Consider the following 55220-nt stretch of genomic DNA (forward strand, 5'->3'; position numbering starts at 1 on the left):
TCGTCGGTCGAGAGCTCGGTGAGCTTGGCGAAGACCGCGCCGATCACGTCGGGCATGGTGCCGGTGTCGAGGGCATTGTTCCCGACATAAGCCGAGACAATCTCGGCCGTGAGGGCGAGAAGTTCGTTGCGGTCGGTCGAAGTCTCGTTGTCCATCGTTTTCCTGCTCGTCGCGTTACGTCTCGCTCCACGCTCTGGCGGGTAAGTCGAGACGTCCGTCGAAGCAATAGAACAATTCTGCCGATGGCCGTCTTACCGTGCAGATAATCTGCAGTGTAGTTGGCGATGTCCGTCCATCCGCGGGGGTGCCGGCAACCTCACCGCTTGCCCCAAGCATCTCATCCCGGCGCCACACATGAAGCTGCTCCCCACCGCACCTCCTGCCCGCGCTGACAACGGCCGCCCAAGCTGCGTCGCTGGCATCACGCTCCTAAGTCTACTGCCTGAGGCGAGCGAAGGTCTCGAGCCGCCGGTCCCTGGCGGCCGCGGGCGTCCCACCTGGTGAAGGTCAACCCGCGCCAGGCTCGACGCGGCGCTGCTCGCCCGCATGGGCGCGCTTCTCGATCCTCCAAGTCGCGAAACCTGCCCCTGCTTCGGCGTCAGAGCGCGGAGCGGCTGAAGATCGCGGAGCTCGACGCCGAGATCCCTGCGACGGATCCGGGCAGACCCCCCGCTGTCGCGGCGCCTCGACATTCTCGTCAGTATCCCGGGCGAAGCTCACGGCCTTTGCCCTGCTCATCGACATGTCCGGAGCGCCCTCTTCATTCCGGTGCTTGTCGTGGTCCGCTTCAATCCGGACCTCAAGGCCTGCCATGACCGGCTCAAAGAGGCCGGCAAACCCGCGAAGGTCGTTCTCACCGCTGTCATGCGGAAGCTCATCGTCCTCGCCAACGCTCTTCTCAAGGACGATCGAACGTGGAGCCCTGCCAAGCCCTGATCATTACGGATACTCTAGCCGAGTCAAGAACGGGTTTGGGAAGGTTGGCGGATCAGGAAGCTCCGTCGAAGCGTCCGTGGGGCGTAGGCGATCTTCATCCGAACGGCTCAACTTGACGGTGACGGCCGAGTAAGAATGCGTCGGCCACGTGAACCAGTGGCGACAAGTCCACGTCCGAAGCACGCTTCCCCACCAGCGCAACGAAGGTCGAGTAGAGCTTCCGGTACTCCCCGTCTTCGCTACAAACCCGGGGGTAACCGTCAACCGTAAAGTGGCTGCCGCCCCCTGAGAGTATCACGGGGCCCTCGTCGCTTTGGATCGTGATATCCCAGGTTTGCGGTCCGGTCTGGCGCCAGTCGAAGTCGGCCGTTACCGGCACTCCGCTCGCCGTGCGGCCTCGCAGGCTGGCGGCAATCGGTGCGGCACGGTTGGCCGGAAAGTAGAGATCGGCGTCCTCGACGAAGAACCCCTCGGGGAGGATGTAGGTTGCGATCGACAAGGCGTTGATGCCGGGGTCGAAGACGCCCAGTCCGCCCGGCTGCCAGATCCATTCCTGCCCGGGATGCCAGCGAAGGACATCTTCCTTCCACTCGATCGCGACCGAGCGGATGGCTCGCCCGGCGAGCATCTGGCGTGCGGGCTCCACCGCTCCCGCCATGCGCGAATGCCAGCTGGCGAAGAGGGTCAGTCCGCGCGCCTCGGCCATCGCCGAGAGGAGCCGCACTTCGGAAATGGATGATCCGGGCGGCTTCTCGAGCATGACATGCTTGCCGGCGGCGAGGGCTGCGCGGGCCTGGTCGAAGCGCCCCGCTGGAGGCGTGCAGAGAGAGATTGCGTCGATCCCCGGCTCGTTCGCGAGCAGGGTGTCGATGTCGGGATAGCCGGGGAGGTCCGGCAGGCGCGCGTGGTGACTGGCGATAGCGGCGAGCGCCACACCCTCGGTCGCGGCGATGGCCGGGAGATGCTGCGTCTTGGCGATCTTGCCGAGGCCGACGAGGCCGAGCTTCAGTGTCATCCTTGCTCCTCACCACTCGGCGAAGCTGCCGTCCTTGTGCCGCCATATCGGGTTGCGCCAGCGGTGACCTTCGGCTGCCGCGCGGCGAACGAAGTCCTCGTTCACCTCGATCCCGAGGCCCGGGCCCTGCGGAATGGCGACATGGCCGTCCTCGTAGGCGAACACCGACGGATCGACCAGGTAGTCGAGCAGGTCGTTCGTGGTGTTGTAGTGGATGCCGAGCGACTGTTCCTGGATGAAGGCGTTGTAGCAGACCGCGTCGAGCTGGAGGTTCGCGGCGAGCGCGATCGGCCCGAGCGGGCAATGCAGCGCCACCGCCACGTCGTAGGCCTCGGCCATGGCCGCGATCTTCCGGGTCTCGGTGATGCCGCCCGAGTGCGAGGGATCGGGCTGGACGATGTCGACGTAGCCGTCCTCGAGGATGCGCTTGAAGTCCCAGCGCGAGAACAGCCGCTCGCCGAGCGCGATCGGGGTCGAGCAGTGGTTGGTGATCTCCTTCAGCGCCTCGGCGTGTTCCGACAGCACCGGCTCTTCGATGAACATGAGCTTGAAGGGCTCGAGCGCCTTCGCCAGCACCTTGGCCATCGGCCGGTGCACACGGCCGTGGAAATCGACGCCGATGCCGAAGTTCGGGCCGAGTGCGTCGCGGATTGCCTGGACTCGCTCGAGCACCGCGTCGATTTTGGCGTGGGTGTCGACGATCTGCAGCTCCTCGGTGCCGTTCATCTTCACCGCGGTGAAGCCGCGGTCGGCGCAGTCCTTCGCCATCCGCGCGGTGTCTCCGGGCCGGTCGCCACCGATCCAGGAATAGACCCGGATGCGGTCGCGCACCTGGCCGCCGAGGAGCGCGTGGACCGGCACCCCGAGCGCCTTGCCCTTGATGTCCCAGAGCGCCTGGTCGATGCCGGCGATGGCGCTCATATGCACCGCGCCACCGCGGTAGAAGCCGCCGCGATACATCACCGTCCAGTGGTCCTCGATCAGCCGGGGGTCCTTGCCTATCAGGTAGTCGGCCAGCTCCTCCACCGCGGCGGCGACGGTGTGGGCGCGGCCCTCGACGACCGGCTCGCCCCAGCCGGAGACGCCCTCGTCGGTCTCGATCTTGAGAAAGCACCAGCGCGGCGGAACGATGAAGGTGGTGAGGCCGGTGATCTTCATGGGCGAGCTCCTTCGACATGGCCACGCCAGGCGTCGGCGAAGGCGCGGGCGGTGACGCCGACCTCCGCCGCGGTCATGCCGGGCCTGTAGAGCGCCGAGCCGAGACCGAAGCCGGCTGCTCCGGCCGCGAGGTAGGACGCCATGGTGTGAGGGGTGATGCCTCCGACCGGGAGGAAGCGGGTACCGCGCGGGAAGACCGACGTCATCGCGCGCAGGACGGCCGGAGCGGTCAGTTCCGCGGGGAACAGCTTCAGCGCGTCCGCCCCCGCGGCCAGCGCGGCGAAGCCCTCGGTCGGCGTGGCGATGCCGGGCGCGCAGGCCAGTCCCGCCGCCTTGGCCGCGCGGATCACCGCCGTGTCGGCATGCGGCATGACGATGATCCGTCCGCCGGCGGCCGCCACGGCGTCCACCTGGGCGGGCGCGGTCACGGTGCCGGCGCCGACCAGCGTCTCGGGCCCCAGCCCGGCGGCGAGGCGGCGGATGCTCTCGATCGGCTCCGGCGAGTTCAGCGGCACCTCGACGATCGCGAAGCCGGCGTCGACCAGCGCCCGACCGATGTCGAGCGCCTCGTCCGGCGTCACGCCGCGCAGGATCGCCACCAGCGGCAGGCGGTCGAGGTAGGGTTGCAGATCGATCATGCGTCCTCCGTGTTCTTCACTAGCCCCGCGGTAGCGGCGATGCGCCAGAGGCCCGCGACGGCCGCGTCCGGGATGATCTCGGCGCCGGCGATCCCGAAGCGGGCGAACGCGCGGGCATAGCGCGCGCAGAGCGCCGGTTCGCCGATCAGCAGCGGCGCCGGACCCGGCTCGGCGAGGCCCGAGCGGATCTCGTCGCCGATCAGCAGGCCCGAGAGGTAGTCGAGAACCTCCGACGCGGCAATCCCGCCGGTGAGCGCCAACGCCCGGGCCGAGAAGAGAAGCGCCGCGATGCCGTCCGCATGGCGGGCGGCGTCGACGCCGCGCAGGAAGGCCGCGGCGCCGTCGCCGCCGCCGTCCGGACCGGCGGCGCGGCCGAGGATCGAGTGGTCACGCAGGATCGCGAAGAGCTCCCCTGTCATGAAGGTCGCGAAGCTCTCTATCCGGCCTTCCGCGACATGCGCCCATTTGGAATGGGTGCCCGGAAGGACGAGACGGGCGCGGGCCGCGAGCTCCGGACGCAACGCGAGCGCCCCCGCGATCTGGGTCTCCTCGCCGCGCATCACGTCCGGCAGGTCACCGGGCCGCCGGACGCCGGGCACGATCCAGAGGCGTCCGCGCGGCGCCCGCGTCAGCCCGCCGGCCAGGTCGTCGAGGCTCGCCGGGCACGCAAGATAGGGCGCCTCGACCCAGCCCTGCGCGCTTCCGATCATGCCGGCCGCGATGGCGGGCAGATCGGGCCAGCCGGCGGTGATCTCCGCGAGGGCGGCGGCGAAGTCGCCGCCCTCGATCTGCATGATCCCGCGCGGCGCGCGGGAGGTGGCGAGGACGTGCCCGCGGCTGTCGAGGAGCCAGCCGCGAAGCGCGGTGGTACCCCAGTCGAGCGCGACGAGGGTGGGCGCGGAGGGCTTGGTCCCGGTCATGGCTCAGCCGGCGACGAGCATGGTCTCGGCGGCCACGGCCGTTCCACGCAGGCGCAGGCCGTCGGCGTCGAAGAGCAGCGCGGCGGCGGGGTCGAAGGCCGGCGCGACGGGCTGGCCGGACCGCAGCTCGCGCACCCCGGTCGCCTTGATGACCACGCGCTGTCCGGTGCGGTTGCGGGCGTAGATGTAGGACTCGCCGCCCAGGTGCTCGACGATGTCGATGTCGAGCTTCAGGCGGGCCGAACCCGTTTGGGTGAAATGCTCCGGACGGATGCCCACCGTGATCTTGGCCCCGGCCGGGGCCTGCACGCCTGCGAGCGGGAGGATGAAGGGATCGGCCTCGACACCGTCGAGCCGTACCGTCACGCCCGAGCCGTCGTTGCCGACGACCTCGCCCGTGAGCAGGTTCATCTTCGGGCTGCCGATGAAGCCGGCGATGAAGACATTGTCCGGGTCGTCGTAGAGCGCGAGCGGCGAGCCGACCTGCTCGATCCGGCCGGCGCGCAGCACGACGATCTTGTCGGCGAGCGTCATCGCCTCGACCTGGTCGTGGGTGACGTAGACGATGGTCGTCCCGAGCTCCTTGTGGAGGCGGGCGATCTCGACGCGCATGTTGACGCGGAGCTCGGCGTCGAGGTTCGAGAGCGGCTCGTCGAACAGGAAGACATCGGGCTTGCGCACGATGGCCCGGCCGATGGCGACCCGCTGACGCTGGCCCCCGGAAAGCGCCTTCGGCTTGCGGTCAAGCAGGTGGGCGAGTTCCAGCACCTTCGCCGCCTGGTTCACGCGCGTCTCGATCTCGTCCTTGGGCGTCTTCGCGAAGCGCAGGCCGAAGCCCATGTTCTCGCGCACCGTCAGGTGCGGATAGAGCGCGTAGGACTGGAAAACCATGGCCACGCCGCGCTCCGACGGATCGACGTCGTTCATGACCGTCTCGCCGATCTCCAGCGTCCCGCTCGAGATCTCCTCGAGACCGGCGATCATCCGCAGCAGCGTCGATTTCCCGCACCCCGACGGGCCGACGAAAACGCAGAACTCGCCCGGTTCAACCTTCAGGTCGGCGCCGTGTATCACGACCACGTCGCCGTAGCGCTTCTGCAGATTCTTGAGTTCGAGACCCGACATTCGCTTCCTCCTCAGATTTATGGTGGTTACGCCGCGGCCAGGTTCGGCCGCGGCGTTCGGCCTCACGCGACCTTGTCGCTACGCCGGCGCAGGTTCGCCGGCACGAAATCGCCATGGGCGTCGAGCAGATCGTCGACGAGGCGGACGATCTGGTCGGTATCGAGTTCGGCCGCGGTGTGCGGGTCGAGCAGCGCCGCGTGGTGGATGTGGTCGCGGCGGCCGGTCAGGATGCCCTCGACGGTCAGCTTCTGCACGTTGATCTGGGTCTGCATCAGCGCCGCGAGTTGCATCGGCAGATCGCCGATCATCGTCGGCTGCAGCCCCTGGCGATCGACGAGGATCGGCAGCTCGACGCAGGCGTCGGCGGGCAGGTTCGAGATCGCGCCCCTGTTCATCACGTTGCCGTAGATGACCCGCGGCTGGCCGGTCTCGATCGAGTGAATGATCTCCGAGCCGTATTCGACGCTGCGGCGGACCTCGATCGGCTTCGAGGCGTCCTTGAGGTCGGCCGACATGCTCTCCCACTCGGCGAGCTGGCTCTCGCAGCGGCGCGGGTACTCGTTCAGTGGAATGTTGAACTTCTCGATCAGGTCCGGCCGGTCGCGCTTGATGTACCAGGGCACGTATTCGGCGAAGTGCTCCGAGCTTTCGGTGACGAAGTAGCCGAAGCGCTTGAAGACGTCGTAGCGGACGCGGTTCGTGTCCGGGACGCGGCCCTCGTCGATGACCTGTTGGATCAGCGGGTAGAGGTCCTGACCGTCGCGCTCGAACTTGAGGTAGAAGGCGACGTGGTTCACCCCGGCGACGACATAGTCGATCTCCTCGACCGGCACGCCGATGTCAGCGGCGAGTTCGCCCGCGGTGTGCCGGACCGAATGGCAGAGGCCGACGGTCCTGATCTTCGAGCCGCGGTTGAGACCGAGGCAGTTCATCGCCATCGGGTTGACGTAGTTCAGGTGCAGCACGTCAGGGCAGAGGCGCTCCATGTCGTGGGCCATCGAGAGCAGCACGGGTACGGTGCGGACGGCGCGCATGATGCCGCCGATGCCGAGGCTGTCGGCGATGGTCTGGTTGAGCCCCGCCTTCGACGGCAGCGCGAAATCGGTGACCGTCGCGGGCTTGTAGCCGCCGACCTGGATCATGTTGATCGCGTAGTCGGCGCCGTCGAGGGCCTTCGAGCGGTCGGTGGTCGCCTCGATCACGGCGCGGGCGCCGACCGCCTGGTTGATGCGCCGGGCGATGATCTCGGATTCGGTGAGCCGCTTCTCGTCGATGTCGAAGAGGGTGATTTTGGCGGCGGCGAGCTCCGGGTAGCTGAGGAGATCGCCGATCAGATTCTTGGCGAAGACGGTCGAGCCCGCGCCGATGAAGGTGATCTTGGGAGAGCGCATTTGCATTGGTTCCATTGGCTTGGGGGGAGAAAGACTTGCGCGCCGGGCGGGGAGGACGCCCCGCCCTGCCCCGCTCAGAAGAGGTTGTTGGCCTCGTCGTTCGCGGATTTCAGGATCTCGGCAGGATCACCCTCGCTCCGCATCACCTGCTCGAGCGCGCCCTTGAAGATGGTCGCGACCTCGGAGCCGTAGTCGGTGATGGGGAAGGCGAAGGTGGTCTCGGGCTTCGCGAGATCGGTGAAGGCGCTGACATCGACGCCCTTCGCACCGTGCGATGCGATCGCGGCCTGGACGGCGTCGGCCCGCGCCGGGAACACCACGCCCGACTTGCCGACGATCTCCTGGCAGGCGTCGGAGCCGAGGAACTTCACCCACTTCCAGGCGGCCTCCTGGTTGGGCGAGCCCGACCAGATCGAGTCGGCGAGGCCGTTGAACATGCTCTCGCGGCCCTCGGGGCCGGCCGGGATCGGCGCGAAGCCGATGTCGAAGGACGCGTTGTCGATGAACCAGTTGATCATCCACGAGCCGTGGACGTCCATCGCGCCCTTGCCGGAAACGAACAGCGTCTCGCCGCCGAGCTTGCCCTGCTGGTCGGCCGTCGGCGTGAAACCCTTGACCGTGCCGAGGTCGCGCAGCCAGGCGAAGGTCTCGGCGAGGCGCGGGTCGTCGTAGTGGTAGGTGGTGCCCCAGGGCTGGTCGAGGGGCCGCCAGCCGGTGGAGGCCGCGAGATAGCTCCACTCCGTCTGGCCGAATTCGCTGATCGGGTTCAACACGAGGCCGTAGGTCTCGACCGACTTCGGATCGAAGCCCGCCTCGTCGCCACGCTTGCCGCTGGTGTCGACGGTAAGGTGCGCGATCAGCTTCTCGTAGCTGCCGCCGTCCCGCGGGTTCCAGGTGAGGTTCCGCAGGTCCGCCTCGGTCAGTCCCGCCTCGGCGAGCTTCGCCTTGTTGTAGACGATCGCCACGGTGTCCCAGTCCTTGGGCATGCCGTACTGCGCGCCGTCACGGGTCCAGGTTTCGGTCAGCCCGGGCAGGAAGCCGGACATGTCGACCCCGTCGGCCTCGATGAGCGGCGTGAGGTCGGTCATGATGCCGTTCGCCAGGAACTCCGGATAGCGGCTCACATGGTTGACGAAGACGTCCGGCGCCTCGCCCGACAGAAGGCCGGTGGTGAGCGTCGTCCAGTAGTTGTCCCAGCCCTCCTGCACGATCTTGACCCGCACGTCGGGGTTCTCGGCCGTGAAGGCGTCGGCGCACTGCTGGTAGACCGGGACCTGGCGCTGGTCCCACATCCAGTAGGTGATGTCCTGGGCATGAGCGGCGACCGGCGTCAGGGCAGTCGCGGCGAGCAGGACGGACGTGAACGTGCGCATTCTGGTTTCCTCTCCTTTTGGGGTGGTCTTGTGGGTGGTCTTGATTGGGCGGTTACTTCATGCCGCTCGTCTGGAGCGACTCGACGATCCGGCGGCCGAAGAAGACGAGCAGGATCATGATCGGGATGATCGAGAGCATCACGGCGGCCATCAGTCCGGTCCAGTCGGGCTGGGCCTGGCCGGACTGGCTCTGGAAGGCCTGGAGCGCGACCGACATCACCCGTACGCTCTCGTCGCGGCCGACGAGGAAGGGCCAGAAGAAGTCGTTCCAGGCGTTGATCGAGAGCAAGATGGCGAGCGTCGCGACCGGGGCCTTCTGCAGCGGCAGGGCGACGTGCCAGAAGATCTGGAACCAGCTGAGGCCGTCGAGACGCGCCGCCTCCTCGAGTTCCCGCGGCGCCGAGATGAAGAACTGGCGCAGGAAGAACACCGCGAACGGGATCATCAGGATGTTCGGCGCCACCATGCCGGCGAAGGTGTTCAGCAGCCCGAGTTGGCGGATGAGCACGAAGTTCGGGATGAAGAGCACGATCGAGGGGATCATCGTCGCGGCGATGAAGGCATAGAAGATCGCGTCCCGTCCGGGAAAGCGGAGCCGGGCGAAGGCATAGGCCGCGAGCGACGAGAAGAAGAGCTGTCCGCCGACGAGCAGGCCCGTGTAGATCACGCTGTTGCGCAGCGCGAGCATGAAGTTGATCGGCGAGCCGGAGGCGCTGGTCAGCACGACCTCCGAGGGCAGGCCGAGCACCCGCAGGAAGTTGCCCCAGGTGATGTTGCCGAGCCCGAGATTGCTCGCACTGGCAAACACGTCGGCCGGCCAGGTCAGGGCGATCTTGAAGGCCATCCAGAGCGGAAGCAGCGAGAAGAAGCAGAAGACTGCGAGAACGGCGTAGCCGACGACGGCGTTGATCGAGAGGTTCTTGGTCATCGTGTTTCTCCGCTCACCCGAGGTCCGAATCGTCGGCGCGCAGCAGGCGCATCTGCAGCAGGGTGACGAGCATCAGGATGGCGAAGAGGGCCATCGACATCGCCGAGGCATAGCCCATGCGGCTGAACTTGAAGGCGTTCTCGTAGATGTACCAGAGCACCGCGCGGGTGGAGTTGGCCGGACCGCCTTGCGTTGTGACCGCGATCACGTCGAAGATCTGGAAGGAGCCGATGACGCTGGTGACGAGGATGAAGACCATCACCGGACGCAGCAGCGGCATGGTGATGAGCCGGAACATCGCGAACTCCGACGCCCCGTCGAGCCGCGCGGCCTCGTAGAGATCCTTCGGGATCGACTGCAGGCCGGCATAGAACAGAAGCGCCGTGAAGCCGACGTGTCGCCAGATCGAAATGCCCGCGATCGAGACGATCGCCTGATCGGGCGACGACAGGAACGGCTGAGGCAAAGCGCCGATCATCGACAGGAAGGCGTTGGTGATGCCGATCAGAGGGTCGAGCATCAGCAACCAGATGAGGCCGGCGACGACGTTCGAGATCAGGTATGGCGCGATGATCACGGCCCGCACCCAGACCGACTTGGCCAAGCGGTCGGCAAGCACCGCGATCAGCAGTGCCAGCGCGGTCTGGAGCGGGATGTTCCAGACGACGTAGACCAGCGTGATCCGCAGAGATTCCCAGAAGTTCCCGTCGCCCCAGAGCCGGACGTAATTATCGATGCCGACGAACTTCCCGGGCCGCAGCAGGTTCCAGTCAGTGAGGCTGATCGTCAGCGCCCGCACCGTCGGCAGGGCGAAGAAGACGAGGAGCCCGATCAGCGCGGGCAGGATGAAGAGATAGCCGACGATGGCCTCCCTTCGACGCATCGATTGGCGTGAGTTACCCGGTCGCGCCCGAGCGGGCGCGTCTGCCACGGCAGCCATATGAAATCCCCCCATGTTCGACGCCTTGCGCGACATAACACGTGTTATATCTACGCGGCGTCATTACTGACACGTGTTAGTTTACGCGAATCGTAGCGGAGTTGTCAAGCGCGCATGACTGGGTTACACGTGTCACATGGCTGGCGGAGGTTATGGATGGCCCGCGGGAAGGTTACGAGTCACGACGTTGCACGGGCCGCCGGGGTATCGCGCGCGACAGTATCGATCGTTCTCAACCACTCCAACGCCGCGGTGATCGGAGACGAGACGCGCAAGCGCGTGCAGGCGGTCGCGGCGGAGCTAGGCTATCGCCCCAACTCGGTGGCGCGAATGCTCAAGAGCGGTCTGACCGAGACCGTCGGCCTGCTCATCACCGAGCGCCGGTCACTGCTGGTCGATGGCTACATCCCGCTCCTGTTCGACGGCATCGGCAGCGTCCTGCGGCGGAGAGGATATCATGTCCTGCTCGAGACGCTGTCCCCGACCCGGGGCAAGAACCCCTACACCGACCTCGTGGAGTCGCGTCGCATCGACGGCCTGCTGATGCTGAGCCCGCGCGCCGATGATGCCGCGCTGATCGAGCTCATCGAGTCGGACTATCCGATCGTGCTGCTCGGCTCGATCGGGCATCCGAAGGAGATCTCGGTCGGCACCCTGAGCACCGAAGGCCTTCGAGCCGCGGTCGATCATGTCGTCGGCCTCGGTCATCGCAACATAGGTTCGGTACCGTTCTCGCCTCCAGGATTTGCGGCGGCGGACCATCGTCTCGCCGAGCTGCGGACATTTCTGGCCGGGAACGGCGTGCAACTCCGCGACGACGCGATCGTTCGCGGCGACTTCAGCGCAGAGAGCGGATATCATGCCACGCTCGAACTCATGGCTGCCCGACCCGACCTCACGGCAATCTTCGCGGGGAACGACACGATTGCCCTCGGCGTGATCGGCGCGCTCGCCCAGCTCAAACTGTCGGTGCCGCGCGACGTCTCGGTCGTCGGCTTTGATGACCTGCCATTCGCCGGATTCATGGCCCCTCCTCTCACGACGGTCCGCATTGACGCCAGACATCAAGGCCAGCACGCCGCGGAAGCCTTGCTGCTTCGTTTGACGGGAAAGCCTGTTCCCGAGGCGCGCCGGAAGTTCGATTCCCAGTTCATTGCGCGCGGATCCTGCGCAGTCCCTCGTTCCACGTGACCAAAGGCCTGTTCGGAACGGTTCAAACCGGCAACCAACGGGATGGCTCATTGCCTGCGAGGCAAATGCCCGCTCCGTGGCGGATCTTTCAGCGTCGGCCGGCGGTGCCGGATGGCCTCGCCTGCTCGCCACGACCGGCGGCCGCGCCCGCCCGACTGGACCAGGCACAGGCGGCACCGCCGCGCCTGCCGCCGGCCGACGCCACGTGCACGCCCACTGTCTGGCCCTGGTAGCGGCCCGTGATCTCGGCCCAGGTCGCCTCTCCGTTTCCGCCCGCGCCGCCGTCGCCGCCGTTCGGGTAACCGGAGCTCGCCTCCCAAGGCCCGGCCCCGCCGGTTCCGCCGATGGACCGGATGTCCGCCCCGCGCCCGTAGGCGGAGGTGAACGATCCCCCCGCGGTGACGCTGACGTCGCCGCCGTCGCCCCCGGCGCTGGTAACGCCGATGTTTCCGTCCTCGACCGACGAACCGCCGGCGCCCCCCACGCCGCCCGCGGAGAAGACGGTCAAGCCGCTCGCGACGCTGGCCGACGCTCCGCTGACCACCGGGGAGACGGCGATATCGATGTAGCCACCGGCGCCGCCCGCCCCGCCGGCGCCGCCGTTCTCATGGTCGACGTCGCGCCGGTGAAGCTGATCGCGCAGGCCTCGCCCGTCATCACGCAGGTTGCCCCGATGCCTTGCGCCGCGGCGAAGCCGGCGGGCGCGACGAGGGCGGAGGTCATCAGAAGACAAGCGAGCGCGGCGCGCGCCGGCGGGAATGCAGGCTGCATGGGTTTTCTCCAACGATCTGGGGGAAGACTTGAAGGTCCGGCGCGGTCGGCGCGCGGACGGGGCTAGAGGCTGCGGTCTCGGTCAGCGGGGCAGTCCAGCCGCCCCGCCGTCTCTCGCTCAGGCGGTCACGACCGCCGGCCTGGCAAGCTTCCGGCGCTGCGTCACGACCCGGACAATGATCGCGGCATGGATCAGGATCGCCGCGCCGAGGCCGATGACATGGTCCGTCGTGGTGACGGCGCCCGTCCGCGCCAGCACCCAGAGGGTCGCGACGCCGAGAGGGATGAACAGCAGGATGGCGGTGATCAGGCCCGGATTGTAGCGCCGCATGGCCACGGCCTGGCCGCAATGGGCGAGCGCGTTCACCAGGCTGAGATAGACGGCGATCAGGCCGAGCCCGAGATGGAGCCGCGCCGCCAGCCAGATGGCGACGGTATCGACGCCCCAGACGCCGACGATGTTGATCACGAAGACGTCGAACCGCGAGAGCAGCTCCTTGCCGCCGCCGATCGTGGCGTTGATGAACTTGCGAAAGCGGTCGTCGTCGTGTTCCTCGAACTGGTGGAGCATATAGACCGGCAGCTGGAGCCAGATCAGCAGCAGCGGGAGGGACCAGCCGCTGGTCAGGACCGGCGTGAGGGCGAGGAGCATGATGGCGGCGAGAAACCCGCCGTAGACCCAGTTGTCGCGCAGGCGAACGAACATCGGACGTCCCCTTTCAAGGTGGCTTGCATGAGAGCAAATTTCGATGCATTATAGGCATATTCAATACATCAACGCAAGAGTGAAATATGTCCCCGACCCCGAAACGCGCCTATCGTTCAGGCCTGCGCGCAACGCAGGCGGACGCGACGCGCCGTGCAATCATCGCCGCCGCCGGCGTGGTCTGCCGCGCCGGCGGATGGCCGAACGCCACGATCGTCGCGATTGCCAAGGAGGCGGGCGTCTCGAAGGAGACGATCTATGCCGTCTTCGGGACCAAGGTCGCAGTGATCGGCGAGATGGTGAAGGCGAGCGTCGCCGAGGCGGTGCCGGGCGAGCACTTCCTCGACCAGGAACGGCCGAAGGCCATAGGCGCCACGGTCGATCCAGGCCGTCGGATCGAGCTCTGGGCCGCCTATCTCACGGAGATCATGCAGCGCGTCTCGCCCTTGATGACCGTGGTGCGCGCCGGCGCGGAGGCCGAGCCGGAAATGGCCGAACTCTACCGGGCATTGCACCGCGGACGGCGCGCCAACCTGAGCCGCGTCGCGCAATCGATCCTTGGCGAGGGGGGATCGAAAACTGCCCTGTCCGTCGAATCAGTAACAGAGATCCTCTGGCCGCTCGCCAGCCCGGAGATGTTCACCCTGCTCACCGGCGTCGGGGGATACTCCACCGAGCGCTACACTGAGTGGCTCGCGGGAATGTTGAAGGTCGCGTTGCGGGAACCCGACCGGAGCTGATCAACCGACGCCGGGCACGGGCGCGGCGAGCCCCCCGCCCCCGGCCGAAAGAACCGCGAGCAGCCCGTCGACTGTGATACCGGACGCTACAAACGACGAAACCGCTTCGAGCGCATGTTCGGCAGGCTCGAGGGCTGGCGCCGCATCGCCACCCGATACGACCGATCCGCCGATACATTCATGAGCGCCATCCGCGGCGGCGCGGCCGTCATTTTCCGGGTATGAGTCCTGAGCCCAGGCCGAGCCGCAGCGACTTCTTGAAGCGGGCGAAGTCCTCCGGGCGGCCGACGCGGGTTCCGACGCGGCTATCGAGGTTGGCAAGAAGATCGGGCGCGTTGGCCACGAGCCAGTCACGCTCGACATGCGCGGCCTCGATCTCTCCGGCTTCCGCGAAGAGGGCGGCGGCGATCAGATGGTAGATCGGGAGTTGCGGGAAAGCCGCGGCGCGGATGCGGGCCGCGGCCTCCTTCGCATCGCCGGCGATATAGGCGCAGAGTGCCAGGCCGGTCTCGTAATAGGGCAGCGGGCCGGGATTGCGCGCGACGGCGGACTGCAGGATCGGGCAGCCTTCGTCCCAGCGACCGGAGAGGGCGAGGCGGTAGCCGTACTCGCCGAGAACCTCGGTGTCGTTCGGGTTGGTGGCGACGGCGACGGCGCCGACGCGCAGCGCGCCGTCGAAGTCGCCGGCGAGGTAGAGCGCCATCATCTTCGCCTGCAGCGCGCGGACATTGCCCGAATCGAGGATCAGCGCGTGTCGCGCGTCCGCGAGCGCCTGTTCCAGATCCGGCGACGGGTCGAGACCAAAGCGCATTCCATCGACGCGGATCTCGGCGAGGAGGCCCCAGGCGGTGGCGTACCGCGGGAAGCGCGCGACGGCCGCCTCGAGGCAGCCGCGGACGGATTGGTAGCCGGCCGCGTCGAGGCGGGCGCGAAAATCGAAATAGGCGAGCGTGCAAGCATAGGCGTCGCCATCGACCGCGGGCCGGCGGGCACCGTCGCTGGCGTCGGCCTGGAAGACGGCACCGTAGGGTTGGCCGATGGCGGTCGCCGCCGCGCTTGCGATGCGGCCCTCGGCGGCCAGCGGCTTCTCGGTGTCGAGGCGAACGGAATAACTCTCCGCCCAGACGACGGCGCCGTCGTCGGCGCGGCGCAGCTTCAGTTGGACGCGCATTTCGTCCGTCTCCCGCGCCACGCCGCCGTCGAGCAGGTAACGCGGGGCGACCGCGCCGTCGGACGGGGTTACGACGACGACGATGTCGCGGAAGCGGGCGATCTCGCCGATCAGTTCGGCGGTCAGGCCATCGGCGATCCGCGCGACCTCGGCATCGCCGCCGATCGCCGCTATCGGCGAGACGGCGAGACGCGGCACATCGGGTTCGGCCGGTTGGGGCGGGTCGCGGCGGGCCGACCAGACGGTGGCCGACGCGACCAAGGCGACCGCCGCCAGCACGCTCGCGAGAGCCCCGACGCGCCAACGCGGCGGCGCGGGTGGAGTGGCGGCCACCGACGCGGTGGCGACCGCGCGCGGGGCGAAGCTCGGCGCGTAGCTGCCCTTCGGCACGCCGATCGCAAGCGGGTCGTCACGGCCGGCGCCGAGGTAGTAACGGTCGAGCGCTCGGCGCAGGTGTCCGGCCTCGACGCGAACGATCGGGTCGGTCTGGGGATCGAAGGAGGCGTCGCGGCCAAAGACCTCGGTGGCGATCGAGTAGGCCTTGATCCGGTCGGCACGGCCGGCGAGCGCCTCCTCGACGACATAGGCGAGGAAGCGGCGGTCGCGGTCGGTCGCGTCGAAATCCGGGCTGTCGAGCACGCGCCGAAGCTGGGCACGACAGACCTCGGCATCCGGCACCATGGCGCGCGGCGGCGAATCCTCTGACATCTTTCCCCGACCGTCTCGTTCCAGTCACGCCGCTATAGCCTCCGGAGCGCGCTCGGACCAGCGCGCCGAGACGTCGGAAACGCGCAATTTACCGGCTTCCACGGGGTTAATAACCCCGTGGCCCTTGTTTCCCGATGGATCGCGGGTGCGATCTCTCCAGCGGGAGGCCACGACGAGCCACGGGCTGGAGCGAATGCACGAGCTGGAGCCGGCGATCAGGAGATTCCCCGAGTGGGCGGCGCAGGTGGCGCGACTTGCCGAGCGCGACGAGGCGTTTCGCGACATGTGCGAGGAGCTCGCGGCGGCGGAGGTCGCGCTGATCGGGCTCGGCGACGGCCGGAGTGCCGCGCAAGTGGCGCGGAGAGAGGAATGCGAGGGTTGGATCGTCCGATTGGTCGAGGAGATGACGGAAGCCCTGCGCCAGTCGGCGGCGCCCGGCCGGGCGCCGTGGTGACGGCTTCCCCCGCCCCGGGCGTTCGCGGCTCGCCGGCGCGCTCGCTCGCCGCGCGCCGGGATCTGTCGGCTGCGACGGTCCGCCACCCCAGAGAGATGCCCCGAAACGGGGCCACCCTGACCGGGGGTTTCCGGTCGTCCGGAGGAAGACGATGATGAAACGCCTTGCAATGACCGCGGGCATCGCCTGCATGTTCGCCGCGCCCGCGTTCGCGCAAATGGAGGTGACTTGCGGCGACTACAGCCTGATGGACAACGCCACGCAGATGGAGACGATCGCGAAGATCGAGTCGGAGACTTCGCAGATGTCGGGCGGAGTGCAACTCACCGCCGACCAGATCCACGAGAAGCTCGCGGCGGAGTGCAAGGACAAGGTCGATGTCCTGATCATCGACATCGCCACCGGCAAGTAGCCGCTCCCGTCAGGCGGGGTCCGGCACTGATCGCCAGGACCCCGATTGACTGCTTCGATCCGCGGCATCTTCCGAGGACACCCACCATGCTCCGCCTCGCCTCCCTGTTCGTCCCGCTCGCCGCCGCCTTCCTCGCGGCCGCGCCGGGCGTCGCCCAGTCCCAGCCCGCGGCGCCGCCGCACCAGCCGCTCGAGAAGACGATCGGCCAGGCTCGCCCGGAGGTCGTGCCCTCGCTCATCGTCATGAACGCCGGCGGCGCCGTGCTCGACGGGACGACGCTGACCCTGAAGAACATCGCCGGCAACTCCATCGTGTTCGCCGACCGGCCGGTCCGCGCGGCCGGCCACGCGCTGACCAGCACGCTGCTCGACGAGTGGAACCCGAGCTACCCCGACAGCTTCCACGCCGACCCGCCCAATGCCACCGTCTCGGTCTTCGGCGACGACGACAAGACGATCCTCGACGCCGTCGTCACCCTGAAGAACCCGACCATGCAGGGCGCCGACCTCGTCTTCGACGTCGATGTGCTGGAGGGCAGCCTGACCGGCGCCAACGGTCCGGCGGCGGTGTTCATCGACATCATCGGTCGCCCGCTCACGCCGCTGTCCTTCGCGGGCGTCGCCCGCCGCACCGCCTATCGCGGCGCGTGGTACGCAGGCGCCGCCGCCGCGGCCGCCCCTCGCCCGGCCTGCGGCTATCCGCCCTATCCGCCGTGCTACTGACAAGGAATCCTGTTGACATGATGCTTTCACGCCGCAACCTCCTCGGGACCGCCGCGCTTCTCGCCGGCGTCTCCCAAGTCGGCCTCGCCGCGGCCCAGGACGGCCCGCTCGACGACCTGCGCGAAGGGGGCGCGGACCTCTGGCTCGCGCTCGAAGCCTATGCCTACTTCTACCCGCTCGTGACCATGGAGATGACGAGGCGGGTGATCACCAACGCCGCCGAGGTCAAGGGCACGCACGGCCCGATGGGCCATCTCATCAAGCTCCGCGAGTATCCCGACGCGAGCTTCCGCGACGTGACCGCGCCGAACGCCGACACGCTCTACACCACGAGCTTCGTCGATGTCGGCACGGAGCCGTGGCTCGTCTCGCTGCCGGACTTCGCCGACCGCTACGCGCTCTTCCCGATGCTCGACGCCTGGACCACGGTGTTCGACGTGCCGGGCAAGCGCACCACCGGCACCGGCCCGCAGACCTGGGCGATCACCGGCCCGGGGTGGAGCGGCACGCTCCCCGAGGGGGTGGTCGAGTACAAGTCGCCGACGAGCCTCGTCTGGCTCCTCGGTCGCATCTATTGCACCGGGACGCCCGAGGACTACGCCGCCGTCCACAAGCTGCAGGACGAGATCCGGCTGGCGCCGCTCAGCGCGTGGGACAAGAAGGACTGGACGGCGCCGGCGGGCGTGGTCGATCCGAAGATCGACATGAAGACGCCGGTGCGCGACCAGGTGAACGCCCTCGACATCGACGCCTATTTCACGCTCGCCTGCGAGCTGATGAAGCACAACCCGCCGGCCGCCGCCGACGCGCCGCTCCTCGACAAGCTCGCCGACATCGGCATCGTCGCCGGCAAGGACTTCGACGTCTCGAAGCTCGACCCGCTGCTGAAGAAGCGCATCCCCGACCTGGGGTTCGCGCGGATCATGCTGCACTTCAAGGACAGCGGCGGACAGGTGAAGAACATCGACGGCTGGGGCTTTACCCTGCTGACCGGGCTCTATGGCACCGAATATCTGCAGCGGGCGCTGATCGCGGCGATCGGCCTCGGCGCCAACCGCCCGCAGGACGCGGTCTATCCGACCTCGACGGCCCCCGCCGGCCTCCTGCCGTTCCGGCACTATACCGGGTCGGAGAAGTGGGTCCTGACCTTCCCGAAAGGTGCTCTGCCGCCGGTGCGGGGCTTCTGGTCGCTGACGATGTACGACGAGAAGTACTTCTTCGTTGCCAATCCCATTGACCGCTATTCGATCAGCGAGCGCCAGTCGCTGCAGGCGAACGCGGACGGGTCGGTCGATATCCTGATCCAGCACGAGAGTCCGGGGAAGGACAAGGAGTCGAACTGGCTGCCGGCGCCGAAGGACCGCTTCGTCCTGATGCTCCGCCTCTACTGGCCCGACGAGGGCACCCCGTCGATCCTCGACGGCTCCTGGACGATCCCGGCGGTCCGCCGCGTCGGCTGAAAGCTCGGGTGCCGGCCCCCTTGGTCCGGCACCCCCTCAACGGATGCACCGCGCCGCCGGCATGCCGACGCCCGCGGTCGTCCGGCGTTCCACCGGGCTCGGCGAAGGTCGCCCGCTATGTTCCGTGGTGCATTCACTCGGATTTTAAGTATAATGTGACTTCCAGGCAATTTTGGCCGGTTTGTCATGCAAGATTCGTTCGACGCCGTGGGGACCCCGCCCCGCGGCCTGTCCCCGATTGGCCGTCTTCTCGGCGGCAGGACCCTTCCGTCGTTGCTCGCACGGCTCGGCGTGCGGGGCGCCCGAGGCAAGGGCGGGCCACTGAGGCTCGGCCGGCGGGTTTTCGCGATCCGGCACGCGGACGTCGTCGAAGTCCTGCGCCGCGACCTCGACTTTTCCATCGCTCCGGTGAACGCCTCCCGGATCGACGCGGTGAACGGCGGCGCCTTCATCCTCGGGATGGATCGCTCGCCCGAACTGACGCGCGAACGCGCCGCGCTCTATCGCGCGCTCGGCAGGATCGACCTCGCGACGATCGCCGACAAGACGAGGGCGGCGGCTCGGGACAGTGTCGCGGCGGGCGCGCCGCGCTTCGACGCCATCGCGGACTACGCGCGGCCGATCGCCCTTTCCACCGCCAGCGCGATTTTCGGTATCGCTCCCGCGAACCGCGATCTCTTCGCGGAAGTGGTCCGGGCGATCTTCCATCACACCTTTCTCAACATCGGCGGCGACGCGAAGATCGAGGCGCGCGCCCTCTCGGCCGCCCCGCTGATGCGCGACTGGTTCACCGTCGAGATCGATCGACGACGGCGCTCGGGCGATCTCGGGGCCGACCTCATGGGAGCGTTGCTCGCGGACGGAGCACTGGACGACGACGCGGTACGGCGCACGCTCGGTGGGATGCTCGTCGGCAGCGTCGATACGACGACATCGACTTTCGCGCGGGTGTTCAGCGTCGTCCGCGACGATGCGGGGCTCGCCGGGCGGATGCTCGAACGCTGGCGCTCGGGCCTCGACATCCATGGCTATTGCCTCGACGCCCTGCGCCGCTGGCCGCACAATCCGATCCTGCTGCGCGAGGCGGCGGCCGACACCGTGCTCGCCGGCGTCGAGATCAAGGCCGGTACGCGGGTCATCGCCTGGACCCAGGCGGCGATGCAGGATCCCGACGCCTTCCCCGATCCCGGCGAGACGCGGCCCGACCGGCCAATGGCGGCCTATCTGCATTTCGGCGGCGGACTGCACCCCTGCGCCGGGCGCGTGGTCAATGCGATCCAGATCCCCCTGCTGGTCGGCACGCTGCTCGACGCCGGCGCGAGGCCCGACGGCGCGATGAAATGGGTCGGGCCGTTCCCGGACAGGATGCCGGTCAGGATCGACAAGGGAGCCGCGCGATGACAGCCACCGCCGCCATTCAGTCCATGGTGACGATCGCCGCGCCCATCGCGATCGGCGAGGTCGAGGTCGTCCGCGCCCAGATCGACGCGGCGCTCGGCAACCCGGCCGACGCAACCCTGCGCGCGGCGGTGGAGGATGGCGCGCCGTTCCTGCATTTCGCGAGCCTGCACGCTCTGGCCGGCGGCGACGGCCGCCGCGGCCACCTCGTGCTCGAAATCTCCGCCGACGGCGGCGAGGATTTCGTGATCGACGAACTGGCCCGCCGCGCCGGCCGCCTGTTCGAGCCGATCTTCGCCCGCGCGACCGACTGGCGGCCGGGCGAGGGCATCGCCGGCTACTGGCGGGCGCACCGGTTTCGGGTCGGGCACGGCCTGTTCGATACCGTCGGCCTCGCCTTCGGCGGCACCCCGCGGCAGGGCGTGGCGACGATCCAGGCCGAGCATGCGCTGGCGGAGGAGGCGGGGCGGATCCTCGCGACCCTGCCCTCCGAGACGCCCCCGCTGCGCCGCATCGACGCGGTGCGCCGCGCGCTCGCCGCCTCGGACACGCACCGCTGGGCGCTCGACCCCGCGCCGCCGCCGGTCTTCGCCATCGCCGAGGAGCCGGGCACGCTGGCGAAGGTGGTCCGGCTGGCCCCCGGCTTCGTCGCCACCTTCCTCTGGCCGCTGATCCTCGTCTTCCTTCCGCTCTGCGCCTGGTTCGCCTGGCCGGATGCCTGGAGCTACTGGCCCCCCGGCTCCGCCCACTGGTTCGATGCCCTCAAGCAGATCCTCGGCTTTCTCGCCGCGCTCCTCGGCCTTCTCATCCTGTTTCTGGTCGTCACCCTCGGCGCCCTCTACCTGATCTTCGCACGGCAGGAAGCGCGCGACTGGCTGTCCGACCGAAGCGCCGATCGCGGCGAGCTGGCGGAAATGTTCCGACGCGAGAACGCCGATGGCTTCGCGCAGAACCACATGGTCTCGCAGACGGTGATTAAGCCCGGCCCGATCCGGAAGCTCACCATCCGGCTGGCATTCTGGGCGATCGCACGGCTGACGGCGCTCAACCCCAAGCCTGGTCATCTCGGCGATATCGGCACCATCCACTTCGCGCGCTGGGTGACGCTGCCCGGGACGCGCGATCTGCTGTTCTTCTCGAATTTCGGCGGCAGTTGGGAGAGTTATCTCGAAGACTTCATCACCAAGGCGCATGCCGGCCTGACGGCGGTCTGGTCGAACACCGTCGGCTTCCCGCGGACGCGCAACCTGTTCTCCGACGGCGCCACCGATGGCGAGCGTTTCAAGCGCTACGCTCGTGCCAGCATGGTTCACACCCCGTTCTGGTACAGCGCCTATCCCGACCTCACCACCGCGAACATCCGCGCCAACCAGCTCATCCGGCGCGGGATTTCCGCCGCCATGACCGAAGCGGACGCCGTGGAATGGCTGACGCATTTCGGCTCGGCCCCGCGACCGCCGGAAAAGCTCGAGACCACCCAGATCCAGAGCCTGGTCTTCGGCGGCATGGGTTTCAAGCCGGACGGCCGCCTGATGCTGATCGAGCTTGGCAAGGACATCGCCGCCAACCAGAACTGGCTGGCCCGGATCCTTCCGCGCGTCGCCTTCAACGACGGCCGCTATGCCACCGCGCCGGCGCTGCTCAGCTTCGCCGCGAGCCCGTCGGGCCTCGCCCGGCTCGGGCTCGAAGCGGGCGCGCTCCAGAGCTTTCCGGCCGCTTTCCTGCACGGGATGCACGCCGAAGGTCGCGACCGTATCCTCGGCGATGTCGGGGCCAACGGCCGCGAATACTGGGCCTGGGGCGCGGAGGGCAACGATATCGCCCTGCTCGTCTATGGCGACCTGCCCGATGGCGACGCGCCCCGCCCGATCGACGAACTCGGCCGCGAGATCGTCGAGCTCACGAAGGCCGCGGGTGGGTATATCGCGCACGCGATCGATCTCACCCCCGTCGCCGACAATCTCGCCGACCGGAAGGAGCCGTTCGGCTTCGTCGATGGCGTGTCCCAGCCGGCCATGCGCGGCACCTACCGCGGCCTGCGCAACGACGATCCCATCCACCTGGTCGAGCCGGGAGAATTCGTGCTCGGCTACCCCGACAACCACCGCAACATCCCCCCCGGCCCGGCGATGGCCGCCGAGCACGACCCGGGCCTGCGCCTGCCGATCTCGGGACGCGCGCAAGGCTTTGCCGAGACGGTGGCCGAGAACCCGCGCCTCGTCGGCTACAACGGCTCGTTTCTGGTGATCCGCCAGCTCGAGCAGGACGCCGCGGGGTTCCGCGACTTCTGCCGCCGGGAAGGGGCACGCCTCGACGGCGCCTTCCCGGACCTGCCCCTGCTGACCGACGCGGACAGCATGGCGGACTATGTCGGGGCCAAGATGATCGGCCGCTGGCAGGATGGCTCGTCGCTCGTCCGAAACCCCTATCTCGCGGCGAGCCGGCTGAAGCGGATCACCGGCCGCGACCCGATGGCCGCCGCCTCGCGACCGGAGAGCCGGCCGGCCGACATGGCGGCACCGACGATCGAGGCGGCGATCGCCCACCCGGAGGAAGCCGATGCGCCGACCGTAACCCCTGACAATGACTTCCTGTTCGGCACCGAGGACCCGCAGGGCGTGCGCTGCCCCTACGGTTCGCACGTGCGCCGGGTGAACCCGCGCGAGAGCCTGTCGCCCGGCTCGAACGACCAGATCGCCATCAGCAACCGCCACCGCGTGATCCGCGTCGGGCGCGGCTATCTCGGCGAGGACGGAAAGACCACGGCCGGGCTGATGTTCATGTGTCTCAATGGCGATATCGAGCGACAGTTCGAATTCATCCAGCAGACCTGGATGGGCAGCGCGAAGTTCCATGGGCTGACCGCCGAGGTCGATCCGATCGCGGGCAACGCCGTGGCGGGCCGCCGCGGCTTCACCATCCCGTCTCGCCGGGGTCCCGTCGGCCTCGACCCGCTGCCGCGCTTCGTCACCATGCGTGGTGGCGGCTACTTCTTCCTTCCGGGCCGTCAGATCCTGAGCTTCCTCGCCGGTTCATGAGCGCGGAAGGCGACGGCCCGGACGGAATTCGGGCCGGTTTCGGAGCGTTCGCGCCGAACCGCCGCGCTCAGGCAACCACCGCGACCGGGGCCTCGGCCGCGGCCCAGCCCTCGCGGATGTGCCGGTGCCCGTCGCGATAGACCACCTCGGGGCTTTCCGCGAGGTCGCGCCAGATCCTGGTCGCGGCGGCCAGCGCCGGCAGGCCGCGACCGAAGGCCTCGATGGTCAGCCAGTCGTCATAGCCCGAGGCGCGGATCGCGCGGAAGGTCTCGGCCCAGGGGATGTTGCCGCGCCCGGGCACGCCCCGATCGTTCTCCGACAGATGCACATGCGCGATCAACTCGCGGTAGCGGGTGAAGGCGCCGATCGGGTCCGTCTCCTCGATATTGGCGTGGAAGGTGTCGTACATCGCCCGGATGTTCGGATGGCCAACCTCGGCCAGATGCTCGGCGAGCTGGTCCATCGTGTTGACGAGATAGCATTCGAACCGGTTCAGCGCCTCGAGCCCGACGACGACGCCGCGGTTCTCCGCGTGATCGCCGATGGTGCGCTGGCTGGCGGCGGAGCGGGCGCGCTCCTCCGAAGTCGGCCCCTCGCCGGAGAAACGGCCGAGCGTCGAGTGCAGCGGCCCGGACAGCCGCGTCGCGCCGAGCGCCGCCGCGCAGTCGATCACCCTGGTCATGTAGGCGATGCCCGCCGCGCGCTCCGCCCGGTCGCCGATCAGGTTCATCGACGGATCGCCCATCGCCGAGACGGCGGTCCGTTCAAGCCCTATCTCGTCCAGCAAGGCGCCGAGCCGCGCGTAGTGGTCGGGCTCGCCGTCGAAGATCGGGATCTCGACGCCGTCGAAGCCGGTGGCGCGGATGTCGCGCATCAGGGCCTCGTGCTCCCCGGTCACGTGGGTGGTCCAGAGGAACATGCACATTCCGACCTTCATTCTTTTCCTCCATGCCGCTGATTTGGTATTACCAATTCTCACCACCAGCTGGCAAGCGATCGCACGCCGGCCCGCGCCATGATATCCGTTTTTGCTTTGTTAATCGTCACTCCCGGCCAGATGCGAGGCGACTTGCGTGACGGGATTGTTTGGACTAGGTGTTTGGGTCAGACAATCTGGTAGAACCAGATGGCGGACTCGGCCCGATCGCAGGGTCGATTCGGCAAGGACAGGGAGGAACGCGATGCATCTGTCGACCCACAACTGGATGCGGGCCGAGCCGCTGGAAGTGACGCTGCGGCGGATCAGGAAATATGGCTATGAGAGCATCGAGATCTCCGGCGAACCCGAGCAGTACGAGGTCGGCGAGACCCGACGTCTGCTGAAGGAGCACGGGATCCGCTGCTGGGGCGCGGTGACGCTGACGCTCGGCGAACGCAATCTCGCGGCGAAGGACGAAGGCCAGCGGGCGCGCTCGGTCGACTATGTGAAATCGGTGATCACCATGGTCAGCGAGCTTGAGGGCGAGATCGTGACGCTGGTGCCGGCCACGGTCGGCAAGGTGGTGCCGGACGCGACCGAGGAAGAGGAATGGGGTTGGGTGGTCGAGGCGACCAGGGAATGCTTCGCCCATGCCCAGAAACGCGGGGTGCGGATCGCGATCGAGCCGCTGAACCGGTTCGAGACCTATCTCTTCAACCGATGCGCCCAGGCGCTGGCGCTGGCCGACGCGGTCGGGCCGGAATGCGGGGTCTGTCTCGACGCCTATCACCTCAATATGGAGGAGAGTAACGTCCACGACGCGATCCGCCTCGCCGGCAAGAGGCTGTACGATTTCCACGTCGCCGACAACAACCGCTTCGCCGCCGGGCTCGGGCATATCGACTGGCCAAAGATCGTCGGCACGCTGAGGGAGATCGGCTATGACGGGGCGTTGACCAACGAGTTCGTGGCGCCGGTCGATCGCACACCGGCGGCGATCTATCCCGAGATGGTCGAGCGTAACCCGGTCGATATCTCGCCCGAGCAGTTGAAGTTCATCCAGGACCATGGTTCGAGCCTGCTGACCGAGGAATTCTACGACGGCCAGATGCGGATCACCTCCGAAACCCTCCTGCCGCTCATCCGGTAGCGCCGCCGGGCGGGAGATCCCCATGCGCATCAAGAGCGTCGAGGCCCGATGGATCAGCGTCCCCATCGCGGCCGCCCGTCAGCACCGAAGCGACTTCGGCACGCTTCGCACCTTCGACGCGGCGATCCTGCGGATCGAGACCGAGGACGGGTTGGTCGGCTGGGGCGAGGGCAAGAACGCGGCCGGCAGCGCCGGCAGCTATGGCGCGCTCACCCGGCTGCTGAACGACGAGGTGGGGCCGAGGCTGATCGGGCTGCGGGCGGGCGATATCACGCCGATCTGGGAGATGCTCTATAACGAGACACGCGCCGATACCGCCGCGCGGTCCGGCCATGCGATGCCGGCGCTCGCCCGCCGCGGCCTCGGCGTCGCGGCGATCAGCGCGGTCGATATCGCGCTCTGGGACATTCTGGGCAAGCATCTCGGCCAGCCGGTCTGGCAGTTGCTCGGCGGGCGCAAGGCCGACCGGCTGCCGGCCTATGCCTCGGGCGGCTGGGCGCCGGCGACGGAGATCGGCGCGCAGTTGCGCTCCTATATCGACATCGGCGGCTTCGGCGCCGTGAAGATGCGCGTCGGTGCGATGGACGGCCCGCCGCATGTCTCGGCCGCCCGGGTGCGGGCGGCGCGCGCGGCGCTGGGGCCGGACGTGGAGATCGCGGTCGACGCGCACGGCACCTATACCGTCGCGGGTGCCAAGCGCTTCGCGCGGATGGTCGAGGACTGCGACCTCGCCTGGTTCGAGGAGCCGGTGATCGGCGACGACAAGCCGGGCATGGCCGAGGTGCGGGCCGCGACCTCGGTGCCGATCTCGGCCGGGGAATCCGAGGCGACGCGCTTTGACTTCCGCGATCTCGTCACACTGCGCGCCGCGGACATCTTGCAGCCCGATCCCGCCTTCTGCGGTGGCATCACCGAGGCGCAGCGGATCGCGGCGCTGGCGGCGAGCTTCAATCTGCGCTTCGCGCCGCATCTCTGGGCCGGCGCGCCCTGCTTCTTCGCCGGGCTGCATCTCTGCGCGGCGAGCCCGGCGAGCTTCACCATCGAATTTTCCTGCGGCGCCAATCCGATGATCCATGACCTGATCGAGGAGCCGGTGGTGGCGCGCGACGGAATGGTGGCGATCCCGGATGGACCGGGCCTGGGCTTCACGATATCCGAGAGCTTCCTGGGCGCGCACGTGAAGAGCTGTTGAGCGGATGACGGAAAAGAACCTGCTCCCCGAGCTGACCGCCCATCTCTACGCGAGTTCCGCGGCGGAGAGCGGCCGCACGCCGTCCGAGCGGGAGCTGGCCGAGCATTTCGGCGTCAGTCGCGGCCAGATCCGCGAGACACTCGCGGTGCTCGAGGCGATGCGCATCGTCGAACGGCGGGCGAAGTCGGGCATCTTCCTGACCGCGCGCTCGGCCTCGGTCGATGCGATGGCGCTCTTCGCGCAGGCCGGCCTGCCGCTCGATCCGGTGCGGATCTACGAGGCGGTCGAACTGCGCAAGATCCACGAGATAAAGGCGGCCGAGCTGGCGAGTCAGCGCGCGACGGAGGAAAATTTCGTTCGCCTCGAAGAGATCCTCGCGGCGTCCGAGCGGCGGATCGCGGCGGGAGAGCCGCTGGCCGAGGAGGATCGCGACTTCCATCTCGAGATCGTGCGGGCGACGCGCAACACGGTGTTCTACAATGTCTGCGGCGTCTATTACGCGGTCGGCCTGCGGCGGCTGCCGATCTATTTCGGCGATCCGAGCCGCTGCGCCCAGTCTCATGCCGAGCATCTCGGTATCTATGACGCGTTGCGGCGACGGGACGGCAATCTGGCGCAGGCGTTGATGAACGCCCATCTCCAGGGGGCCGAAAGCTACTGGAAGGGGCTTCTGGACGCCCGGGTCGAGCCGGCGGCGGAATAGGCGATGGCGCTCATCTTCTCGACGCACCGGCTGCATCCGACGGTGACGGCACGGCTGGAAGCGGCCGGCGACTATCTCGTGGCCAGCGCGCCGACACCGGAGGCGATCCTCGCCGAGGGAACCGGCGCCGAGGTCATCGTGGTGCGCGCACCGGTGCCGGCGGAGTATTTCGCCCGGGCACGCCGGTTGCGCGCCGCGGTCCGGCATGGCGCCGGGCTCGACATGGTGCCGATGGAGGTGGCGACCGCCGCCGGGGTGCTCGTCGCCAATGTGCCCGGCGCCAACGCGTCCACGGTCGCGGAGTTTGCAATCTTCGCCGCGATAGCACTCCGCCGGCGGTTCCGGATCGTCGACGGCCAGCTTCGGGCGAACGGCTGGACGGTGGCGCGCGACCTGGTCGACACCAATCGCGAGCTCGCCGGCGCGGTTCTCGGCATCCTCGGCTTCGGCAATATCGGCCGTTCGCTCGCCGGGCTGGGCCGTGCCTTCGGCATGCGAGTGATCGCGACCACGCGACGGCCGGAGACGCTGCCGCCGGAGATCGAGGGCGTGGCGCTCGACGATCTCATGGCGCGGGCGGATGTGGTGGTCGTCTGCTGCCCGCTGACCGGGGAGACCCGCGGCATCATCGACTCGCGCCGTCTCGCGGCGATGAAACCCGGCGCGGCGCTGGTCAACGTGGCGCGGGGGCCGATCATCGACCAGGCGGCGGCGGTGGCGGAGCTTCGGACGGGGCGCATCAGCGCCGCGCTCGACGTTTTCGAGACGCAGCCCCTGCCCTCGGACGATCCGCTCTTCGCCCTGCCGAACGTGATCCTGACCCCGCATATGTCGGGCGTCACCGAGGAGAGCATGCTGCGGATGGGCGACGGCGCCGCGGACGAGGTGATCCGCGTTCTCGGCAACCACCTGCCGGTGAATTTCCGCAATCCCGAGGTCGAGGCGCTGTATCGGACCCGGTTCCCGGTCTGAGGCAGGCTTCACCCGTGGCGGAGGCTGCGGCCGGTTTCGCCGTCGAAGACCATGACCTTGGACGGGACCCAGGCGAGGGGGACGATCTCGTCGGCGACGAGGCGCTGGGTCACCGGGGCGGTGGCGCGCAGGCGGTGGCCGCCGGCCTCCAGGGTCACGATCTGCTCGACACCGTGATTCTCGACATCGGCGACCCGGGCCGGCACGCCCGCGCCGCCGAGCGCGATATCCTCCGGGCGGATGCCGAAGATCAGCGGGCGATCCGGCGGCGCCCCTTCCAGCGCGAGCGCGAAGCCGTCCGGGCCAATCACCGCCCGCCCGCCCCGCGCCTCGCCGGGCAGGAGATTCATCGCCGGGCTGCCGACGGCGCGGGCGACGAAGGTGCTGACCGGATCGCTGTAGATCTCGCGCGGGGTGCCGACCTGAACCAGGCGCCCCTTGTCAAGGACGCCGATCCGGTCGCCCATCGACATCGCCTCGATCTGGTCGTGGGTGACGAAGAGGAACGTGGCGCCGAGCGTCATCTGCAGGTCCTTGAGCTCGGCCCGGAGCGTCTCGCGCAGCTTGGCATCGAGCGCGGACAGCGGCTCGTCCATCAGGAAGGCGCGAGGCGTGCGCACGATGGCGCGCCCGATCGAAACGCGCTGCATCTCGCCGCCCGACAGCCGGTCGGTCTTGCGGTCGAGCAGATGCTCGATCCGCAGCGTCTTGGCAACGCGGGCGACACGCGCGGCGATCTCGGCCGGCGGCGTGGCGCGGATCGGCGATTTCAGCGGGAATTCAAGATTTTGCCGCACCGTATAGCGCGGATAGAGCGAATAATGTTGCAGTACGATCGCCACGTCGCGCTCGGCGGCGCCCCAGTCGGTAACGTCGCGGCCGTCGATGAGGACGCGGCCGGCATCGGGCTTCTCCAGCCCGGCGACGAGGCGCAGCGTCGTGGTCTTGCCGGCGCCGGTCTCGCCCAGCAGGACGAAGAACTGGCCGTCGGCGACATCGAGCGAGACATCCTCGAGCGCGGACACACCGCCGAAGCGCACGCTCACTCCCCTGAGCTCGATCCGTGCCATCAGAGCCGTACCCCCAGAGACGCGCCGGTCGCGCTATCGAAGATATGGAGCCGCGACGGATCGAGCCGAAGCCAGACCGGCTGACCCGGCCGCGGCACGAAGCCCGAACGGGTGCGGGCGCGCAAGGTGACGCCACCAAGCCTGGCATCGACGATATCGTGCGAGCCGAGCGGCTCGATGATATGCGCCTCGGCCGGGGTGAAGCCGTCGCGCGCTTCCAGCGCGACCTCGATCGCCTCGGGCCGCACACCAAGCGCGAGGCCCCGGCCCGCGCCACCCTTGGCCGCGACCTGGCCGAGCAGCGCGGACGGCACGGCGAACGGCGCCGCGGCGCCGGCGGCGGTGACCGAGGCGGCGCCGCCGACTTCGGCCAGCGTCGCCTCGGCGACGTTCATCACCGGACTGCCGACGAACTGGGCGACGAAGAGATTGACCGGATCGGCATAGACCTCCGCCGGGGTTCCGACCTGTTGCAGCACGCCGCCATGCATGACGACGATGCGGTCGGCGAGGCTCATCGCCTCGATCTGGTCGTGGGTGACGTAGATCGTTGTCGAGCCCTGCTCGACATGCAGCCGCTTCAGTTCGGCGCGCATCTCCTCGCGGAGCTTGGCATCGAGGCTGCCGATCGGCTCGTCCATCAGCATCGCCTTCGGGTTGCGCACCAGCGCCCGGCCGATCGCGACGCGCTGCAGATCCCCGCCCGACAGCGCCGAGGGGCGACGGCGCAGGAGATGCGTGGTCTGGAGCACCTTGGCCACGCGGCGCACTGTGGCATCGACCTCGGCGCGCGGCCGGCCGACGGCGCGCAGCGGAAAGGCCATGTTCTCGTAGACCGTCATATGCGGATAGAGCGCGAAGGACTGGAAGACGAAGGCGATGTCCCGCTCCTCCGGGCGCCTGTCCTGCACCGGCTGGCCGGCGAGCAGGATCTCGCCCGAGTCGATCGTCTCGAGGCCCGCGATGGCGCGCAGGGTGGTGGTCTTGCCGCAACCGGACTGCCCGAGAAAGACGATGAACTCGGTCTCCTCCACCGTCAGATTGACGTCCTTGATCACATGCAGCGCGCCGAAATACTTGTCGACGCTTCGAAGCTCGATCCGGGGGCTCACGCGGGATCCTCGTCGCGCGACGTCGGCGCGCGCAGCTTCGTCAGGACCGAAAAGGCGATGAGACCGGCGAGGATGATGACAACGCCATAGCGATGCAGGAAGTCGCTCCAGGGTTGGCAGAGTGCGATGATGCCGAACACCATGGTGATCTCCGATGCCGGGACCAGCCAGCGGTGGTTGAGCTCGGGAAAGGTCATTTGCGGATCGCTCCGAAGGACATGCCGCGCAGCAGATGGTTGCGCAGCAGGAAGGTGAAGACCGCCACCGGCAGCAGGAAGAGCACGGTACCCGCGGCGATCACCGTCCAGTCCGGCAGTCCCGATCCGACCTGGGAGGGGATGAAGGGCGGCGCGGTCTGCGCGCGCCGGTTGGTCATGATCAGGGCGAAGGCATATTCGTTCCAGGCGGTGATGAAACAGAAGACCGCCGTCGCCGCGATGCCGGTCGTCGCCTCGGGCAGCACGATGCGGAAGAACGCCTGCATCCGGGTATAGCCATCGACCAGCGCCGCGTCCTCGTATTCCTTGGGGATCTCGTCGATGAAGCCCTTCATCAGCCAGACCGCGAAGCTGAGGTTGAAGGCGGTATAGAGCAGGATCAGCCCCAGATGCGTGTCGTTGAGCCCGACGGCGCGATACATGAGGAACATCGGGATCGCGACCACGATGGGCGGCAGCATGCGGGTCGAGAGGATGAAGAACAGCCAGTCCTGTTCGCCTTTCACCCGGAAGCGCGAGAAGCCATAGGCGGTCAGCGTGCCCATCGAGACGGCGAGCAGCGTCGAGATGGTGGCGACGATCAGACTGTTGAGAAAGCGGCTGGGATAGCCCGAGAGCTGCACCACGCCCTTGCCCGAACGCACCACCTTCTCGCCGCCTTCCAGCACCAGCCGCTCCCACCAGGGCGCGGCGGCGAGTTGCTCCGGCGTCGCGGGCTCGCGCAGCTGGCTGCGCTTGACCATCAGCTTGACGAAGGCCGAGACCTCGGGCTCGAACAGCACGGTCGGCGGGACGGTGGTGGCGAGGTTGCGCGGCTTGAAGGCGGTGGCGGTGATCCAGAGGATCGGCGCCAGCGTCAGGAAGGTCACGATCAGCAGGGCGGTGATCGCGAGACGGTGGCGAAACACCTCGCCCTTGGCTCGAACGGCGGCCACCTCAGCGCTCCTTCACCTTGTTGAGGTATTTCACGTAGATGTTGGTGATCGCCAGCACCATGATCAGCACGATATAGGCGAAGGCCGAGCTGACGCCGGTCTGCCATTGCTGGAAGGCCATCTTGTAGAGGCGGATCGAGATCACTTCGGTCGTCGGCTGGCTGGCGAGGATATAGGCGATGTCGAAGGTCTTGAACGCCTCCATGGTGCGGAAGATGATCGCGATCATCAGGATCGGCGCGACCAGCGGCAGGGTGATGCGGAAGAAGGTATAGAGCGGGCCGGCGCGGTCGATCGCCGCCGCCTCGTACAGATGCTTCGGCACCGCCGAGAGGCCGGCGAGCGAGAGCAGCATGACGAACGGCGCCCACATCCAGATATCGGCGATGGCGATCGCATAGAGCGCCATCCGCGGGTTCGCCAGCCACTCGAAATTGCCGAGGCCAAAGGCGTAGTTGATGATGCCGAAGGACGGGTCGTAGAGCAGCTTCCAGAAGAGGCCGACCACCGCCATCGACAGCATCATCGGCAGCAGCAGGAGCGTCGTGAGCAGCCCCTTCAGCGGGATCGGGCGGTTGAGCAGCAGCGCGACGCCGAAGCCGACCACCACCTGACCGGTGACCGAGATGATCACGTATTTCGCGGTGATGGTGAAATTTTGCCAGATGAACGGGTCGGACAGCAGGTCGCGATAGTTCTGGAGGCCGACGAACCTCGCCGGCTCGTTGGTCGAGGCGCGAAAGTCGGTGAAGGAATAGCCCAGCGAATAGATCAGCGGGAAGATATTGAAGAGGATCAGGAAGGCGATCGTCGGGATGATGAAGAGATTGCGGATCGCAAGATCGCTCATCCCCCGGGAGCGCGGGGCACGGGCCGTCTCGACCTGGCCCGTGGCCAGCGAATTGATTGCCACGGCGGGCCTCCGGGACGTCGGTACTGCGTCAATGGCGAAAGGAGGAGAGCCGAGGCCCTCCTCCGGCGTTCGCGGCCGTCAGTTGATGCGGCCGTATTTCTTGAAAGTCTCGGTCCAGTCCGCGGCCAGCGCGTCCAGCACCTCCTTGGCCGTGCCCTCGCCGCCGACGACATACGGATAGAGCCGCTGGTTCATCTGGCTGAGGAGCTCGGCATATTCCGGCACCGCCCAGAAGTCCTTCACCTTGAACATCGTCTGGTAGAAGGCCTCGTTGTAGGGCGTCGCCTCGCGGAACTCCTTGCTTTCGAGCACGGCGGCCGAGGCGGTATAGCCGCCAAGCTCGGCCCAGCGCTTCTGGGTGTCGTCCTTGATGAACCATTCGAGGAATTTCATCGCCTCGTCCTGGTTCTGGGAATAGGAGACCACCGAGATCCCCTGCCCGCCGAGCGCGGCGAACTGGTCGCCGTCCGGCCCCGCCGGGTTGGCGAAGAAGCCCGTCTCCTTGGCGTGCGGATTCGTCGCCTCGTTCAGGAGCGCCGGGAAGAAGGCGAAGTAGTTCATGCTCATCGCCGCGAGGCCTTCGGTGATGGCCTGATTGTCCTCGACGAAGAAGGTCTTGGCCCAGCCCGGCGGCGTGAAGCCATAGAGCGCGCGATAGGCTTCGAGCGCGGCGACCGCCTTGTCCGAATTGATGTAGCCCTCGACCTGATAGGTCTCGGCATTGCCGAGATCGCCGCCGAAGGAAAACAGCGCGTTCTCGAAGCCCATCGCCATCGCGTCGTAGGAATTGTCGGTATAGATCGCGATGCCGTAGCGCTTCTCGTCCGGGCGGTAGAAGAATTCCGCGATGTCATGCAGCTGCTGCCAGTTCGTCGGCGGGGCGAGATCGTAGCCGTACTTGGCCTTGAACGCCTCCATCTCCTTCGGATCCTCGAACCAGTCCTTGCGGTAGGACCAGCCGACGGCGTCGCCCTCGGCCGGGATCGCCCAGTATTTTCCGGAGTTGCCGGGATATTCGGCGTAGTATTTCACGGTCGCCGGCGCCATCACCTCGCCGACCTTGTGCTGGTTGAAGAAGTCGGTCAGGTCGACATAGTGACCGGCCGTCGAGGCGGCGCCGAGCCACTGGCTGTCGCCGACGATCAGGTCGTAGGCCGAGCCCTTGGCGTTGAATTCGGTGAAGGCCTTGGTCTGGAAGTCGGCCCAGGGCGTGGTCTCGACGGTGACGGTGACGCCGGTCTCGGCCTCGTATTCGTTCACCAGTTCCTGCAGGTAGTTCGCAGGATCCCATTCGGCCCAGAAGATCGTCAGCTCCTGCGCCGCCGCGGGCAAGGCGGCCAGAGCCGCAAGCGCGCCGCCGGCCAGAAGGCCGACCATTCGTCTCGTCATCTCGCATTCCTCCCTATCGCGTCGCGCAGTCCTTCGGACCGTCTTCTCTTGTCGGTCAGCGGGGGACGCACACCGGAGCAGCCGCCCCCGGGCCGTTGCTTCGTAGGGAGTTTGGTACTACCAGTCCGGATGCGCTGTCAAGCGATCCGTTCATGGTCGGCGCGCTGTTTCGGGTCAAAAATCATTGATTGCATTAACTAATAATGTCACAAGCAAGGCGAAATCATCATTTCACCGCCAGCTTGCCTCTTGAGCATGTCCGGGTTTCGGGATGGATTGACACCTATTGGTCTGACCAGATCAACTACTCGGAACGGACCTCCACCTTCTCCTCGGCGGCGGCGCGGGTTAAAGCACGGGCGGTCCAGAGCGCGACCTCGCACACCGCGTCGTCGCCGAGGCCCCAGATGTCCTTGAGCACGACGATCGATTCCACCCCGAACACCAGCGACAGGGCCTGCGCGAGTCGTCGCTCCGCCGCTCCCGCCGGGCGGCCGCGCGTGTTGGTGATGGCCAGCTCCAGCAGCTCGATCCGGTGGCCGCGCCCCCGGCGCCCGCGCGGCGGCGCATCGTCACCGTGCTCGAGCGACTGGCGCAACGCGGCGCGGAACGTGGCCTCGCTGGCGAGCAGCCGCGGGAACGAGGTCTCGAACAGCGAGGCGACCCGTGCCTCCCGCCCCGCGTCGGGCGGGGTCCAGTCGAGCACCGGACCGAGCGCCTCGGCCACCACGGCGCGCACCATGACGTCGCGCGTCGGAAAGTAGCGGTAGGCGGTGGAGCGCGAGACCCCGGCCCGCTCCGCCACCTCGCTGACCGTGGGCGAGCCGCCCTCGCGCAGCATCTCGCTCGCCGCCTCGACCATCAGGCGGAACGTCCGGGCGCGCGGCCCCTTGGCGGGAACCGCGACCGGACGGTCTATCTCGATACGTTGACTCGGGACAGTCATGTCATTACGGTACTAATGTCCCAAAATCGGATCAAGCACAAACGGGACCGGCCCGGCGAAGGGCCGTCGGGGGAGGAGGGCCGCGCGATGCGGCGTACGCACGTGGTCGGCACCGCCGACACCAAAGGCGAGGAAATGGCCTGGCTCGCGGACTGCCTCCGCGCGCGCGGCGTCGCCGTCACCATGGTCGATATCGGTATCCGCGCGCCGACGATCGCGGTGGACGTGCCGGCGGCGGAGGTCGCCGCGCATCACCCGGACGGCGCGACGGCGGTGCTCGGCGGCGAGGACCGGGGCGCGGCGGTCGCGGCGATGGGTCGGGCCTTCGCCAGCTTCATCGCCCGGCGGTCGGACGTCGCCGGGGTGATCGGCATCGGCGGCGGCGGCGGCACCTCGATCGTGACGGCGGGGATGCGCGCCCTGCCCTACGGACTGCCGAAGCTCATGGTCTCGACGCTCGCCTCCGGCGACGTCGGGCCTTATGTCGGCATTTCCGATCTCGTGATGATGCCGGCGGTCACCGATCTCGCCGGACTGAACCGGATGAGCCGGATCGTGCTCCACAACGCGGCGGAGGCGATGGCCGGGATGGTCGCCCACCCCGCGCCTCCGGCGGCCGGCAAACCCGCCATCGGCCTCACCATGTTCGGCGTCACTACCCCGTGCGTCACCGCCATCGCCGCCGCCTTGCGCGACAGATACGACTGCCTCGTCTTCCATGCCACCGGTACCGGCGGGCGGACGATGGAGAAGCTCGCCGATGAAGGCGTCCTCGACGGCGTGCTCGACATCACGACGACCGAGGTCGCGGATCTGCTGCTCGGCGGCGCGCTGCCGGCGACCGAGGACCGGTTCGGCGCCATCGCCCGGCACCGCCTGCCCTGGGTCGGCTCGGTCGGCGCGCTCGACATGGTGAATTTCGGGGCGCCCGAGACGATACCGGCCCGCCATGCCGGGCGGCGCTTCTACCACCACAATCCGCAGGTGACGCTGATGCGCACCACGGTGGAGGAGAACGCGGCGATCGGCGACTGGATCGCCGCGCGGCTGAACCTCTGCGAGGGACCGGTGCGCCTGCTGCTGCCCGAGGGCGGGGTCTCGATGATCGACGCGCCGGGCCAGCCGTTCCACGACCCGCGAGCCGACGCCGCCCTGTTCGCCGCGCTGGAGCGCGGGATCAGGCGGACCGAGGCGCGGCGCGTCGAGCGGTTGCCATTCCACATCAACGATCCGGCCTTCGCCGAGGCCGCGGTCGCCACCTTCCGATCCCTCCTCAAGGACTGACGCATATGGCAGCCATTCCCCGCGCCCGCATTCTCGAACGGCTGCGAGGCCTGATCGCGGCGGGTGTGCCGATCGTCGGCGGCGGCGCCGGCACCGGCCTTTCCGCCAAGGCCGAGGAGGCGGGCGGCATCGACCTCATCATCATCTACAATTCCGGGCGCTACCGCATGGCCGGGCGCGGCTCGGCATCCGGGCTGCTCGCCTACGGCAACGCCAACGAGATCGTCAAGGAAATGGCCCTCGAAGTGCTGCCCGTGGTGAAATCGACGCCGGTGCTGGCCGGCGTGAACGGCACCGACCCCTTCGTGCTGATGCCGCGCTTTCTGGCCGAGCTTCGGGACATGGGCTTCTCCGGCGTGCAGAACTTCCCGACCATCGGCCTCTTCGACGGCCAGATGCGGCGCAGCTTCGAGGAAACCGGCATGGGCTACGGACTCGAGGTCGAGATGATCGCCGCCGCCCACGCGCTCGACCTCCTGACCACGCCTTACGTCTTTGATCCCGACGAGGCGGCGGCGATGACCGCGGCCGGGGCGGACATCATCGTCGCGCACATGGGCGTGACCACGGGCGGCGCGATCGGCGCGAGTTCGGGCAAGTCGCTTGCCACCTGCGTTGGCGAGATCGAGGCGATCGCGGCGGCGGCGCGGGCGGTCCGTCGGGACGTGATCGTGCTCTGCCACGGCGGGCCGATCGCGATGCCGGAGGATGCGCGCTTCATCCTCGACCGCTGCCCGTCCTGCCATGGATTCTATGGCGCGAGCTCGATGGAACGCCTGCCGGTCGAGACCGCCATCGCCGACCAGACCCGCGCCTTCAAGGCGCTCACGCGCGAAGGGAGCAAGCGATGACCGACGTGAGGGACCTCTACAAATACCCGGGCGACGTCGATGCCTTTGGCTTCGACTGGGGTCAGCTGTCGGTGACGCTGGGGCCGACCGTCAACGGCGCGCGACGCTTCTCGGCCGCGGTGGTGACGGTGCCGCCGGGCCAGGGCCACGCGCGGCACAATCACCCGGGTTCCGAGGAGATCATCTATATCCTCGAAGGCGAGGGCGAGCAGATGGTCGAGGACGAGGCCGGCGCGCCGCATACCCAGACGGTGCGCGCGGGCTGCGCGGTCCTTATCCCCGAGAGCCGCTTCCACTCGACGCTGAACACCGGGGAGCGGACGATGCGGATCTTCGTCGTCTATGCGCCGGCCGGGCCGGAAGAGGCGCTGAGGGATCTGCCCGATTTCCGCCTGATCGCGCGGGAAGGCTGAGGGATGGAAGATTTCGCGCCGAGCCCGTTGCCCTACGGCTTCGGGCATCTCGACGATCTGATGGAGGAGGCGGGCATCGATGTCCTGCTCGTCACCTCAAAGCACAATGTCCAGTATCTGCTTGGCGGTTATCGCTTCATCTTCTTCTCGGCGATGGATGCGATCGGCCACAGCCGCTACCTGCCGATCGTCGTCTATACCCGCGGCGCGCCGGAGCGGACCGCCTTCGTCGCGAACCGGATGGAGGGGGCCGAGCATGCCAACCGTCCATTCTGGACCCCGCGCTTCCTGCCGGTCGCCTGGGGCACCGAGGATGCGATGGCGGCGGCGATCGCGCATCTGAAGGCCGAAGGGCCGGCCTCGCCGCGCATCGGCATCGAGCCGAGCTTCCTGCCGCTGGACGCCGCCCGCGCCCTCGGCGACGCTTTCCCGAACGCGCCGCTGGTGGATGCGCGCGGCGTGCTCGAACGGCTGCGGGCGGTCAAGACGCCGGCGGAACTGACCCTGCTGCGCACGGCTTCGGAGAAGATCGGCGCCTCGATGGCCGCGACGATCGCCTGGGCGCGCGAGGGATCGACCAAGGGCGAGATCATCGACCGGCTGCGCATCGAGGAAACGGAGCGCGGCTTGCAGTTCGAATATTGCCTGCTGACTCTCGGCGCCTCGCACAACCGCGCGCGATCGCCGCGAGCCTGGGGCCCCGGCGAGGTCATGTCGATCGATTCCGGCGGCAATCTCGACGGCTATATCGGCGATATCTGCCGGATGGGCGTGCTCGGCGAGCCGGACGCCGAACTGGAGGACCTGCTCGCCGAGATCGAGGCGGTGCAGCGCGCGGCCTTTGGCGCGATCCGCGCCGGTGCGCGCGGCGCCGAGGTGATCGTCGCCGGACAGGGAGAGCTGGCGCGCCAGCCGAACCGGAGTTGTACCGATTTCTTCGCGCACGGCATGGGCGTCATCACCCACGAGGCGCCGTTCCTGATGACCAACCATCCGGTGACCTACGAAGGGTCGGACGCGGATCGCCCGCTGCGGGCGGGGATGGTGTTGTCGGTCGAGACGACGATGCTGCATCCGAGGCGCGGCTTCATCAAGCTCGAGGACACGCTCGCCGTGACCGAGCAGGGCTTCGATCTCTACGGCGGCGACGGCCGCGGCTGGAATCGCGGCGGAACGGCCTGAAGCCCGAGGCAAGAAAGACGCGGGCGCCGATCGACGCCCGCGCCCCTTCTCAATCCTCGTCGGCGGCCAGCGCGTTCAGTACCTGACCCTTGCCACGCAACCGCATGACGATCGGCAGCAACAGCGCGGTGGCGGCGATAAGATAGAGGATCACCGCGATCGGCGAATGCAAGAGCACCGACGGATCCCCCTGACTGATCGCCAGCGCCCGGCGCAACTGCTGCTCGGCGAGCGGGCCGAGGATCAGGCCGACGACGACGGGCGCGATCGGATAGTGATAGCGCCGCAGCCCATAGCCGAGGATGCCGAAGAGGAGCAGCATGCCGAGCTCGAACGGCGAAGGATTGGCGCCGATGGTGCCGAGCGTCGCGAAGGTCAGGATGCCGGCGTAGAGCCACGGCTTCGGGATGGCGAGAAGCCGCACCCAAAGGCCGACCAGCGGCAGGTTCAGCACGAGGAGCATGAAGTTCGCGACGAGCAGCGAGGCGATCAGGCTCCAGACCAGCGTGGCGTTGGTCAGGAACAGCAGCGGCCCTGGTTGAAGACCGAACTGCTGGAAGCCCGCGAGCATGATCGCCGCCGTCGCGCTCGTCGGCAGGCCGAGCGTGAGCAGCGGCACCAACGTTCCGGCGGCCGAGGCGTTGTTGGCCGCCTCGGGACCCGCCACGCCTTCGATCGCACCGTTGCCGAATTCCTCCGGCTTGGTGGCCAGCGCCTTCTCCGTCGAATAGCTGAGGAAGGTGCCGATCTCGGCGCCGCCGGCCGGCATGGCGCCGATCGGAAAGCCGATGGCGGTGCCGCGCAGCCAGGGCTTCCACGACCGCGACCAGTCCTCGCGGCTCATCCAGACCGAGCCCTTGACGGTCTCGATCTTCTCGTCGGCCATCGGCTGCGACGCGACCTTCAGCGCCTCGCCGATCGCGAAGAGCGCCACGGCGAGCGTCGTGACCTCGATGCCGTCGAGCAGGTCCGGGATGCCGAAAGAGAGACGGGCCTGTCCGGTCTGCAGGTCGATGCCGACGAGGCCGAGCGTCAGGCCCAGGACCAGCGCGGTCAGCCCGCGCAAGGCCGAGTCGCCGAACGCCGCCGAGACGGTGACGAAGGCGAGCACCATCAGCGCGAAATAGTCGGCCGGCCCCAGCGACAGCGCGAACTTGACCATCCAGGGGCTGATGAAGGCGAGCCCGATCGTCGCGATCAGGCCGGCGACGAAGGAGCCGATGGCGGCCGTGGCGAGCGCGGGTCCGCCCCGACCCGATCGCGCCATCTTGTTGCCTTCGAGCGCGGTGACGATCGAGGCGCTCTCACCCGGCGTGTTGAGCAGGATCGAGGTGGTCGAGCCGCCGTACATGCCGCCGTAGTAGATGCCGGCGAACATGATGAGCGAGGCGGTCGGATCGAACTGATAGGTGACCGGCAGCAGCAGCGCCACGGTCAGCGCCGGCCCGATGCCGGGCAGCACGCCGACGACGGTGCCGAGCGTGACGCCGATCAGCGCGTAGAGCAGGTTCGTCGGCTGCAACGCGCCGACAAGGCCGTGGGCGAGGAGACCAAAGGTATCCATGGCGTGGCCCTCACAGGAACAGGTGCTCGAGCGGCCCGGCGGGCAGCGCGAGGTTGAGCAGGCCGGCGAAGATCGCCCAGATCACGAGGGAGACCACGATACCGATCGGAATCGTCATCCAGAGCGGCCCCTTGCCGAAGGCGCGCGCCGAGAAGGCGAAGAGCAGCCCGGTCGCGATCGCGAAGCCGGCGGGCTTCAGCAGCAGGAGTTGCAGGACGAGCCCGCCGATGATCCAGAGCATCGGCCCCGGCTGATCGGCCTCGCGCGGCGGCAGCCCGTGGCGGAAGGCGGTCAGTACATGGCCGATGGCCAACAGCGCCAGAAAGCCAGAGATCACGTAAGGCGCCGTCGTCGGCCCGACCCGGGCATAGGCGCCGGCCGTCGGCATCGCCCGCGTCTGGAAGAAGATCACCGCCGACAGCCCCGCGAGCAGCGCCGCGATGACCAGCGCCGCCCCATCGGGGCGGCGCGGATGTGACCCGGGAGTGCTCATTGTACCAGGCCGATATCGGTCAGGATGGCCTTGGTCGCCTCGATGTCGCTCGCGAGCTCCTTCTGGAAGTCGGCGCCGGCGAGGTAGCGGTCGTTCCAGCCGCGGGTCGCGAGTTCCTGCTTCCAGGCGTCCGAGGTAACAAGCTTCTCGATATCGGCGGAGATCGCCGCGACCTGTTCCGGCGTCAGATCCGGACCGGCCGCGACCATGCGCCAGTTCTCGAGGCTGACATCGAGCCCGGCTTCCTTCAGCGTCGGCGCGTCGAGGCCCTCGATCCGCTCGTCGCCCGACACCGCGAGCAGGCGCAGCGAACCGGCCTCGACCTGGCTCACGAACTCGCCGAGGCCCGAAACGCCGACCGTCACCTGATTGCCGAGGATCGCCGCCAGCGCCTCGCCGCCGCCCGAAAAGGCGATATAGTTGACCTTGGTCGGATCGACGCCCGCCGCCTTCGCGACCAGCCCTGCGACGATGTGGTCGGTGCCGCCGGCGGAGCCGCCGCCCCAGGAGACCGCGCCAGGGTCGGCCTTCAGCTTGGCGACGAGGTCGGCGATCGTCTGGATGTCGCTCGACGCCGGCACCACGATCGCCTCCTGCTCGCCGGTGAGGCGCGCGATCGGCGTGACCATGCTGAGATCGACCGGCGACTGGTTGGTCAGGATCGCACCGACCATCACATAGCCGCCGACCAGCAGATCCTCCGGGTCGCCGCTCGCCTGGTTCACGAATTGCGCGAGGCCGATGGTGCCGCCGGCACCGGGCACGTTCGTCACCTGCACATTGCCCGAGATGCCTTCCTGCTGCATCAGGTTCTGCATGGTGCGCGCCGTCTGGTCCCAGCCGCCGCCGGGCGCCGCCGGCGCCATGATCGTATAGTCCGCGGCCCACGCCGGAAGGGCGGTCATCAGCATCGCGGCGGCGAGCATCACTCGTTTCATTTCGTTTCCTCCTTGCGCGCCGACGCGTCTTGTGCGCGCCGGCCGGTTGACATGGGCCCCGTCATTCCACGCGAAACCGGCAGTTGACTGACAGTTCGGCGTGCTTGCGTTTTAAGGCTCCGTCATGCCTTGTCCTCCGGGACGCGCGAGGGAGCAAGGATTGTGTTGGAGCGACCGACGGCGGCGCGCGCCCGGGTTGGACGGATCCCGCTTGCGAACAAAGCGGAAACAGTGCTTCACTGCGACCATGACGATCGCGTTTCCGCCGCCCGCCTATCTCGACCGGCTGAACCACGAGCAGCGGGCGGCGGTGCTGCACGGCGTGGGCCCGGACGAGGACGCGGCCGCCGGGCCGCTGCTCGTCATAGCCGGCGCGGGCTCGGGCAAGACCAGCACCCTCGCCCACCGCGTCGCGCATCTCCTGGTCACCGGCGCCGATCCGCGGCGGATCCTGCTCATGACCTTCTCGCGCCGCGCGACGGCCGAGATGACGGCGCGCGTCGGCCGCATCGCCGCCGAGGTGATGGGCGACAAGGCCGAAGCGATGACCGCCGCCCTGACCTGGGCCGGCACCTTCCACGCGATCGGCGCCCGGCTCCTGCGCGCCCACGCGGCGGAGATCGGGCTCGACCCCGCCTTCACCATCCACGACCGTGAGGATTCAGCCGATCTGATGGCCTTTGCCCGCCACCGGCTGGGCCTCGGCCGGGGCGAGAAACGCTTTCCGACCAAAGCCACCTGCCTTGCGATCTATTCCCGCGCGGTCAATGCCCGCGAGACCCTGGAGGAGGCGCTGGCGTATTTCCCCTGGTGCGCCGACTGGGCGGCGGACCTCAAGCAGTTGTTCTCGGCCTATGTCGCGGCGAAGCAGGCGGGCAACGTGCTCGACTATGACGACCTGCTGCTCTACTGGGCCGAGATGGCGGCCGACCCCGCGCTCGCCGCCGGCCTCGCCGCGCGGTTCGACCATGTGCTGATCGACGAATATCAGGATACCAACCGGTTGCAGGCCGAAGTTCTGGCCGCGCTCAGCCCCGACGGCGCCGGCGTCACCGTGGTCGGCGACGACGCGCAGTCGATCTATTCCTTCCGCGCTGCCGAGGTCCGCAACATCCTCGATTTTCCCGCGCGTTTCACCCCGCGCGCCCGGATCGTGACGCTGGAGCGCAACTACCGCTCCAGCGCGCCGCTGCTCGCCGCCGCCAACGCGGTGATCGCCGAGGCGCGGGAGCGCTATACCAAGGACCTCTGGACCGACCGGACGGCGGGCGAGCCCCCCGTTCTCGCCCATGTGCTCGACGAGGCGTCGCAGGCCGCGTATGTCTGCGCCGAGGTGCTGGAGGCGCGCGAGGCCGGGGTCGATCTGCGCGAGCAGGCGGTGCTGTTCCGCGCCGCGCATCACAGCGGCCCGCTCGAGGTCGAGCTTACCCGGCGCAAGATCCCTTTCGTGAAGTTCGGCGGCCTGAAATTCCTCGATACCGCGCATGTGCGTGACCTGCTGGCATTGCTGCGGCTGGCCGAGAACCCGCGCGATCAGGTGGCGGGGCTGCGCGTGCTGCGGCTGTTGCCCGGCATCGGCCCGGCCAGCGCCGAGGCGATCCTCGCCGACCTCGCGACCACCGCCGACCCCGCGGCCGCGCTCGCCACCGCCCGGGTGCCGGCGCGCGCCGCAGACGACTGGCCCGCCTTCGTCGAGACCTTCGCCGCGCTGCGCCGCGGTGCCGGCTGGCCGGCGGAGGTCGGCCTCGCCCGCGCCTGGTACGCGCCGCATCTCGACCGGCTGCGCGAGGACGCCGCCACCCGGCAGGCCGACCTGATCCAGCTCGAACAGATCGCCGCCGGCTACCCCACGCGCGAGCGGTTCCTGACCGAGATCACCCTGGATCCGCCGGGGGCGACCAGCGCCGAGGCGGGGCCGGGCCTGCTGGATGACGATTACCTCGTCCTCTCGACCATCCATTCGGCCAAGGGCCGGGAATGGCGGCGGGTCTATGTGCTGAACTGCGTCGACGGTTGCCTGCCGTCGGATCTCGGCGCCGGCACCAGCGCCGAGATCGAGGAGGAGCGGCGGCTGCTCTATGTCGCCATGACCCGCGCCCGCGACGCGCTGCGCCTCATCATCCCGCAGCGCTTCCATGTGCATGGTCAGCCGTTGCGCGGCGATCGCCATGTCTATGCCGCGCGCAGCCGCTTCCTGACCGACCGCGCCCTGCCCCGGTTTCACCAGGTGTCCTGGCCACCACCGCCCCCCGGCGACCCGGCGCCGCGGGCTCACGGCCCCCGGCGCGACCTGACGGCGCGGATGCGCGAGATGTGGACCTGACCTTGGAAACGAGGAGCGGGGCGCCGCGGAGCAGGGAGCCGCGCGGCTTGCAATGCGCGCGTCCGTCTCCAGATTGTCGGGCACCGGATTGTCAGGCAAAGGAACCGCCATGGCCAAGAGCCCGAACCTGCCCGGCGCCCACCGACCGGGCGCGCCCGCGCCGTCCGAGAAGATCGCCGCCTTCCTCGCCGAGGCGACCGCCCGGCCGCCGCGCGCGCCCGCCCAGCGCGGCCGGCTGATCTTCGCGCTCGACGCCACCATGAGCCGCCAGCCGACCTGGGATCTCGCCTGCCAGTCACAGGCGGCGATGTTCGCCGCGGCGTCGCGCGTCGGCGGGCTCGAGGTGCGGCTTGCCTATTTTCGCGGCCACGGCGAGGCCCGCGCCTCGCGCTGGGTCGGCGACGCCGCCGCGCTGCGCGGCCTGATGACCGGCATCGCCTGCCATGGCGGCCTGACGCAGATCGGCCGCGTGCTCGACGACGCGGCCAGGGCCGCCGCCGAGGCGCCGGTCGCCGCGCTCGTCTATGTTGGCGACGCGATGGAGGAGGATCTGGACGCGCTCTGCCACAAGGCGGGCGCGCTCGCCCTGCGCGGCACGCGGGCCTTCATGTTCCTCGAGGGTCGCGATCCGGCGGCCGAGCGGGCATTCCGCGAGATCGCCCGGCTGACGCGGGGGGTGTTCCTGCCGTTCGATGCCCGCGCCGGCGACGAACTCGCCGGCCTGCTCGGGGCCATCGCCACCTACGCCGCCGGCGGCCGCGCCGCGCTCGCATCCGCCAGCGGAAGCGCCGCGCGGCGCCTGCTCGCCGACCTGCGGCCATGAGCCTCGCGGCGGGAGTTCTGGCAGCGACCGCGATCTTCGCACTGCTCGCGTTCCTGCTGAACCGGCTGACGCGGGAACGGGCGCTGGCGACGCTGGCCTTCGCCATCGCCGCCGGCCTTCTCCTGTTGCGCCAGGTCGCGCTCGCGGTGCCGGTCGCGCTTTTCGCCTATGGTCTCTGGCGGCGGGGGGCGCCGATCCCCGGCCCGGCGCGCGGCCAGAGCAGCGAGGCGCGAAGCGCCGCCCTCGCCATGAGCCTCGATCATGACAGCGGCGAGATGGACGGCGAGGTGCTCAAGGGGCCATTCGTCGGACGGCGCCTGTCCAGTCTCTCTCTCGCGGAGATCAATGCGCTGATGACAGCGTTCGAAGCCACGGCCGATACCGACAGCCTCGCCCTGCTCCTCGCCTATCTCGAACGCCGCCGCGACGCCCCCGGACCGGAGGCCGAGCCCCCGCCCCCGGATGCCGGCGCGCTGACCGACGCCGACGCCTATCGCGTGCTCGGCCTCGCGCCCGGCGCCAGTGTCGAGGATGTGCGCGCGGCCTATCGCCGGCTGATCCGGCGGGTACATCCCGACCTCGGCGGCACAAGCGCGCTCGCCGCGCTGCTCAACGCCGCGAAGGAGCGGCTGGACCCGGATGTCCCGAGGTCGAACTGATGCCTCAGCGCACGCCGGAGATGTCGGCCGGCGCCACTTTTCCGCCACCTTCCAGCACCAGCATCGCCGCGCCCTTGTCGTCGAGCCGCACCTCGGCCACCTTGGCATAGACCTGACCCTGCTGGGTATCGAGCAGGGTCTCGCCGGAATAGCTTTCCAGCGCGAAGGAATAGAGCCCGTTCGCCACCGGCGCGCCGAGGCTGAAGGTGCCGTCCCAGGTCACCGTGCCGCTGGTCGGCGCGACCGTCTGGCGATCGACCACCCGGCCGAAGTCGTTCTTCACCACCAGCGTCGCGGAATCGGCGTCGTCCTTCGGCGTCACCGTGATCTCGATCGGATCGCCGGTGAAGCTCGCGCTCGCCGGGGCCAGCACCTCCTTGCCGATCCAGGCGGCGTAGCCGTCGGCGCCTCGGCCGGCCAGCGCGTCGAGGATCGAGTCGAGCCGGGTGTTCGAGCCGATCTGCTGCTCGACGCTGGAGAAGGCGGCGAGCTGGGCCACGAACTCGGTGGATTCCATCGGCTGCAACGGATCCTGATTCTTCATCTGCGTGGTCAGAAGTTTCAGGAAGGTGTCGAAATCGCCGGTCAGCGCCGAGGTCGCGCCTTCGGTCTCGTCGGTCTTCGCGCCGGTCTTGGCGCTGGTCGCGGCCGCGGTGGCCGCCTTGGTCGAAGTCACATCCATCTGTGTCTCCCCGGGTTCAAAGTCGAATGTCGAGTGAGCCGCTCGGAGCGGCGCGCGTGGGTACGGGCGCTTGCGGAGCGGCCGAAACCTGACCGCCGCCGAGGGTGAAGCTGCGCGCTTCCGGCAGGCGTTCGCCGTCACGCGGCGTGTTCTGTCCCCCGGTGGCGAAGTCGAGCGACACGGATTCGTAGCCGGCGGCGTTCAGGTCCCGCGTCAGCGCTTCAGCATGCCGGCGCAGGAAGTCATGGGTCTCCGGCCGCTCGGCCAGCACCGTCGCCTGCAATCCCCCCTGCTCGGTCGGCGTCAGGTGGATATGCACCCGGCCGAGCTCGGGCGGATCGAGGCGGATCTCCACCGTCCCGCTGCTCGCCGTGCTGACCGCGAGCGTGATCTGCTGCGTCACCTCGCGCGGCGCGGCGTGCACGATCGGCGGCAATTCGCGCGGGGCCGGCGCCGTCGCCTGCGCGGCGAGCCGCCATTCGGGCGCCGCCGCCGCGCTCGGCGCAATGCCGGCCTCGCGCGGCTTGGCCGGCCCGGTGGTATCGGTGGCCGTGTCGGAAGCCGGGGCGGCGTCCGCCGCGGTTGCCCTGTCGGCCGGGGCTGGCTCCGCTACCGAGCGGCCTTCCGGCCCGGGGTCGGGCTCGGGCTCGGGCGCGACCTCGGCCGGGGTCGTCGTCCGCGCGGCCGGGGTCTCGGCCTTCGCCGCGGACGCGCTCGGGCCAGCGGGCGGGGTCGCGGCGGCGTCCGGTGCCACCTCGACAGCCGCCGCGAGGGCCGACGCGAGGGCGCCCGTCACGCCCGCCTCGACCGTCTTGACCGCCGCGACACTGGAATCGGACGCGGTTTCGGCCGAAATCTCGGGAACGGGAACGACAGGCGGCGGGGCAACCGTGAGGACCGGGTCGGCGACCGGCGTGGCGATCTCGGCGACCGGCACCGCCAGGGCCGCCGGCTCGGGGACCGGCGCGGCGGCGGGAGGAGTCGGAGCGATGTCCGCTTTCCCGGCTTCCAGAACCGCTTCGAAATCCTTGGCCGCGCTCTTCTTTCGGGATTTGTCCTTTTCCCGGACCTCTTCCGGACCCTCCTCCTCGACCGGCGCGTCCGTCGCGGCGATCTCGTCAGGGTCGCCCTTCGCGGCGGCGGCTCGGCCGGCAGTCGGGACAGGCGTGGACGCGCGGGGTCCGACGGCGGCCAGGTCCGGGAGGATCATGCAAGCTCCAAGGGAACGAGGAACATCGCGCCCTTATTGGCCGAAAGCATTACGAATTATTTACCGCGCCCCCCCATAGATCCGCCGAGCGACACCCCGCGCGGAGGTCTCAATGGAATTGCCGCCCCTCGGCCCGAAGTCCGCGGCCATCGCCGCCCAATCCGCGACCCGATCCGCCAGGGACGTGGCGAGCGACCCCGACGCGCCGGCGCGCGCGGCGGCCAAGGCCTTCGAGGCGACCTTCCTCGCCGAAATGCTGAAGGACACCGGGCTCAATGCCATGCCGACCGAACTCGGTGGCGGCGGGGCCGGCGAGGAAGCCTTCTCCGGATTTCTCACCACCGAATACGCGCGGCTGATGTCCGAGCGCGGCGGGATCGGTCTCGCCGAACAGATCTTCGAAACCCTCAAGCAGAAAGCTCCGGGACCATGATCGCCAATATCCTGAATTCCGTGCGTTACGAGCGTGTGCTGAAACTGCTCGATCAGGAGCGCAAGGTAATCCTGAACGGGCCGCTCGCCGAGCTGCCGGCGCTCGTCGACCGGCGCGAGGTGGCGATGGCCGAGATCCTCGAATCCGAAGACGTCCTGCCCGAAGCCTTCCTGACCGCGCTGAAGGCCAAGGCCGAGCGTAACAGCCGCCTGCTGCTGGCGAGCCTCGCCGGGGTGCGCTCGGCCGGCGAGGAAATCAGCCGCATCTCCGCCGCGCATGACAAGCTGCGCACCTATGCGCCAAACGGCCACCCGATCGAGGTGCGCCAGCCGACCGTGACCCGCGACAAGCGCGCCTGAGGTCCAACGCTCCGGCGAAGCGGTCGCCGTCGCCTGAAACCGACCCTGTTCGGTCGGCGCCGGCGCCGCTATGGATTGGCCCTCGCAGATCCGCAGGAGCCGACGATGACCCATCCCGCCCTCGTCCCCGGCTCGGTCGCCGTCGTCACCGGCGCCGCCTCGGGCATCGGCCTCGCCGCCGCCCGCCGCTTCGCCGGGCTCGGCCTCGCCGTCTGTCTCGCCGACCTGCCAGGCCCGGCGCTCGACACGGCCGCCGAGGCGGTCTCCCGCGCCGGGGCGCGGGACACGCTGGCCGTTCCGACCGATGTATCCCGCCCGGGGGAGATCGAAGCACTCGAGGCGGCCGTCCGCGCCCGCTTCGGCGGGGCGGACATCCTGATGAACAACGCCGGCATCCAGCCGGGCAGCGCGCTCTTCGGTCCGGTCGAGAACTGGGCGCGGGTCCTCGAAGTGAACCTCTGGGGCGTAATCCACGGCGTCCGCGCCTTCGCCCCCGGCATGATCGCCCGCGGCCGGCCCGGTCTCATCATCAACACCGGCTCGAAGCAGGGCATCACCACGCCGCCCGGCGATCCGGCCTATAACGTCGCAAAAGCCGGGGTGAAGGTCTTCACCGAGGCGCTGCAGCACGAGTTGCGCGGGACGCCCGACTGCGCGGTGACCGCGCATCTCCTGATCCCGGGCTTCGTCTTCACCGGCCTGACGGCGGGCAACCGGACCGAAAAGCCGGCTGGCGCCTGGTCGCCTGAACAGACGGCGGATTTCATGCTCGAACGGCTCGCCGAGCGCGATTTCTACATTCTTTGCCCCGACAACGACGTGCCGCGCGCGCTCGACGAAAAGCGCATCGCCTGGGCCGCCGGCGACATCATCGAGAACCGGCCACCGCTGTCGCGCTGGCATCCCGAGTTCGCCGCGGCCTTCGCCGCCTATCTCGAGGCCTGACAAGAAGACGGCCGGGGCGATGGCCCCGGCCGGTCAGTCGCAATGAAACCGTGTCGCCGGAACGTGGCGTCAGACGCGGGCCTTGCCCACCAGCTTCCAGAGGCCGGGCACCAGCAGAGCGGCGAGGCCGAGCTTGATCGCGTCGCCGATCAGGAACGGTGTCAGGCCCCAGGTCAGCGTCTGGTCCCAGACGCTGGCATATTTCGCCGGATCGAACAGCCCGCCCGCGACGAGATAGCCGAGCCAGAGCAGCCCCGGCACATAGATCAGCACGTTGCCGACGAGCAGCGCCGCCGCCATGCCGCCCACGCTCCGGTCCCAGCCGCGCCGCGCCGCGAAGCCGAGCGCCAGGGTGGCCAGCACATAGCCGACGAGATAGCCGCCGGTCGCGCCCATCATGTAGGTAAGGCCGTATTTCTCGGCCGAGGAGTTCTGGAACACGTCGAAGCCAAGCGCGCCGACCAGCATCCAGCCGAGCATGGTGACGAGCCCGAGTCGCGGGCCATAGGCGGCGCCGATGGTCAGAACCGCGAAGGTTCCAAGACTGATCGCCACCGGCGACGGCCAGACCGGCACCTTGATCTTGGCGCAGATCACGAGCGCCGCGATGCCAAGCACAACGAGCACTGCCCGCTTCACCCAAAGGGCCGCGCCCTCGGCCTCCCAGACGGTCTCGGTCAGAACGGGCTTGGAAGCGATCGTGGCCATGCGGATCCTCTCGTCACGGGTCTTCGCGGGTGCGAACTCTGACTTTCGTCATGCCCCAAACGCCCCGCCCTGTCCAGCCGGCCCATAGTCGGTGACCATCGCATAGTCCTTGCGCGGCCCGACCACGCGCCATTCGGCCCGCCAGTTCGGCCAGCGTCGGAAATCGTAGCGGACGGCGTACTGGTCCGGGTCGCAGGAATGCTCGGCCGAGGGAGTGGGATCATCGGCGGCGAAGCGATGGAAGAAGCGCCCGTCCTGGAACCGGACCTCGATCATGTCGCCGACGCCCTCGCGCCAGAAGTAGGATCGGCTCGCCGTCAGCGGCGGCGCGGTGCCGAGCCGAAGCGTTCCGGTCTCGGCATAGTCGAGGCCTCCGGACGCCGGGCGGAACCGCGCCTCGCCGCGAAACGCGCCTTCCGCGCCAGCGCGCAGATCGTCGATCCGCCGCTCGATTCGCCAGAGGCCGGCGAAGGCCATGAGCCGCATGTTTCCCCGTGCCCACTCGCTTGTGCCGTCGGGAGGGGCAGTCTATCAGACGCCTCCGCACCCTCAACCTCGAAAGGCGTCGAGCCCATGATCCCGCGTTACTCCCGCCCCGAGATGGTGGCGATCTGGTCGCCCGAGACGCGGTTCCGCATCTGGTTCGAGATCGAGGCCCATGCCTGCGACGCGCAGGCCCAGCTCGGCGTCATCCCGAAGTCGGCGGCGGAAGCGATCTGGAAGGCGCGCGAGGCGACCTTCGACGTCGCCCGCGTCGATGAGATCGAGGCGGTGACCAAGCACGACGTCATCGCCTTCCTGACCCATCTCGGCGAGATCGTCGGCGAGGAGTCGCGCTTCACACATCAGGGCATGACCTCCTCCGACGTGCTCGACACCTGCCTCAATGTCCAGCTGACCCGCGCCGCCGACATCCTGCTCGCCGATCTCGACACGCTGCTCGCGGCATTGAAGCGGCGGGCCTACGAGCACAAGGACACGGTCTGTATCGGCCGCAGCCACGGCATCCATGCCGAGCCGGTGACCTTCGGTCTGAAGATGGCCGAGGCCTATGCCGAGATGAGCCGGAACCGCGCGCGCCTGGTCAATGCGCGCTACGAGGTCGCCACCTGCGCGATCTCCGGCGCGGTCGGCACCTTCGCCAATATCGACCCCTATGTGGAACGACACGTGGCCGAGGCGCTCGGTCTGCGGCCGGAGCCGGTCTCGACCCAGGTCATCCCGCGCGACCGGCATGCGATGTTCTTCGCGACGCTCGGGGTGATCGCGAGTTCGATCGAGCGGATCGCCATCGAGATCCGCCATCTGCAGCGGACGGAGGTGCTGGAGGCCGAGGAATTTTTCTCGCCGGGCCAGAAAGGCTCCTCGGCGATGCCGCACAAGCGCAACCCCGTGCTGACCGAGAACCTCACCGGTCTCGCCCGCCTCGTGCGCATGGCGGTGGTGCCGGCGATGGAGAATGTCGCCCTCTGGCATGAGCGCGACATCTCGCATTCCTCGGTCGAGCGCATGATTGGCCCGGACGCGACGATCACCCTCGATTTCGCGCTCGTCCGCCTGACCGGCGTCATCGACAAGCTGCTGGTCTATCCGGGCAACATGCTCGCCAACATGAACAAGTTCCGCGGCCTCATCCATTCGCAGCGCGTCATGCTCGCCCTGACCCAGAAGGGCCTCAGCCGCGAAGCCTCCTACGCCGCCGTCCAGCGCAATGCGATGAAGGTCTGGGAACAGGGCGCCGATTTCGAGACCGAGCTCCTCGCCGACCCGGAGGTGCGCGCCGCGCTCAGCCCCGAGGAGATCGCCGAGAAGTTCGACCTCGGCTATCACACCAAGCACGTGAACACGATCTTCGAGCGGGTGTTCAATCCCTGACGCTCCACCGGACCGGACGCCGCCCCGAGGCTAGGGCTTTTCCGGCTTGAGTCGCGCGCGGAGGAACGCGCTGGCGGTGGTCGAAGCCGCGCGACCGGCTTCGAGGCGGGGCGCCCACAGCATCCAGGCATGGATCATCTCGGGCCAGATTTCGAGATCGACCCGGGCGCCGGCCGCGCCGAGCCGGCGCGTCACGCGCACCGCGTCGTCGAGCAGCGTCTCACTCGATCCGACCTGAACCAGCGTCGGCGGCATCCCGGCGAGGTCGGCGTAGAGCGGCGACGCCCGCTCGTCCCGCGCGTCGCGTCCGCCGAGATAGGCCGCCGCCAGCCCGCGCAGATAGTCGCCATGGATCAGCGGATCGATCGCATCCTCTTCCTCCATGCTCGCGCCCATCATGGCGAGATCGACCCAGGGCGAGACCAGCCAGGCACCGGCCGGCATCGGCGATCCCTCCTCGCGCAGCGCGAGCAGCGTCGCGAGCGTCAATCCGCCGCCCGCGCTGTCGCCGCCGACCACGATCTGCTCCGGCTCATAGCCTTCCGACCGCAGGAAGCCATAGGCCGCCAACGCGTCCAGCAGCGCGGCGGGACACGGATTCTCGGGCGCGAGCCGGTAACCGAGCGCCAGGGTCCGGATCCCGGCCTCCCGCCCGATCCGCCCGACGAGGCCGCGATGACTGGCGATCGAACCCGAGCAATAGCCGCCGCCATGCAGATAGAGCAGGACGCGCGTGGCATCGGCGCCCGGCGCCAGCGACCATTCCGCCGGGATCGCGCCAACCCCGGCGGGGGTATAGACCACATCGGCCGGCGGCGGATCGACGGCGCAAATCTCGTCCATGCGCTGGCGCCGTTCGGGCCAGTCCGTCGGTCGCGGCTTCGCGGTGAAGAGCGCGCGCAGCGCCGCGATTTCCGGGTTCATGACGACGCCCTCGCCAGCCGCGACGCGGGGCGCGCGGAGCGGCGCTCCGCCCGAACCCGCGGACGTCCAGCCATGAACCCCGTCCGCGTGGACCGCGTCGCGACGACGGAGCGCCCGGAGAGGGGGCGCCGCGGCATGGCAGGCTAGCGGATCTCGCTCATCAGTTGCTCCTTGGCCGTCCCGAGCAGTTCGGCCATCTTCGAGCGGATGGTCGCCTCGTCGGCGGCGGCGCCGAGGTCGCCCGCGATCTTGCGATACACATCCTCGTGACCCGCTTCCTTGAAGTCGGCGAAGACGATCTCCATCGCATAGGCATCGGCATCCGCGCCCGACTTGCCCAGCACGCCGGCGGCCCAGAGGCCGAGCAACTTGTTCCGCCGCGCGAAGGCCTTGAACTGCATCTCCTCGTCATGGGCGAATTTGTTCTCGAAACCGGTCTCGCGGTCCTTGAAACTGTTGCTCATTGAATCCTCCTCGCATCCGATGCTTGTTCGCAGATAACCATTCCAGCCCTTGCGGGACAAGGTGCCGCCGGAAGAATGCTTGCTCCTTTTCCGGGCAGGGTATAGACAGCGGGTGACGGGAAAGGCGGGCATTCGGCCCCCCTTTCCCCTTGGCATTTTCGGAGACATTCATGGCCCGTCGCAGGATGATATACGAGGGCAAGGCGAAAATTCTCTACGAAGGTCCCGAGCCGGACACGCTGATTCAGTACTTCAAGGACGACGCCACCGCCTTCAACGCCCAGAAGAAAGCCACCATAGAGGGCAAGGGCGTTCTCAACAACCGCCTGTCCGAACATTTCATGAGCGGTCTCAATGCGATCGGCGTTCCGACCCATTTCATCCGCCGCCTGAACATGCGCGAGCAACTGATCCGCATGGTCGAGATGATTCCGCTCGAAGTCGTGGTGCGCAACTACGCGGCCGGCTCGATCTCCAAGCGCCTCGGCATTCCGGAGGGCCAGCAGTTGCCCCGTCCGGTGATCGAATTCTACTACAAGGACGACGCGCTCGGCGACCCGCTGGTGACCGAGGAGCATATCATCGCCTTCAACTGGGCCGGCCAGCAGGATATCGACGACATGATCGCGCTCGCCTTGCGGGTGAACGACTTCCTCAGCGGCATGTTCCTCGGCGTCGGCATCCGGCTCATCGATTTCAAGATCGAGATCGGCCGCGTCTACGAGGGCGACTTCCAGCGGCTGATCGTCGCGGACGAGATCTCGCCCGACAGCTGCCGGCTCTGGGATATCGAGACCGGCAGGAAGCTCGACAAGGACGTGTTCCGCCAGGATCTCGGCAATCTCGCCGACGCCTATACCGAGGTCGCCAGGCGCCTCGGCGTCATGCCGCGCACCAACGGCCGCGCCACCGGCCCGAAGCTGGTGAACTAGGTGGAGTTTCCGGCATGAAGGCCCGCGTGCACGTGACGCTGAAGACCGGCGTACTCGATCCCCAGGGTGAGGCGGTGCGCCACGCGCTCGGCGGCCTCGGCTTCGAGGGCGTGGGCGAGGTCCGCATGGGCAAGGTGATCGAACTCGAGATCGCCGGCGAGGATCCGGCGGCGGCGGAGGCCTCGGTCGATGCGATGTGCCGGGCGCTGCTCGCCAACACGGTGATCGAGAACTACCGCGTGGAGATCGCATGACGCTCCGCGCCGCCGTCCTGGTGTTTCCCGGATCGAACTGCGACCGGGATCTGGCGGTCGCCCTGCGCCGCGCCGGAGCCGAGGTCGCGATGGTCTGGCACAAGGAGGCGTCGCTGCCCGCCGGCCTCGACCTCGTCGCGGTGCCCGGCGGCTTCTCCTTCGGCGACTATCTGCGCTGCGGTGCCATCGCGGCGCGGGCGCCGGTGATGCGCGCGGTGACGGAGTTCGCGGTCGCCGGCGGCCATGTTCTCGGCGTCTGCAACGGCTTCCAGGTGCTGATCGAGGCGGGGCTGCTGCCCGGCGCGCTGATGCGCAACGCCGGCCTCAGGTTCATCTGCGCGCCGGTGGGGCTCGAGGTCGCGACGACCGACTGCGCCTTCACCGCCGGTTACGCGGCGGGCGCGCGGATCGCGCTGCCGATCGCGCATCACGACGGCAACTATTTCGCCGATCCCGAAACGCTGGCCCGGCTCGCGGGCGAGGACCGGATCGCCTTCCGCTACACCGAAAATCCCAACGGCTCCTCCGCCGATATCGCCGGCATCCTGTCCGCCAACCGCCGGGTGCTCGGCCTGATGCCGCATCCCGAGCGCGCGGTCGATCCGGCCCATGGCGGCACCGATGGCGCGGCGATGTTCGCCACCCTCGCCGATCGCCTCGCCGTCCGGGCCCTGCAAGGCGCTTGAGCGCCGGGGCGCCGGGGCGTAACGGATAGCGGATGAGCCTGCCACCCACAGCGACGCGGCCGCGCCCGCATCCGGGCCGATTCTGGATGCGGCTCGGGCTTTTGGTTTCGGTGGCGGCGATGGGGCTCGTCATCTGGGCGAGCCAGATCTATCTCACCCGCGGTTTCAGCGAGAGCCAGGAGCCCGACGCCACCCTGCGCGCCACGCTCTACGCCGGCTCGATCCAGAGCGCGATGCAGCGCCATTCGGTCGTGCCGTTGCTGCTTGCCCGCGACCCGATCCTGATGATCGCGCTTCGCTCCGGCCAGTACGAGGAAGCCGAGGCGCGCCTCGCCGACTTCCGCGAGGAGATCGGCGCCGGCTCGATCTTCCTGCTCGACGCCGAGGGCCGGATCGTCGCGGCCAGCGACGAACGCCCGCGCGAGCAATATGACGGCGACAAGGCCTATTTCACCCTCGCCGCCGCCGATACCGGCACGATCTTCTCGATCATCGAGAACGACG

General features: G+C 68.6%; 57 protein-coding genes and 2 pseudogenes (1 of these 59 running past the window's edge). 29 read left to right on the forward strand and 30 right to left on the reverse strand.

Annotated elements, in window-relative coordinates; all coding sequences use genetic code 11:
• The coding region (locus tag Q0480_RS17980) for a MucR family transcriptional regulator (protein WP_366940821.1) at positions 1-155 on the reverse strand (155 nt) is incomplete at its 3' end.
• 589 nt (positions 156-744) lie between these two features.
• Between Q0480_RS17980 and Q0480_RS05155 the strand changes: the two are divergent.
• Positions 745-936 (forward strand): annotated as a pseudogene (locus tag Q0480_RS05155) (IS110 family transposase); the annotation flags it as partial.
• 94 nt (positions 937-1030) lie between these two features.
• On the opposite strand, the gene Q0480_RS05160 reads toward Q0480_RS05155, so the two are convergent.
• The 9 genes from Q0480_RS05160 to Q0480_RS05200 form a co-directional block, all read right to left on the reverse strand.
• On the reverse strand, positions 1031-1951 hold the full coding sequence (locus Q0480_RS05160) for a Gfo/Idh/MocA family oxidoreductase (RefSeq protein ID WP_299131287.1): 921 nt from the start codon (positions 1949-1951) through the stop codon (positions 1031-1033).
• 9 nt (positions 1952-1960) lie between these two features.
• Positions 1961-3109 carry a galactonate dehydratase gene (gene dgoD / locus Q0480_RS05165; protein ID WP_299131289.1) on the reverse strand — a complete coding sequence of 383 codons (1149 nt, stop codon included), beginning with the start codon at positions 3107-3109 and terminating at the stop codon, positions 1961-1963.
• Entirely contained in the window at positions 3106-3747 is a 642-nt protein-coding gene (locus tag Q0480_RS05170; protein WP_299131291.1) for a 2-dehydro-3-deoxy-6-phosphogalactonate aldolase, read from the reverse strand. Before Q0480_RS05170 ends, dgoD begins: the two co-directional genes overlap by 4 nt.
• Positions 3744-4667: a 2-dehydro-3-deoxygalactonokinase gene (locus Q0480_RS05175; protein WP_299131294.1), complete on the reverse strand. Its 924-nt coding sequence runs from the start codon at positions 4665-4667 to the stop codon at positions 3744-3746. Before Q0480_RS05175 ends, Q0480_RS05170 begins: the two co-directional genes overlap by 4 nt.
• Positions 4668-4670: 3 nt before the next feature.
• A complete protein-coding gene (ugpC, locus tag Q0480_RS05180; RefSeq protein ID WP_299131296.1) occupies positions 4671-5792 on the reverse strand; it encodes a sn-glycerol-3-phosphate ABC transporter ATP-binding protein UgpC in 1122 nt (373 codons plus the stop codon).
• Positions 5793-5854: 62 nt separating this feature from the next.
• Positions 5855-7183: an alpha-glucosidase/alpha-galactosidase gene (locus tag Q0480_RS05185; protein WP_299131298.1), complete on the reverse strand. Its 1329-nt coding sequence runs from the start codon at positions 7181-7183 to the stop codon at positions 5855-5857.
• Between the two features lie 74 nt (positions 7184-7257).
• Positions 7258-8556, reverse strand: a complete 1299-nt coding sequence (locus Q0480_RS05190) for a sugar ABC transporter substrate-binding protein (RefSeq protein WP_299131299.1) — start codon at positions 8554-8556, stop codon at positions 7258-7260.
• A 52-nt stretch (positions 8557-8608) separates the two neighbouring features.
• Complete coding sequence (locus tag Q0480_RS05195) at positions 8609-9484, reverse strand: carbohydrate ABC transporter permease (RefSeq protein ID WP_299131300.1); 876 nt, start codon at positions 9482-9484, stop codon at positions 8609-8611.
• A 13-nt stretch (positions 9485-9497) separates the two neighbouring features.
• A complete protein-coding gene (locus Q0480_RS05200) occupies positions 9498-10367 on the reverse strand; it encodes a carbohydrate ABC transporter permease (protein WP_299131301.1) in 870 nt (289 codons plus the stop codon).
• 213 nt (positions 10368-10580) lie between these two features.
• On the opposite strand from Q0480_RS05200, the gene Q0480_RS05205 reads away from it, so the two are divergent.
• Positions 10581-11615 carry a LacI family DNA-binding transcriptional regulator gene (locus Q0480_RS05205; RefSeq protein WP_299131302.1) on the forward strand — a complete coding sequence of 345 codons (1035 nt, stop codon included), beginning with the start codon at positions 10581-10583 and terminating at the stop codon, positions 11613-11615.
• An 88-nt stretch (positions 11616-11703) separates the two neighbouring features.
• Here Q0480_RS05205 and Q0480_RS05210 read toward each other — a convergent pair whose 3' ends face one another.
• Complete coding sequence (locus tag Q0480_RS05210; protein ID WP_299131303.1) at positions 11704-12399, reverse strand: hypothetical protein; 696 nt, start codon at positions 12397-12399, stop codon at positions 11704-11706.
• Between the two features lie 105 nt (positions 12400-12504).
• Complete coding sequence (locus Q0480_RS05215; RefSeq protein ID WP_299131304.1) at positions 12505-13092, reverse strand: HXXEE domain-containing protein; 588 nt, start codon at positions 13090-13092, stop codon at positions 12505-12507.
• Positions 13093-13178: 86 nt separating this feature from the next.
• On the opposite strand from Q0480_RS05215, the gene Q0480_RS05220 reads away from it, so the two are divergent.
• Positions 13179-13832: a TetR/AcrR family transcriptional regulator gene (locus Q0480_RS05220; RefSeq protein WP_299131305.1), complete on the forward strand. Its 654-nt coding sequence runs from the start codon at positions 13179-13181 to the stop codon at positions 13830-13832.
• 39 nt (positions 13833-13871) lie between these two features.
• Positions 13872-14057, forward strand: a pseudogene (locus Q0480_RS05225) (transposase); the annotation flags it as partial.
• On the opposite strand, the gene Q0480_RS05230 reads toward Q0480_RS05225, so the two are convergent.
• Positions 14041-15711, reverse strand: a complete 1671-nt coding sequence (locus tag Q0480_RS05230) for a hypothetical protein (protein ID WP_299131306.1) — start codon at positions 15709-15711, stop codon at positions 14041-14043. The pseudogene Q0480_RS05225 and the gene Q0480_RS05230 sit on opposite strands and share 17 nt — an antisense overlap.
• Positions 15712-15856: 145 nt before the next feature.
• Here Q0480_RS05230 and Q0480_RS05235 point away from each other — a divergent pair, with 145 nt between their 5' ends.
• From Q0480_RS05235 to Q0480_RS05260, 6 genes are all read left to right on the forward strand, one after another.
• Positions 15857-16165, forward strand: coding sequence for a hypothetical protein (locus Q0480_RS05235; protein ID WP_299131307.1), 309 nt, complete (start codon positions 15857-15859; stop codon positions 16163-16165).
• 154 nt (positions 16166-16319) lie between these two features.
• On the forward strand, positions 16320-16577 hold the full coding sequence (locus Q0480_RS05240) for a hypothetical protein (RefSeq protein WP_299131308.1): 258 nt from the start codon (positions 16320-16322) through the stop codon (positions 16575-16577).
• Between the two features lie 86 nt (positions 16578-16663).
• Complete coding sequence (locus Q0480_RS05245; protein ID WP_299131309.1) at positions 16664-17299, forward strand: hypothetical protein; 636 nt, start codon at positions 16664-16666, stop codon at positions 17297-17299.
• 17 nt (positions 17300-17316) lie between these two features.
• Positions 17317-18759 (forward strand): DUF1254 domain-containing protein, encoded by a 1443-nt coding sequence (locus Q0480_RS05250; RefSeq protein WP_299131310.1) that lies wholly within the window; start codon positions 17317-17319, stop codon positions 18757-18759.
• Positions 18760-19050: 291 nt separating this feature from the next.
• Positions 19051-20160: a cytochrome P450 gene (locus tag Q0480_RS05255; protein ID WP_299131311.1), complete on the forward strand. Its 1110-nt coding sequence runs from the start codon at positions 19051-19053 to the stop codon at positions 20158-20160.
• A complete protein-coding gene (locus Q0480_RS05260) occupies positions 20157-23195 on the forward strand; it encodes a hypothetical protein (protein WP_299131312.1) in 3039 nt (1012 codons plus the stop codon). The genes Q0480_RS05255 and Q0480_RS05260 overlap by 4 nt, the downstream gene beginning before the upstream one ends.
• 67 nt (positions 23196-23262) lie before the next feature.
• Here the strand turns inward: Q0480_RS05260 and Q0480_RS05265 are convergent, their stop codons facing one another.
• Positions 23263-24132: a sugar phosphate isomerase/epimerase gene (locus Q0480_RS05265; protein ID WP_299131313.1), complete on the reverse strand. Its 870-nt coding sequence runs from the start codon at positions 24130-24132 to the stop codon at positions 23263-23265.
• A 244-nt stretch (positions 24133-24376) separates the two neighbouring features.
• On the opposite strand from Q0480_RS05265, the gene Q0480_RS05270 reads away from it, so the two are divergent.
• From Q0480_RS05270 to Q0480_RS05285, 4 genes are read left to right on the forward strand one after another with little or no spacing between them, the layout of a single operon-like run.
• Entirely contained in the window at positions 24377-25264 is an 888-nt protein-coding gene (locus tag Q0480_RS05270) for a sugar phosphate isomerase/epimerase (RefSeq protein WP_299131314.1), read from the forward strand.
• Positions 25265-25286: 22 nt separating this feature from the next.
• Entirely contained in the window at positions 25287-26456 is a 1170-nt protein-coding gene (locus Q0480_RS05275) for a mandelate racemase/muconate lactonizing enzyme family protein (protein WP_299131315.1), read from the forward strand.
• A 4-nt stretch (positions 26457-26460) separates the two neighbouring features.
• Positions 26461-27159, forward strand: a complete 699-nt coding sequence (locus Q0480_RS05280; RefSeq protein WP_299131316.1) for a FadR/GntR family transcriptional regulator — start codon at positions 26461-26463, stop codon at positions 27157-27159.
• A gap of 3 nt (positions 27160-27162) precedes the next feature.
• Complete coding sequence (locus Q0480_RS05285; protein WP_299131317.1) at positions 27163-28131, forward strand: NAD(P)-dependent oxidoreductase; 969 nt, start codon at positions 27163-27165, stop codon at positions 28129-28131.
• A gap of 8 nt (positions 28132-28139) precedes the next feature.
• Here Q0480_RS05285 and Q0480_RS05290 read toward each other — a convergent pair whose 3' ends face one another.
• The 7 genes from Q0480_RS05290 to Q0480_RS05320 all read right to left on the reverse strand — a co-directional run bounded on the left by Q0480_RS05290 (position 28140) and on the right by Q0480_RS05320 (position 34714).
• A complete protein-coding gene (locus tag Q0480_RS05290; RefSeq protein ID WP_299131319.1) occupies positions 28140-29201 on the reverse strand; it encodes an ABC transporter ATP-binding protein in 1062 nt (353 codons plus the stop codon).
• Positions 29201-30313 carry an ABC transporter ATP-binding protein gene (locus Q0480_RS05295; RefSeq protein ID WP_299131321.1) on the reverse strand — a complete coding sequence of 371 codons (1113 nt, stop codon included), beginning with the start codon at positions 30311-30313 and terminating at the stop codon, positions 29201-29203. The genes Q0480_RS05290 and Q0480_RS05295 overlap by 1 nt, the downstream gene beginning before the upstream one ends.
• Positions 30310-30510, reverse strand: a complete 201-nt coding sequence (locus Q0480_RS05300) for a hypothetical protein (protein WP_299131322.1) — start codon at positions 30508-30510, stop codon at positions 30310-30312. Before Q0480_RS05300 ends, Q0480_RS05295 begins: the two co-directional genes overlap by 4 nt.
• On the reverse strand, positions 30507-31466 hold the full coding sequence (locus Q0480_RS05305) for a carbohydrate ABC transporter permease (protein ID WP_299131324.1): 960 nt from the start codon (positions 31464-31466) through the stop codon (positions 30507-30509). Before Q0480_RS05305 ends, Q0480_RS05300 begins: the two co-directional genes overlap by 4 nt.
• Position 31467: 1 nt before the next feature.
• A complete protein-coding gene (locus Q0480_RS05310) occupies positions 31468-32379 on the reverse strand; it encodes a carbohydrate ABC transporter permease (RefSeq protein ID WP_299131326.1) in 912 nt (303 codons plus the stop codon).
• Positions 32380-32457: 78 nt separating this feature from the next.
• On the reverse strand, positions 32458-33768 hold the full coding sequence (locus Q0480_RS05315) for an extracellular solute-binding protein (RefSeq protein ID WP_299131328.1): 1311 nt from the start codon (positions 33766-33768) through the stop codon (positions 32458-32460).
• A 304-nt stretch (positions 33769-34072) separates the two neighbouring features.
• Positions 34073-34714, reverse strand: a complete 642-nt coding sequence (locus Q0480_RS05320) for a TetR/AcrR family transcriptional regulator (RefSeq protein WP_299131329.1) — start codon at positions 34712-34714, stop codon at positions 34073-34075.
• Positions 34715-34801: 87 nt separating this feature from the next.
• Here Q0480_RS05320 and Q0480_RS05325 point away from each other — a divergent pair, with 87 nt between their 5' ends.
• Genes Q0480_RS05325 through Q0480_RS05340 form a run of 4 tightly spaced genes read left to right on the forward strand, consistent with a single transcriptional unit; the run spans position 34802 to position 38444 of the window.
• Positions 34802-35998 (forward strand): Tm-1-like ATP-binding domain-containing protein, encoded by a 1197-nt coding sequence (locus Q0480_RS05325; protein ID WP_299131330.1) that lies wholly within the window; start codon positions 34802-34804, stop codon positions 35996-35998.
• 5 nt (positions 35999-36003) lie between these two features.
• Entirely contained in the window at positions 36004-36849 is an 846-nt protein-coding gene (locus Q0480_RS05330; RefSeq protein WP_299131331.1) for a phosphoenolpyruvate hydrolase family protein, read from the forward strand.
• Positions 36846-37262: a cupin domain-containing protein gene (locus Q0480_RS05335; protein WP_299131332.1), complete on the forward strand. Its 417-nt coding sequence runs from the start codon at positions 36846-36848 to the stop codon at positions 37260-37262. Before Q0480_RS05330 ends, Q0480_RS05335 begins: the two co-directional genes overlap by 4 nt.
• A gap of 3 nt (positions 37263-37265) precedes the next feature.
• Positions 37266-38444 carry a Xaa-Pro peptidase family protein gene (locus Q0480_RS05340; protein ID WP_299131333.1) on the forward strand — a complete coding sequence of 393 codons (1179 nt, stop codon included), beginning with the start codon at positions 37266-37268 and terminating at the stop codon, positions 38442-38444.
• A gap of 49 nt (positions 38445-38493) precedes the next feature.
• On the opposite strand, the gene Q0480_RS05345 is transcribed toward Q0480_RS05340, so the two are convergent.
• From Q0480_RS05345 to Q0480_RS05355, 3 genes are read right to left on the reverse strand one after another with little or no spacing between them, the layout of a single operon-like run.
• A complete protein-coding gene (locus Q0480_RS05345) occupies positions 38494-40008 on the reverse strand; it encodes a tripartite tricarboxylate transporter permease (RefSeq protein ID WP_299131334.1) in 1515 nt (504 codons plus the stop codon).
• Positions 40009-40018: 10 nt separating this feature from the next.
• Complete coding sequence (locus tag Q0480_RS05350; protein WP_299131336.1) at positions 40019-40501, reverse strand: tripartite tricarboxylate transporter TctB family protein; 483 nt, start codon at positions 40499-40501, stop codon at positions 40019-40021.
• A complete protein-coding gene (locus tag Q0480_RS05355) occupies positions 40498-41439 on the reverse strand; it encodes a tripartite tricarboxylate transporter substrate binding protein (RefSeq protein WP_299131338.1) in 942 nt (313 codons plus the stop codon). Before Q0480_RS05355 ends, Q0480_RS05350 begins: the two co-directional genes overlap by 4 nt.
• 247 nt (positions 41440-41686) lie before the next feature.
• Here Q0480_RS05355 and Q0480_RS05360 point away from each other — a divergent pair, with 247 nt between their 5' ends.
• From Q0480_RS05360 to Q0480_RS05370, 3 genes are all read left to right on the forward strand, one after another.
• A complete protein-coding gene (locus tag Q0480_RS05360; RefSeq protein WP_299131340.1) occupies positions 41687-43762 on the forward strand; it encodes an ATP-dependent helicase in 2076 nt (691 codons plus the stop codon).
• 109 nt (positions 43763-43871) lie between these two features.
• Positions 43872-44585 (forward strand): VWA domain-containing protein, encoded by a 714-nt coding sequence (locus Q0480_RS05365; protein ID WP_299131342.1) that lies wholly within the window; start codon positions 43872-43874, stop codon positions 44583-44585.
• A complete protein-coding gene (locus tag Q0480_RS05370; RefSeq protein ID WP_299131344.1) occupies positions 44582-45244 on the forward strand; it encodes a DnaJ domain-containing protein in 663 nt (220 codons plus the stop codon). Before Q0480_RS05365 ends, Q0480_RS05370 begins: the two co-directional genes overlap by 4 nt.
• A 4-nt stretch (positions 45245-45248) precedes the next feature.
• On the opposite strand, the gene Q0480_RS05375 is transcribed toward Q0480_RS05370, so the two are convergent.
• Entirely contained in the window at positions 45249-45926 is a 678-nt protein-coding gene (locus Q0480_RS05375; RefSeq protein ID WP_299131346.1) for a flagellar hook capping FlgD N-terminal domain-containing protein, read from the reverse strand.
• Positions 45927-45942: 16 nt separating this feature from the next.
• Positions 45943-47136, reverse strand: coding sequence for a flagellar hook-length control protein FliK (locus tag Q0480_RS05380; protein WP_299131347.1), 1194 nt, complete (start codon positions 47134-47136; stop codon positions 45943-45945).
• 112 nt (positions 47137-47248) lie between these two features.
• Between Q0480_RS05380 and Q0480_RS05385 the strand changes: the two genes are divergently transcribed.
• The 3 genes from Q0480_RS05385 (at position 47249) to Q0480_RS05395 (ending at position 48873) form a co-directional block, all read left to right on the forward strand.
• Entirely contained in the window at positions 47249-47569 is a 321-nt protein-coding gene (locus Q0480_RS05385) for a rod-binding protein (protein WP_299131348.1), read from the forward strand.
• Complete coding sequence (locus Q0480_RS05390) at positions 47566-47928, forward strand: hypothetical protein (RefSeq protein WP_299131349.1); 363 nt, start codon at positions 47566-47568, stop codon at positions 47926-47928. Before Q0480_RS05385 ends, Q0480_RS05390 begins: the two co-directional genes overlap by 4 nt.
• 105 nt (positions 47929-48033) lie before the next feature.
• A complete protein-coding gene (locus Q0480_RS05395) occupies positions 48034-48873 on the forward strand; it encodes an SDR family NAD(P)-dependent oxidoreductase (RefSeq protein WP_299131350.1) in 840 nt (279 codons plus the stop codon).
• Positions 48874-48942: 69 nt separating this feature from the next.
• On the opposite strand, the gene Q0480_RS05400 is transcribed toward Q0480_RS05395, so the two are convergent.
• Both Q0480_RS05400 and Q0480_RS05405 read right to left on the reverse strand, forming a co-directional pair.
• A complete protein-coding gene (locus Q0480_RS05400; RefSeq protein WP_299131351.1) occupies positions 48943-49581 on the reverse strand; it encodes a biotin transporter BioY in 639 nt (212 codons plus the stop codon).
• A gap of 48 nt (positions 49582-49629) precedes the next feature.
• Positions 49630-50067, reverse strand: a complete 438-nt coding sequence (locus Q0480_RS05405) for a DUF6314 family protein (protein WP_299131352.1) — start codon at positions 50065-50067, stop codon at positions 49630-49632.
• A gap of 87 nt (positions 50068-50154) precedes the next feature.
• Here Q0480_RS05405 and purB point away from each other — a divergent pair, with 87 nt between their 5' ends.
• Positions 50155-51456, forward strand: a complete 1302-nt coding sequence (gene purB, locus Q0480_RS05410) for an adenylosuccinate lyase (protein ID WP_299131353.1) — start codon at positions 50155-50157, stop codon at positions 51454-51456.
• A gap of 30 nt (positions 51457-51486) precedes the next feature.
• On the opposite strand, the gene Q0480_RS05415 is transcribed toward purB, so the two are convergent.
• Together Q0480_RS05415 and Q0480_RS05420 are read right to left on the reverse strand one after the other, a co-directional pair.
• Positions 51487-52380, reverse strand: coding sequence for an alpha/beta hydrolase (locus Q0480_RS05415; RefSeq protein WP_299131354.1), 894 nt, complete (start codon positions 52378-52380; stop codon positions 51487-51489).
• A gap of 143 nt (positions 52381-52523) precedes the next feature.
• On the reverse strand, positions 52524-52844 hold the full coding sequence (locus Q0480_RS05420; RefSeq protein WP_299131355.1) for a DUF1476 domain-containing protein: 321 nt from the start codon (positions 52842-52844) through the stop codon (positions 52524-52526).
• A gap of 170 nt (positions 52845-53014) precedes the next feature.
• Between Q0480_RS05420 and purC the strand changes: the two genes are divergently transcribed.
• The 4 genes in view from purC to Q0480_RS05440 are tightly spaced (at most 32 nt apart) and all read left to right on the forward strand, a layout consistent with a single transcriptional unit that may run on beyond the window.
• Positions 53015-53776, forward strand: a complete 762-nt coding sequence (gene purC / locus Q0480_RS05425; protein WP_299131356.1) for a phosphoribosylaminoimidazolesuccinocarboxamide synthase — start codon at positions 53015-53017, stop codon at positions 53774-53776.
• Between the two features lie 14 nt (positions 53777-53790).
• Positions 53791-54030 carry a phosphoribosylformylglycinamidine synthase subunit PurS gene (purS, locus tag Q0480_RS05430; RefSeq protein WP_299131357.1) on the forward strand — a complete coding sequence of 80 codons (240 nt, stop codon included), beginning with the start codon at positions 53791-53793 and terminating at the stop codon, positions 54028-54030.
• The gene (purQ, locus tag Q0480_RS05435; RefSeq protein ID WP_299131358.1) at positions 54027-54716 is read left to right on the forward strand and encodes a phosphoribosylformylglycinamidine synthase subunit PurQ; all 690 of its coding nucleotides are present in this window, start codon (positions 54027-54029) and stop codon (positions 54714-54716) included. The genes purS and purQ overlap by 4 nt, the downstream gene beginning before the upstream one ends.
• A 32-nt stretch (positions 54717-54748) precedes the next feature.
• On the forward strand, positions 54749-55220 hold the 5' end (the start) of the coding sequence (locus tag Q0480_RS05440; RefSeq protein WP_299131359.1) for an ATP-binding protein. 1286 nt of this gene lie beyond the right edge of the window; the window shows 472 of its 1758 coding nt (coding positions 1-472); it begins with the start codon at positions 54749-54751; its stop codon lies off the right edge, out of view.

This window comes from uncultured Amaricoccus sp., assembly GCF_937891315.1.
Taxonomy (GTDB): Bacteria; Pseudomonadota; Alphaproteobacteria; order Rhodobacterales; family Rhodobacteraceae; genus Amaricoccus.

Coding starts and splice junctions, on each gene's coding strand:
- Q0480_RS05400 (WP_299131351.1), bottom strand. CDS start 49,581: ATGGCCACGATCGCTTCCAAGCCCGTTCTGACCGAGACCGTCTGGGAG.
- Q0480_RS05365 (WP_299131342.1), top strand. CDS start 43,872: ATGGCCAAGAGCCCGAACCTGCCCGGCGCCCACCGACCGGGCGCGCCC.
- Q0480_RS05240 (WP_299131308.1), top strand. CDS start 16,320: ATGAAACGCCTTGCAATGACCGCGGGCATCGCCTGCATGTTCGCCGCG.
- Q0480_RS05220 (WP_299131305.1), top strand. CDS start 13,179: ATGTCCCCGACCCCGAAACGCGCCTATCGTTCAGGCCTGCGCGCAACG.
- Q0480_RS05250 (WP_299131310.1), top strand. CDS start 17,317: ATGATGCTTTCACGCCGCAACCTCCTCGGGACCGCCGCGCTTCTCGCC.
- Q0480_RS05370 (WP_299131344.1), top strand. CDS start 44,582: ATGAGCCTCGCGGCGGGAGTTCTGGCAGCGACCGCGATCTTCGCACTG.
- Q0480_RS05195 (WP_299131300.1), bottom strand. CDS start 9,484: ATGACCAAGAACCTCTCGATCAACGCCGTCGTCGGCTACGCCGTTCTC.
- Q0480_RS05245 (WP_299131309.1), top strand. CDS start 16,664: ATGCTCCGCCTCGCCTCCCTGTTCGTCCCGCTCGCCGCCGCCTTCCTC.
- Q0480_RS05205 (WP_299131302.1), top strand. CDS start 10,581: ATGGCCCGCGGGAAGGTTACGAGTCACGACGTTGCACGGGCCGCCGGG.
- Q0480_RS05270 (WP_299131314.1), top strand. CDS start 24,377: ATGCATCTGTCGACCCACAACTGGATGCGGGCCGAGCCGCTGGAAGTG.
- Q0480_RS05285 (WP_299131317.1), top strand. CDS start 27,163: ATGGCGCTCATCTTCTCGACGCACCGGCTGCATCCGACGGTGACGGCA.
- Q0480_RS05330 (WP_299131331.1), top strand. CDS start 36,004: ATGGCAGCCATTCCCCGCGCCCGCATTCTCGAACGGCTGCGAGGCCTG.
- Q0480_RS05420 (WP_299131355.1), bottom strand. CDS start 52,844: ATGAGCAACAGTTTCAAGGACCGCGAGACCGGTTTCGAGAACAAATTC.
- Q0480_RS05200 (WP_299131301.1), bottom strand. CDS start 10,367: ATGCGTCGAAGGGAGGCCATCGTCGGCTATCTCTTCATCCTGCCCGCG.
- Q0480_RS05170 (WP_299131291.1), bottom strand. CDS start 3,747: ATGATCGATCTGCAACCCTACCTCGACCGCCTGCCGCTGGTGGCGATC.
- dgoD (WP_299131289.1), bottom strand. CDS start 3,109: ATGAAGATCACCGGCCTCACCACCTTCATCGTTCCGCCGCGCTGGTGC.
- Q0480_RS05350 (WP_299131336.1), bottom strand. CDS start 40,501: ATGAGCACTCCCGGGTCACATCCGCGCCGCCCCGATGGGGCGGCGCTG.
- Q0480_RS05175 (WP_299131294.1), bottom strand. CDS start 4,667: ATGACCGGGACCAAGCCCTCCGCGCCCACCCTCGTCGCGCTCGACTGG.
- Q0480_RS05275 (WP_299131315.1), top strand. CDS start 25,287: ATGCGCATCAAGAGCGTCGAGGCCCGATGGATCAGCGTCCCCATCGCG.
- Q0480_RS05320 (WP_299131329.1), bottom strand. CDS start 34,714: ATGACTGTCCCGAGTCAACGTATCGAGATAGACCGTCCGGTCGCGGTT.
- purC (WP_299131356.1), top strand. CDS start 53,015: ATGGCCCGTCGCAGGATGATATACGAGGGCAAGGCGAAAATTCTCTAC.
- Q0480_RS05380 (WP_299131347.1), bottom strand. CDS start 47,136: ATGATCCTCCCGGACCTGGCCGCCGTCGGACCCCGCGCGTCCACGCCT.
- Q0480_RS05325 (WP_299131330.1), top strand. CDS start 34,802: ATGCGGCGTACGCACGTGGTCGGCACCGCCGACACCAAAGGCGAGGAA.
- Q0480_RS05265 (WP_299131313.1), bottom strand. CDS start 24,132: ATGAAGGTCGGAATGTGCATGTTCCTCTGGACCACCCACGTGACCGGG.
- Q0480_RS05300 (WP_299131322.1), bottom strand. CDS start 30,510: ATGACCTTTCCCGAGCTCAACCACCGCTGGCTGGTCCCGGCATCGGAG.
- Q0480_RS05230 (WP_299131306.1), bottom strand. CDS start 15,711: ATGTCAGAGGATTCGCCGCCGCGCGCCATGGTGCCGGATGCCGAGGTC.
- Q0480_RS05375 (WP_299131346.1), bottom strand. CDS start 45,926: ATGGATGTGACTTCGACCAAGGCGGCCACCGCGGCCGCGACCAGCGCC.
- ugpC (WP_299131296.1), bottom strand. CDS start 5,792: ATGTCGGGTCTCGAACTCAAGAATCTGCAGAAGCGCTACGGCGACGTG.
- Q0480_RS05405 (WP_299131352.1), bottom strand. CDS start 50,067: ATGCGGCTCATGGCCTTCGCCGGCCTCTGGCGAATCGAGCGGCGGATC.
- Q0480_RS05160 (WP_299131287.1), bottom strand. CDS start 1,951: ATGACACTGAAGCTCGGCCTCGTCGGCCTCGGCAAGATCGCCAAGACG.
- Q0480_RS05355 (WP_299131338.1), bottom strand. CDS start 41,439: ATGAAACGAGTGATGCTCGCCGCCGCGATGCTGATGACCGCCCTTCCG.
- Q0480_RS05280 (WP_299131316.1), top strand. CDS start 26,461: ATGACGGAAAAGAACCTGCTCCCCGAGCTGACCGCCCATCTCTACGCG.
- Q0480_RS05345 (WP_299131334.1), bottom strand. CDS start 40,008: ATGGATACCTTTGGTCTCCTCGCCCACGGCCTTGTCGGCGCGTTGCAG.
- Q0480_RS05390 (WP_299131349.1), top strand. CDS start 47,566: ATGATCGCCAATATCCTGAATTCCGTGCGTTACGAGCGTGTGCTGAAA.
- Q0480_RS05260 (WP_299131312.1), top strand. CDS start 20,157: ATGACAGCCACCGCCGCCATTCAGTCCATGGTGACGATCGCCGCGCCC.
- purQ (WP_299131358.1), top strand. CDS start 54,027: ATGACGCTCCGCGCCGCCGTCCTGGTGTTTCCCGGATCGAACTGCGAC.
- purS (WP_299131357.1), top strand. CDS start 53,791: ATGAAGGCCCGCGTGCACGTGACGCTGAAGACCGGCGTACTCGATCCC.
- Q0480_RS05215 (WP_299131304.1), bottom strand. CDS start 13,092: ATGTTCGTTCGCCTGCGCGACAACTGGGTCTACGGCGGGTTTCTCGCC.
- Q0480_RS05185 (WP_299131298.1), bottom strand. CDS start 7,183: ATGCGCTCTCCCAAGATCACCTTCATCGGCGCGGGCTCGACCGTCTTC.
- Q0480_RS05335 (WP_299131332.1), top strand. CDS start 36,846: ATGACCGACGTGAGGGACCTCTACAAATACCCGGGCGACGTCGATGCC.
- Q0480_RS05190 (WP_299131299.1), bottom strand. CDS start 8,556: ATGCGCACGTTCACGTCCGTCCTGCTCGCCGCGACTGCCCTGACGCCG.
- Q0480_RS05415 (WP_299131354.1), bottom strand. CDS start 52,380: ATGAACCCGGAAATCGCGGCGCTGCGCGCGCTCTTCACCGCGAAGCCG.
- Q0480_RS05360 (WP_299131340.1), top strand. CDS start 41,687: ATGACGATCGCGTTTCCGCCGCCCGCCTATCTCGACCGGCTGAACCAC.
- Q0480_RS05395 (WP_299131350.1), top strand. CDS start 48,034: ATGACCCATCCCGCCCTCGTCCCCGGCTCGGTCGCCGTCGTCACCGGC.
- Q0480_RS05385 (WP_299131348.1), top strand. CDS start 47,249: ATGGAATTGCCGCCCCTCGGCCCGAAGTCCGCGGCCATCGCCGCCCAA.
- Q0480_RS05315 (WP_299131328.1), bottom strand. CDS start 33,768: ATGACGAGACGAATGGTCGGCCTTCTGGCCGGCGGCGCGCTTGCGGCT.
- Q0480_RS05340 (WP_299131333.1), top strand. CDS start 37,266: ATGGAAGATTTCGCGCCGAGCCCGTTGCCCTACGGCTTCGGGCATCTC.
- Q0480_RS05290 (WP_299131319.1), bottom strand. CDS start 29,201: ATGGCACGGATCGAGCTCAGGGGAGTGAGCGTGCGCTTCGGCGGTGTG.
- purB (WP_299131353.1), top strand. CDS start 50,155: ATGATCCCGCGTTACTCCCGCCCCGAGATGGTGGCGATCTGGTCGCCC.